The organism is Bacteroidota bacterium (assembly GCA_018266835.1).
Lineage (GTDB): Bacteria > Bacteroidota > Ignavibacteria > Tepidaquicellales > Tepidaquicellaceae > JAFDZO01.
The window spans coordinates 1-57,671 of the sequence record JAFDZP010000002.1; the positions used below are offsets into that span (position 1 = coordinate 1).

58 protein-coding genes and 1 tRNA gene (1 of these 59 running past the window's edge) are annotated in these 57,671 nt (G+C 33.9%); 24 read left to right on the forward strand and 35 right to left on the reverse strand.

The window, feature by feature from the left end; genetic code table 11:
- The 7 genes from JST55_01810 to JST55_01840 all read left to right on the forward strand — a co-directional run.
- Positions 1 to 163, forward strand: a 163-nt coding sequence (locus JST55_01810; GenBank protein MBS1492214.1) for a hypothetical protein, incomplete at its 5' end; no start/stop codon positions are given.
- A 60-nt stretch (positions 164 to 223) separates the two neighbouring features.
- Positions 224 to 517: a hypothetical protein gene (locus JST55_01815; GenBank protein MBS1492215.1), complete on the forward strand. Its 294-nt coding sequence runs from the start codon at positions 224 to 226 to the stop codon at positions 515 to 517.
- A gap of 102 nt (positions 518 to 619) precedes the next feature.
- Complete coding sequence (locus tag JST55_01820; GenBank protein ID MBS1492216.1) at positions 620 to 883, forward strand: hypothetical protein; 264 nt, start codon at positions 620 to 622, stop codon at positions 881 to 883.
- 295 nt (positions 884 to 1,178) lie between these two features.
- Positions 1,179 to 2,021 carry a hypothetical protein gene (locus JST55_01825; GenBank protein MBS1492217.1) on the forward strand — a complete coding sequence of 281 codons (843 nt, stop codon included), beginning with the start codon at positions 1,179 to 1,181 and terminating at the stop codon, positions 2,019 to 2,021.
- An 80-nt stretch (positions 2,022 to 2,101) separates the two neighbouring features.
- Positions 2,102 to 2,920, forward strand: coding sequence for a ThiF family adenylyltransferase (locus JST55_01830; protein ID MBS1492218.1), 819 nt, complete (start codon positions 2,102 to 2,104; stop codon positions 2,918 to 2,920).
- Positions 2,921 to 2,982: 62 nt separating this feature from the next.
- Positions 2,983 to 4,035, forward strand: coding sequence for a hypothetical protein (locus tag JST55_01835; protein ID MBS1492219.1), 1,053 nt, complete (start codon positions 2,983 to 2,985; stop codon positions 4,033 to 4,035).
- Between the two features lie 409 nt (positions 4,036 to 4,444).
- Complete coding sequence (locus JST55_01840; GenBank protein ID MBS1492220.1) at positions 4,445 to 4,759, forward strand: DUF2958 domain-containing protein; 315 nt, start codon at positions 4,445 to 4,447, stop codon at positions 4,757 to 4,759.
- Positions 4,760 to 4,944: 185 nt separating this feature from the next.
- On the opposite strand, the gene JST55_01845 is transcribed toward JST55_01840, so the two are convergent.
- From JST55_01845 to JST55_01895, 11 genes are all read right to left on the reverse strand, one after another.
- Positions 4,945 to 5,883, reverse strand: a complete 939-nt coding sequence (locus JST55_01845) for a hypothetical protein (GenBank protein MBS1492221.1) — start codon at positions 5,881 to 5,883, stop codon at positions 4,945 to 4,947.
- A gap of 161 nt (positions 5,884 to 6,044) precedes the next feature.
- The gene (locus tag JST55_01850; GenBank protein ID MBS1492222.1) at positions 6,045 to 7,073 is read right to left on the reverse strand and encodes a thymidylate synthase; all 1,029 of its coding nucleotides are present in this window, start codon (positions 7,071 to 7,073) and stop codon (positions 6,045 to 6,047) included.
- A complete protein-coding gene (locus JST55_01855; GenBank protein ID MBS1492223.1) occupies positions 7,070 to 8,053 on the reverse strand; it encodes a hypothetical protein in 984 nt (327 codons plus the stop codon). The genes JST55_01850 and JST55_01855 overlap by 4 nt, the downstream gene beginning before the upstream one ends.
- Before the next feature lie 6 nt (positions 8,054 to 8,059).
- Positions 8,060 to 8,692, reverse strand: a complete 633-nt coding sequence (locus JST55_01860; GenBank protein MBS1492224.1) for a hypothetical protein — start codon at positions 8,690 to 8,692, stop codon at positions 8,060 to 8,062.
- A complete protein-coding gene (locus tag JST55_01865) occupies positions 8,689 to 9,462 on the reverse strand; it encodes a deoxycytidine triphosphate deaminase (GenBank protein MBS1492225.1) in 774 nt (257 codons plus the stop codon). The genes JST55_01860 and JST55_01865 overlap by 4 nt, the downstream gene beginning before the upstream one ends.
- Complete coding sequence (locus JST55_01870) at positions 9,459 to 10,226, reverse strand: hypothetical protein (protein ID MBS1492226.1); 768 nt, start codon at positions 10,224 to 10,226, stop codon at positions 9,459 to 9,461. Before JST55_01870 ends, JST55_01865 begins: the two co-directional genes overlap by 4 nt.
- Complete coding sequence (locus JST55_01875; protein MBS1492227.1) at positions 10,219 to 11,073, reverse strand: ImmA/IrrE family metallo-endopeptidase; 855 nt, start codon at positions 11,071 to 11,073, stop codon at positions 10,219 to 10,221. Before JST55_01875 ends, JST55_01870 begins: the two co-directional genes overlap by 8 nt.
- Complete coding sequence (locus JST55_01880; protein MBS1492228.1) at positions 11,073 to 11,417, reverse strand: helix-turn-helix transcriptional regulator; 345 nt, start codon at positions 11,415 to 11,417, stop codon at positions 11,073 to 11,075. The genes JST55_01875 and JST55_01880 overlap by 1 nt, the downstream gene beginning before the upstream one ends.
- A complete protein-coding gene (locus JST55_01885; protein MBS1492229.1) occupies positions 11,356 to 11,679 on the reverse strand; it encodes a hypothetical protein in 324 nt (107 codons plus the stop codon). Before JST55_01885 ends, JST55_01880 begins: the two co-directional genes overlap by 62 nt.
- 100 nt (positions 11,680 to 11,779) lie before the next feature.
- Positions 11,780 to 12,019: a site-specific integrase gene (locus JST55_01890; GenBank protein ID MBS1492230.1), complete on the reverse strand. Its 240-nt coding sequence runs from the start codon at positions 12,017 to 12,019 to the stop codon at positions 11,780 to 11,782.
- Positions 12,020 to 12,088: 69 nt separating this feature from the next.
- Positions 12,089 to 12,310 carry a tyrosine-type recombinase/integrase gene (locus JST55_01895; GenBank protein ID MBS1492231.1) on the reverse strand — a complete coding sequence of 74 codons (222 nt, stop codon included), beginning with the start codon at positions 12,308 to 12,310 and terminating at the stop codon, positions 12,089 to 12,091.
- A 311-nt stretch (positions 12,311 to 12,621) separates the two neighbouring features.
- Here JST55_01895 and JST55_01900 point away from each other — a divergent pair, with 311 nt between their 5' ends.
- Positions 12,622 to 12,798 carry a hypothetical protein gene (locus JST55_01900; protein ID MBS1492232.1) on the forward strand — a complete coding sequence of 59 codons (177 nt, stop codon included), beginning with the start codon at positions 12,622 to 12,624 and terminating at the stop codon, positions 12,796 to 12,798.
- Between the two features lie 358 nt (positions 12,799 to 13,156).
- Here the strand turns inward: JST55_01900 and JST55_01905 are convergent, their stop codons facing one another.
- The 5 genes from JST55_01905 to JST55_01925 all read right to left on the reverse strand — a co-directional run bounded on the left by JST55_01905 (position 13,157) and on the right by JST55_01925 (position 16,870).
- A complete protein-coding gene (locus JST55_01905) occupies positions 13,157 to 13,714 on the reverse strand; it encodes a hypothetical protein (protein MBS1492233.1) in 558 nt (185 codons plus the stop codon).
- 27 nt (positions 13,715 to 13,741) lie between these two features.
- Positions 13,742 to 14,122, reverse strand: coding sequence for a hypothetical protein (locus tag JST55_01910; GenBank protein ID MBS1492234.1), 381 nt, complete (start codon positions 14,120 to 14,122; stop codon positions 13,742 to 13,744).
- An 842-nt stretch (positions 14,123 to 14,964) separates the two neighbouring features.
- Positions 14,965 to 15,987, reverse strand: a complete 1,023-nt coding sequence (locus JST55_01915; GenBank protein MBS1492235.1) for a hypothetical protein — start codon at positions 15,985 to 15,987, stop codon at positions 14,965 to 14,967.
- Between the two features lie 32 nt (positions 15,988 to 16,019).
- The gene (locus JST55_01920; protein ID MBS1492236.1) at positions 16,020 to 16,652 is read right to left on the reverse strand and encodes a hypothetical protein; all 633 of its coding nucleotides are present in this window, start codon (positions 16,650 to 16,652) and stop codon (positions 16,020 to 16,022) included.
- Between the two features lie 47 nt (positions 16,653 to 16,699).
- The gene (locus JST55_01925; GenBank protein MBS1492237.1) at positions 16,700 to 16,870 is read right to left on the reverse strand and encodes a hypothetical protein; all 171 of its coding nucleotides are present in this window, start codon (positions 16,868 to 16,870) and stop codon (positions 16,700 to 16,702) included.
- A gap of 265 nt (positions 16,871 to 17,135) precedes the next feature.
- Between JST55_01925 and JST55_01930 the strand changes: the two genes are divergently transcribed.
- The 5 genes from JST55_01930 (at position 17,136) to JST55_01950 (ending at position 22,492) form a co-directional block, all read left to right on the forward strand.
- Positions 17,136 to 18,152, forward strand: a complete 1,017-nt coding sequence (locus JST55_01930) for a hypothetical protein (protein MBS1492238.1) — start codon at positions 17,136 to 17,138, stop codon at positions 18,150 to 18,152.
- Between the two features lie 323 nt (positions 18,153 to 18,475).
- Positions 18,476 to 19,108, forward strand: a complete 633-nt coding sequence (locus JST55_01935; protein ID MBS1492239.1) for a hypothetical protein — start codon at positions 18,476 to 18,478, stop codon at positions 19,106 to 19,108.
- 97 nt (positions 19,109 to 19,205) lie between these two features.
- Positions 19,206 to 21,068 (forward strand): ATP-binding protein, encoded by a 1,863-nt coding sequence (locus JST55_01940; protein MBS1492240.1) that lies wholly within the window; start codon positions 19,206 to 19,208, stop codon positions 21,066 to 21,068.
- Between the two features lie 107 nt (positions 21,069 to 21,175).
- Complete coding sequence (locus tag JST55_01945) at positions 21,176 to 21,439, forward strand: helix-turn-helix domain-containing protein (GenBank protein ID MBS1492241.1); 264 nt, start codon at positions 21,176 to 21,178, stop codon at positions 21,437 to 21,439.
- Between the two features lie 3 nt (positions 21,440 to 21,442).
- On the forward strand, positions 21,443 to 22,492 hold the full coding sequence (locus JST55_01950; GenBank protein MBS1492242.1) for a tyrosine-type recombinase/integrase: 1,050 nt from the start codon (positions 21,443 to 21,445) through the stop codon (positions 22,490 to 22,492).
- Between the two features lie 103 nt (positions 22,493 to 22,595).
- Here JST55_01950 and JST55_01955 read toward each other — a convergent pair.
- From JST55_01955 to JST55_01975, 5 genes are all read right to left on the reverse strand, one after another.
- Positions 22,596 to 22,667: transfer RNA gene (locus JST55_01955), tRNA-Glu, on the reverse strand.
- A 336-nt stretch (positions 22,668 to 23,003) separates the two neighbouring features.
- A complete protein-coding gene (locus JST55_01960) occupies positions 23,004 to 24,047 on the reverse strand; it encodes a carboxypeptidase regulatory-like domain-containing protein (protein ID MBS1492243.1) in 1,044 nt (347 codons plus the stop codon).
- Entirely contained in the window at positions 24,044 to 24,895 is an 852-nt protein-coding gene (locus JST55_01965) for a winged helix-turn-helix transcriptional regulator (protein ID MBS1492244.1), read from the reverse strand. Before JST55_01965 ends, JST55_01960 begins: the two co-directional genes overlap by 4 nt.
- A gap of 259 nt (positions 24,896 to 25,154) precedes the next feature.
- Positions 25,155 to 25,853: a helix-turn-helix domain-containing protein gene (locus tag JST55_01970; protein ID MBS1492245.1), complete on the reverse strand. Its 699-nt coding sequence runs from the start codon at positions 25,851 to 25,853 to the stop codon at positions 25,155 to 25,157.
- An 828-nt stretch (positions 25,854 to 26,681) separates the two neighbouring features.
- Positions 26,682 to 27,044 carry a nuclear transport factor 2 family protein gene (locus JST55_01975; GenBank protein ID MBS1492246.1) on the reverse strand — a complete coding sequence of 121 codons (363 nt, stop codon included), beginning with the start codon at positions 27,042 to 27,044 and terminating at the stop codon, positions 26,682 to 26,684.
- Positions 27,045 to 27,210: 166 nt separating this feature from the next.
- Here JST55_01975 and msrB point away from each other — a divergent pair, with 166 nt between their 5' ends.
- Positions 27,211 to 27,738, forward strand: coding sequence for a peptide-methionine (R)-S-oxide reductase MsrB (gene msrB, locus JST55_01980; GenBank protein MBS1492247.1), 528 nt, complete (start codon positions 27,211 to 27,213; stop codon positions 27,736 to 27,738).
- Between the two features lie 268 nt (positions 27,739 to 28,006).
- Here the strand turns inward: msrB and uvrA are convergent, their stop codons facing one another.
- The gene (gene uvrA / locus JST55_01985; GenBank protein ID MBS1492248.1) at positions 28,007 to 30,901 is read right to left on the reverse strand and encodes an excinuclease ABC subunit UvrA; all 2,895 of its coding nucleotides are present in this window, start codon (positions 30,899 to 30,901) and stop codon (positions 28,007 to 28,009) included.
- 271 nt (positions 30,902 to 31,172) lie between these two features.
- On the opposite strand from uvrA, the gene JST55_01990 reads away from it, so the two are divergent.
- Together JST55_01990 and JST55_01995 are read left to right on the forward strand one after the other, a co-directional pair.
- Complete coding sequence (locus JST55_01990) at positions 31,173 to 32,096, forward strand: hypothetical protein (protein ID MBS1492249.1); 924 nt, start codon at positions 31,173 to 31,175, stop codon at positions 32,094 to 32,096.
- A gap of 11 nt (positions 32,097 to 32,107) precedes the next feature.
- Entirely contained in the window at positions 32,108 to 33,343 is a 1,236-nt protein-coding gene (locus JST55_01995) for a T9SS type A sorting domain-containing protein (protein ID MBS1492250.1), read from the forward strand.
- Between the two features lies 1 nt (position 33,344).
- On the opposite strand, the gene JST55_02000 is transcribed toward JST55_01995, so the two are convergent.
- From JST55_02000 to JST55_02020, 5 genes are read right to left on the reverse strand one after another with little or no spacing between them, the layout of a single operon-like run.
- Positions 33,345 to 34,361, reverse strand: coding sequence for a hypothetical protein (locus JST55_02000; GenBank protein MBS1492251.1), 1,017 nt, complete (start codon positions 34,359 to 34,361; stop codon positions 33,345 to 33,347).
- Positions 34,358 to 35,179, reverse strand: a complete 822-nt coding sequence (locus JST55_02005; GenBank protein ID MBS1492252.1) for an MOSC domain-containing protein — start codon at positions 35,177 to 35,179, stop codon at positions 34,358 to 34,360. Before JST55_02005 ends, JST55_02000 begins: the two co-directional genes overlap by 4 nt.
- On the reverse strand, positions 35,179 to 36,147 hold the full coding sequence (locus tag JST55_02010) for an XdhC family protein (protein MBS1492253.1): 969 nt from the start codon (positions 36,145 to 36,147) through the stop codon (positions 35,179 to 35,181). Before JST55_02010 ends, JST55_02005 begins: the two co-directional genes overlap by 1 nt.
- Position 36,148: 1 nt before the next feature.
- Positions 36,149 to 38,473 (reverse strand): molybdopterin-dependent oxidoreductase, encoded by a 2,325-nt coding sequence (locus tag JST55_02015; GenBank protein MBS1492254.1) that lies wholly within the window; start codon positions 38,471 to 38,473, stop codon positions 36,149 to 36,151.
- Between the two features lie 9 nt (positions 38,474 to 38,482).
- Positions 38,483 to 39,919, reverse strand: coding sequence for an FAD binding domain-containing protein (locus JST55_02020; protein ID MBS1492255.1), 1,437 nt, complete (start codon positions 39,917 to 39,919; stop codon positions 38,483 to 38,485).
- Positions 39,920 to 40,024: 105 nt separating this feature from the next.
- Here JST55_02020 and JST55_02025 point away from each other — a divergent pair, with 105 nt between their 5' ends.
- A complete protein-coding gene (locus JST55_02025; GenBank protein ID MBS1492256.1) occupies positions 40,025 to 40,348 on the forward strand; it encodes a DUF4406 domain-containing protein in 324 nt (107 codons plus the stop codon).
- A 120-nt stretch (positions 40,349 to 40,468) separates the two neighbouring features.
- Here the strand turns inward: JST55_02025 and JST55_02030 are convergent, their stop codons facing one another.
- Complete coding sequence (locus tag JST55_02030; protein ID MBS1492257.1) at positions 40,469 to 41,791, reverse strand: serine hydrolase; 1,323 nt, start codon at positions 41,789 to 41,791, stop codon at positions 40,469 to 40,471.
- 207 nt (positions 41,792 to 41,998) lie between these two features.
- On the opposite strand from JST55_02030, the gene JST55_02035 reads away from it, so the two are divergent.
- From JST55_02035 to JST55_02065, 7 genes are all read left to right on the forward strand, one after another.
- Complete coding sequence (locus JST55_02035) at positions 41,999 to 42,328, forward strand: hypothetical protein (protein ID MBS1492258.1); 330 nt, start codon at positions 41,999 to 42,001, stop codon at positions 42,326 to 42,328.
- A 9-nt stretch (positions 42,329 to 42,337) separates the two neighbouring features.
- On the forward strand, positions 42,338 to 42,568 hold the full coding sequence (locus tag JST55_02040) for a hypothetical protein (protein ID MBS1492259.1): 231 nt from the start codon (positions 42,338 to 42,340) through the stop codon (positions 42,566 to 42,568).
- Between the two features lie 175 nt (positions 42,569 to 42,743).
- The gene (locus JST55_02045) at positions 42,744 to 43,220 is read left to right on the forward strand and encodes a DUF3996 domain-containing protein (protein ID MBS1492260.1); all 477 of its coding nucleotides are present in this window, start codon (positions 42,744 to 42,746) and stop codon (positions 43,218 to 43,220) included.
- 11 nt (positions 43,221 to 43,231) lie between these two features.
- Positions 43,232 to 43,729 carry a DinB family protein gene (locus JST55_02050; protein ID MBS1492261.1) on the forward strand — a complete coding sequence of 166 codons (498 nt, stop codon included), beginning with the start codon at positions 43,232 to 43,234 and terminating at the stop codon, positions 43,727 to 43,729.
- A 118-nt stretch (positions 43,730 to 43,847) separates the two neighbouring features.
- Complete coding sequence (locus JST55_02055; protein MBS1492262.1) at positions 43,848 to 44,465, forward strand: HAD hydrolase-like protein; 618 nt, start codon at positions 43,848 to 43,850, stop codon at positions 44,463 to 44,465.
- Between the two features lie 32 nt (positions 44,466 to 44,497).
- Positions 44,498 to 46,531, forward strand: a complete 2,034-nt coding sequence (tkt, locus tag JST55_02060) for a transketolase (protein MBS1492263.1) — start codon at positions 44,498 to 44,500, stop codon at positions 46,529 to 46,531.
- A gap of 142 nt (positions 46,532 to 46,673) precedes the next feature.
- Entirely contained in the window at positions 46,674 to 46,907 is a 234-nt protein-coding gene (locus tag JST55_02065; protein ID MBS1492264.1) for a hypothetical protein, read from the forward strand.
- Here the strand turns inward: JST55_02065 and JST55_02070 are convergent.
- From JST55_02070 to JST55_02100, 7 genes are all read right to left on the reverse strand, one after another.
- Positions 46,904 to 48,787, reverse strand: coding sequence for a tetratricopeptide repeat-containing sensor histidine kinase (locus JST55_02070; GenBank protein ID MBS1492265.1), 1,884 nt, complete (start codon positions 48,785 to 48,787; stop codon positions 46,904 to 46,906). The genes JST55_02065 and JST55_02070 overlap by 4 nt on opposite strands.
- Before the next feature lie 129 nt (positions 48,788 to 48,916).
- Positions 48,917 to 50,899 carry a tetratricopeptide repeat-containing sensor histidine kinase gene (locus JST55_02075; GenBank protein MBS1492266.1) on the reverse strand — a complete coding sequence of 661 codons (1,983 nt, stop codon included), beginning with the start codon at positions 50,897 to 50,899 and terminating at the stop codon, positions 48,917 to 48,919.
- 51 nt (positions 50,900 to 50,950) lie between these two features.
- Positions 50,951 to 51,649 carry a T9SS type A sorting domain-containing protein gene (locus JST55_02080; protein MBS1492267.1) on the reverse strand — a complete coding sequence of 233 codons (699 nt, stop codon included), beginning with the start codon at positions 51,647 to 51,649 and terminating at the stop codon, positions 50,951 to 50,953.
- A gap of 1,163 nt (positions 51,650 to 52,812) precedes the next feature.
- On the reverse strand, positions 52,813 to 53,796 hold the full coding sequence (gene rfaD, locus JST55_02085) for an ADP-glyceromanno-heptose 6-epimerase (GenBank protein MBS1492268.1): 984 nt from the start codon (positions 53,794 to 53,796) through the stop codon (positions 52,813 to 52,815).
- A 57-nt stretch (positions 53,797 to 53,853) separates the two neighbouring features.
- Entirely contained in the window at positions 53,854 to 54,315 is a 462-nt protein-coding gene (locus JST55_02090; protein MBS1492269.1) for an NUDIX pyrophosphatase, read from the reverse strand.
- A 33-nt stretch (positions 54,316 to 54,348) separates the two neighbouring features.
- Positions 54,349 to 57,243 carry a DNA polymerase I gene (gene polA / locus JST55_02095; protein ID MBS1492270.1) on the reverse strand — a complete coding sequence of 965 codons (2,895 nt, stop codon included), beginning with the start codon at positions 57,241 to 57,243 and terminating at the stop codon, positions 54,349 to 54,351.
- A 23-nt stretch (positions 57,244 to 57,266) separates the two neighbouring features.
- A protein-coding gene (locus JST55_02100; protein ID MBS1492271.1) for a universal stress protein crosses the window boundary here: on the reverse strand, positions 57,267 to 57,671 show its end. Its footprint extends 432 nt past the window's final position; the window shows 405 of its 837 coding nt (coding positions 433–837); its start codon lies off the right edge, out of view — the gene reads right to left on this strand; its stop codon occupies positions 57,267 to 57,269.

The following is a 57,671-nucleotide window of genomic DNA, read 5'->3' on the forward strand; positions in this document are numbered from 1 at the left end:
CGGCGACCAGGACGGAACCAACTTCGATTTCGATAGCGCTGGAATAGAATTAAACGAAGAAGATGTGACTCCACCTATCGTTCATCCGGTATTCAACACTCCAAAGTATACTCCCTATGAAAAACTTCCTGATTATTTCCTCGCTGAGCTGCGCTTGGTTTAAGTAACATTCCTACAGTCAATTCTAATAACCATTCTATCAAATTTTAATTTTAAAAAAGTAATGAACAAATATTCATTCGATCTTCCTTACGACTATACTCAGTATGCAAGTGTAAGAGGATTTGTATATGCAAATTCTGAAGACGAAGCACGGGAAAAGGCGAAGCATTCAGAGAACTGGTTCGATGAAGAGTTCGAAGATTCCGATGACTCAGGAGATTCTTATTATAATTATGACGCATTAGAAGTTGAACTTGATACCGCTAATGTAACTCATGCTCCTATATCAACTATGGCTAGTGTAAACAATAATCCTTATCCTGATTACTTTCTTGCTGAACTTCACTTAGTCTAATTACTTCGGCACAATTCTTCTCTGCATATCCCTCATATTAATTTTAGAAACTCTAAAGCTTTTAATCATTTTATAAACTTAAACAATAAAAGGAACAAACTCATGTCCTGGAATTCCAATCCAAACAGCGGCGGCAGTCAAGCCTCCAACAGAAAAAACGTAAGATGTAATAACCAAGACTTCGATATTACAGGTCTATCAGGTGTTGCGCTTACCGACAGACTCAAAGCAATTGCCAGAGATAACGATATATCGAAATTTGATATATATGATTCTCTGAATGCAAATCTCGATGCAACACAGATTGAAGCAGGTAACTTTACCGGCGATTTGACTATCGTCCGTTTCAACGTTGCAGCTGCTTGAATTTGTAACGGTCAAGTTTAGCATTAACTAGATCTACTCAGTAGTTCGCCAACAGGTATTCTCTTTCTAAAAAAATCCTTATCAGGGTTTGATAATTTTAATATTGAATGAATTATCACTACTCATTGCTGATTTTATTAGGGAATACCTGTTTTAATTTAATTCAATTTGTGATCTATTCAGTGTTAAAAATTCCAAGAAAACATAATCAATTAATAAAAAATGTATGTCTTCAAATCAATCAGTACAAGAAAACCAAACGGCTCCCCGGGTCCCCAGTCAGCTCCCAGGTCAGTTGAACACTTCATTCTTTCAAAGAGTAGATGGGATTGAAGAGACCGTTTCATCTGAAAGTGCCGGGAAGAAATCAAAAAATAAATCTGTAACTAATACAAAAACCCGTCCAACTAAAGAATCAAAAATCCTCCGTCAGTCAGATAAGCATTTAGTGAATATCATCTCCCGGGAAATCAAATACAAAGACCTGAATGAGAAAATGCTGAAATCAAAGCAGGAAAACGTATTTATAAAGGAAGTATCAATCGAATCAGAAATCGATTATATAAATTCTTTAAAGCAATTGAAGGGGGTATTTAAAACGGAGCTCCAAACAGCAATTAACAAAGTAAACAGTCTTTATCAGACAGAGCTTGTTAAGCTTCAGCAGTTATACCGCTCAGCAGTTGTTGGGGAGTCGTTAATAGCGATTATTAAGACGATAAGTAAAAAAGACTGGTATCTGCTCATGAAGGATAACTCAGTTAATGCATATAAGTTCTACAATCCTCCCTTTGAAGTTACTGAAGGATATTTCAACTCAGGGATAGTTCACGAATATACATCTCCTGTATGTTCAATAAGAGGAATATATGTAAACATTCTGCATCACAAAATCACTCACGGAACAATACACCTTTCAACAATTGGGCAACATCCTAACTGTAATATTGGTGGATTTGGTCAAGCTTGTCCTGGAAGCTTTGAAGACAGAGATATATGTCTTGCTGATCCAAATAAACTATTAACTCTGCTTGAAGAAATATCCTCAACATATGAGAAGATTCATCTGGATAGCAGCTATTATAAACCGACAATTCCATTTGACGTTAAGCAGGAATATAAGTGGAAGGCCAGCTGATTCATAATCCAATGAAGTAGAGAAATAAGAAATTAGTAGAGTAAAAAGACTCATAAAATAAAATCAACAATCCTTTTAAAATGGAAAGCACAATAACAGAAATTAATAACAGGCAGTCAAAAATAATCCCTGACCTGTCCGGTGCTATTGCAATTGTTGCCGGACTTGGAGGAATTGGTTCCTGGGTAGCTTTAGACTTAGCTTTAATAGGAGTCGGTTCAATACTCATCTACGATACAGATAAAATAGAACCAAGTAATCTAAACAGAACTTTATTCAAAGAATCACAAATCGGACAATATAAAACTGACGCAGTAAAAGAATTAATTGCAGAGAGAAGAAAGGATTGTTTAGTTCTTTCATTCGAAGAATTCTTTGAAGCAGAGATGCTGAATAAATTAGACGGTGTGGAATACTTTTTTGACTGTACCGACACAACAAGACTCAAAGACTCGATGTATGAGTTTAAAGTAAAAAAGCAGATGGAGTTTGAAGAGCTTAAAAAGAAAGAAGAGGATAAGAATAAAGTAAAAAATAAATCAAAGAAAAATTCTGAGACTTCTCAAAACAATCAATCAAATTCAGGAGCTCAGTATGCTAATTACGGACCCGGAATTACTAATCAATATCCTGCACAATCTATAAATCAAATTCAGGAATACAAATTCCCTCAATATGTAAAGCTTGGATACGATGGATTCGAAGGAACTATCTGCCTGAATGATTTTAATGCCGGCAGATGGGGAACAGATTCAAGTTACACAATTACTCCCAGCTTCTTTGGCACTCCACAAATGTTAAGCGCAGCGGCAGTGATTGAAATGTTAATTGTCAAAAACAAGAATGCATTTACTAAAACAGTAAATGTTACAACTCTTTTGACACTTCTACACGATTAAATTCCTAAAGCTAATAATTAAAATTTCTTCAAACTAGCAAACTTTTTAAATCACATAAACTCATGAAAGAGAAAAACTCTAAATCAGGAAGTTCAAATAATTCAGATGGAAAAGATGAATCAGACTCCGGACGAAACAAAGCTGAAAACAAAAGCAAAGAAGCTGTTTCTAAAGCTAATGGTAAAGCTACTTCCGCTCCTGATACTTTATTAACTGAAGTACATACTGCGCGAAACGGCAAAAGAAGTTCTGGTAATGATGTACTTAACTCCATTCTAAATGAAACACGAAAACCTTCTGAAGCAGGATGGGAAAGCGGAATAAAGATACTCGATACAGTGAAGGTTATTATTCCTCTGAAGCTCCTGCTTGTTTGTAATCAGATAGCTGACAGATTAAGTGGTGAAGAGTTCTCAATACTGGTTAATCTTACAGAGAAAGATAAAGTAATCAGATTATCAGAGGAGTTTCATATTCCGCAGCAAGTCGTTTCAAATGCATCTATTGATTACATACCGGAAGACTATAACTTCAACACAGTAATACACCGACATCCAGATGGTATGAACTCTTTCAGTTCAACAGATAAGAACTTCATCAATCAGAACTTTAAATTATCGATACTCTATACTTATAAAGATGGATTCGTTCACGGCATTTATAATCTAAAGCATGATAATTATTTAGTTCAGCTTCCAATTGAAATAAGTGTAGATATGGGATTAGACTTAATAGACATACAGAATATCCAAACAGTCAGGGCTTCAAGAAAAGTAATTGAGATCGATGATGAAAGACTAATCGGAAATGGCAGACAATATGGTTCAATGTTTGAAGTAGAAGATGACTTACCATTCGGGCGATCAATGGATATAAGATTCGGACACAGAGGTAAACGAAGAATAATTTCAGATGATAAAATTTCAACTTTTGATTTAGATAAGGACGGGTCAGAAGAAGAGAAGCGTGAACTAAAAAAGCTCGATGAAGAGAACCTGGATTACGGTCTTATAAAGAGAATTATTCTTGAAGATGTAAATGATAATTTAGAAACCCTGGATATGCGATTGACTAACATGGAAGATTTTATTCAATATTCCGGGCATTTTATATAGTTCTCTTCACTTACAAAATCTTTCTACTTCCATCCATTACATCCAACCTTTCATTTCATCACACTCAACCTACCAATATACCTTCCTTTGCCGAGCTCCTGCTCTTTCTCAAATTCATAAATTCACAAATTATAAATTAAATGAAAGGGGAATTTAATGTTCAATTGCATTTCGAAGGAAGTATTAAAGAAAATCTGTATAGTTGTTCTGGAAATTCTTATAGCGGATTGCTTTAATAAAGGTAAGGATTACGTGAAGACGAGGAGGAAGAAAGCAAAAAAGGGAGAGTCCTGAGAATGGATTCTTCCTTCTTGCTTTTGTTCGATTGCCACTCAAAATCCCAATTTCTTAAAATGAGTAAAAATTTTACTCAAAATAGAAGTATTGTAAAAACAACAAAATTAAAAACATGAAACTCTTTACTAAAGAAATAGAAAAAAAGGCTCAAGCTCAATTTCCAAAAGGTAACGGCCTTGAATCTCAAGTTGTTGTTGCTAAGTTTTTCAATCCAACAGGAGCCGGAACCTGGTATCTAATGAATCAAGATCCGGAAGACACTGATTACTGTTGGGGATTATGTCATATTTTTGAATGGGAAATGGGTAGCTTTTCTAAAAGTGAACTCGAAAATTTTAAAGGTAGAATGGGTCTAAGTATTGAGAGGGATTTACATTTTCAAGAAGTGAGTGCGAAGGAATTGTGGGATAGTTTAATTAAAGTTTAAAAGTTCGAATGCTTTATAGTGACTATATAATTTGTAATCAGCAGGTCGGGGGTTCAAGTCCCTCTGCCAGCTCAAGATAAACCCCTCAAGAATTAACATCTTGAGGGGTTTTTTTTTTACCCACCTACTTTTTACAATTTCTGGGGACGATTTAGGGACAATTTAGCGTTATTAATTGTCTATAATTATATCAACCCTAATATCATTTTTTTTAATTCACTAGATATACCTACATCTGATTCAATATAAGAAATCATTGCTAGTATCCTTTCATTCATATCGGAGTGTTCATTTTTAATTTTTTCATATGTTAGACTATCCATAGTATTTAAAAATATTACATCCAGATCACCCATGTTACCTTCCTTATACAAAGTTATATTGGTAGATAAAATAGTTGGAATATATAATTTTCTTCCCTCTTTTCTCTTCTCATTAATTTTTTTTAGATCTTCATCATGGATTTCTTTTAAACGAGAATAAACCCAATAATAAAATTCATGAACTGCTTCAATGTAATCTTCAAACAGATTTCTCAAATCAATTTCACCACCAACATTATTCAAATACTTAAGAGTAACTTCATTTATTACTTTTATTTCATTATCTGATTTACTTCGTTTCGTTTGCTTTTCTATATAAGAAATCAAAGTATCTGTTTCTAAAAGTAATTTTCTAGAGCTTCCATTTTCTCTATCCCAATGAAATTGTCTTGAAGGAATAATAAGTTTTATGTGTTGAACGTATTGACGTAATTGAAAAAATATATTAAAAACTGGATTAGAAGTTAACTGCATCTTTTTCTCTTCATATTCTTTATAAAATACAGGAGAATCAATCTCATAATTGCTCATAACGTTATTTGTTATACTCATTAAGGTATAAGAACTAGAAATAAAATTATGAAGATATCTATTCAAATCTCCAGCATATTTCATAAACAAATGCCTATTATGAGTCGCAAATACTTGATCGTTTTCGGAAATAACACCATATTCAATACTTTTAGATAAGTCAATTCCGTTTCCATCAAAAATCTCTAATGCGTATTGCATCTGATCCAGTTTTCTAATTTTCTGATGTTCTGGCATATTATCTAATTCATCTAAAATATTTTGTTCCATGAGAGTAAAAAATAATTAATAAAAATAATACAGAAGATATTACGTGTAATACTTCTCCCTATTCAAACAATGTAGAATTTATATTCAAATAATTTGAGAGTGAGAATAGTGTAGAGAGGTTTACTAATTTCCTACCTAACTTATATCTTTTCTGGTGACGGTTAAGTGATGATTTTTTGTTCCTTAAATCGCTTATACCAATTTTCCCACAAAAATAATAAAACAGGATTAGAACAATTCGATAGGATTTCTTCAATTAAATAATCCAGTCCTTTTCTTCGAGCAAATTCACTAGTTATTATTAAAAGTATATTTCTAAATGATTCCGTAGCATTTTTCCATTTTATTATTTCCAAAACTTCTTTAGACGTAACTTTGGTAAAAATTAACTGATTACAAATGCTTTCTAATTGGTTAAATAGCTTTTCTGAATTTTTTTTATCTATAGCAATTGAGTCTAAATTAGAATCAATCTTGGGATTTTTTTTAAATTCTTCAGAAGATAATAATAGATTTTTAAAATCCTTTTCATATACATGTAAACTGTCACTAAGCTGATTATATGTTCCTAGTTCTATTCCAAGCCATCCAGCAAGGACTTCTTGTAAATAAGTAAATTGAACAAAATTATAGGGAACTCCTAAAAATATATCATTGCTCCTTAATACTTGCATCCATTCCAGCTTGTTGTCTCTTACTTTAGGAATACTGCAGATATTACAGGGAATATCTTTACTACGCGGTCTGCCAGTTTCAAAAGGTAAATCCTTTGAGGGATTCCAGATTTGTAGTACAACTTGCCTAGTTTTACTATTATTTGAAAGAGCTTTGTATGCACGTTCTAATTGATCAATACCATTATAATCTCTCAATCGTGACCCATATGCACCATAATAATTTTTTACATTTCCAGCAAAATTTGGCAGACTACTATTCCAAAAATTAAGAAAATTCGCATTAGATTTTCCATTTACTATCCATACAACTTCAGCAAGTGCAAAAGCTGGATTCAAAGAGGGTTTGCGAGAAAATATCCACCTGTCTCTTGGATTTTCAAATGTGATCCCTGCATGTAATATTTCCTTGGTTGAACCTAACCTACTATCCGTAATATTTGTATTATCATCCAACATCTCACGAACAATTTTTTTCCAGACTTCGTCAGCCGACTTTCCATTAAAAGTTATCATTTTTTAATATCGTTAATTCTTTGATTAATATTCCATTTGGGAGGATACCAGCAATTAAAACTTTTAGAAGTGGCATTAAAAATTTGTTTAATTCGAGTTCTACCGCTTGAACCTTGAATAGTTGGAAAGGCGACTCTAGAATACTTACTGATCTCACAAAATAAATTTTGACAGTCGATTAATTGTAATCTTCTACCAAATAAATTCTTAAACTTAATATTTCGTTGTTCAAATTCTAATTCCTGCCTATCACAGACAATTCTTATAACTTCACTCTCATTTAATCCACCTAAACTTGTAAAGCATTTGCTGATACCATCATATGCTCCAGGTCCAGGTATTACAAATTCGGATTCTTCAAAATTAATAAGTTCACTATAATTTAGATCTATTGTTAACTGATATGCCAAAAAGTCTCCAAAAGAAGGATAACTTTTTAAAAGGAAGAATACGTCAAGCAGTTTTTTTGATTCAGTAATTTTTTCAGGAACAAAATCCTTTATCATCAATTCAATTAATTTTAAGTGATTACTATGTTTTCTTTTATAGCCGAATTTGTTAGCTGAAGCCATAATATATGCGCCGGAATAGATACTAAATTTATTATCTAAAACTTCATTCAAAACACTATTATATTTTTCAAATGAATAATCTTTATAAGTAATTTCCTTAAATTCGTGAAGCAATAAATTCCAGGTCTCTATTTTATTAAATAATTTAAATAAAAGGATTCGAAAAAAAAGCTCTTTAGGAGATTGTTCCCCTTTATAAATAACATTTTTAATTAAAAATTGACTTACTTTATCTGAAGCACGGTAAGCATTTGTAAATTTGTAGTATTGCAATATTGGATCATTAGTCCAAGGAGGTTTATTATTCTTGACTCTTTTGAAAAATATCTCTTGTCTTTCTGCAGCAAACTTCCAATATGCGTCGTATACTTCAGTAGTTTTAATTGGCTCAAGTGATTTAAATATCATAATATCTTAAATTATAAACTTAGCTGATTTTAAAGAATTCAAAATATGGTTATTGATAGTTGAGTAGCTCAAATATTGGTCAATTATGATAATCTTTTCATCACTTTTCCTTTTTAATTGATTATACAAGGATCTAATATTATTCCATTCTTCTAAATTTTTTATATTCCCATACGGTTTTGGAAAATCGAATAAAAATATAGAATTAATTTTTATATTTTTCCAAAAAATTAATTCTATATCTATTGCAGAATTTAACATTTTACTATTAATATTTTTAAGTTTTCCATATACCCACGTTGACCACCAAAATCTATCTAATAAAATTATATAATTTTCATTAAGTAAATTTTTTATTTCGTTCTCCAAAATGTTTATATGTGATGCAATATGTAATAATTGAATTGATAAAGGATTTACTTGCTCATGCAAATGATATAATTGATGATGTAGATTGTAAATTTTTTTCCCAAAAAGATTAGTATCTTTTCCTGGAAAAGATATATATTTTGCTTTTATTTTTTCCTTTAATAACTGGTTTAATATTTTTTTTGCTATGGTGGATTTCCCAACATTGTCAGGACCCTCAAAAATAAACAACTGACCTTTTTTAAATCCATATTTTTCTTTTGTAATCATTTAGAATTATTTTTTAAACTATCAAAATGAATTTTAAACTTTTGGCGTTCTGCTTTTACACTGTCTTTTATTTCTAATAACATTTGTTTTTCTTCTTTTACATCGTTTCTCAGAATATTTAAATTATTTAAGGTTGTATTCCAAAATACAATGCAAAGAGTAACAACTATGCCCGATAATAATGTAAGCAATGAAACTGCACCCAGTGCTATATTAGTATAATTTTTTAATTTTTTTGATAATGACGCGGGAGAAGGAATTTTTCCAGAAACATCCATAATATCCTTAGAAGTAATTTTGTTTTGATCGAAGTTATTATGGCTATTATTGTACGGCTTCGTTTCCGGTGTAGTAAATTTACCAAACCAAATTGGGAAGACTCTCTGATCTTTATCTAGTACTATATCTCTTGCTCCTGCATTGTAAACAGAAAATTTTAAAATACCTTTAAAGCCAGGGTCTACATGAAAACCGGAAATATTTACAAGCCCTTTAAATTTTATGCCGGCCTTAATTGAAATTAACCCAAAAAAATCTGACGTTAATCCTAGTGTTTCTTTTGTGGTTAATAATGCAAACTGTCCTGAAGGTATAATAATTTGTGGATTTTGGTCAGATATTTTTTTTGATCCTTTTCCATCTGAAGATATATAATAATCATTCCCTAACCTCAATTCATAACATCCGCACTCGATCAAATTCTTATCAAAATCTTTTGTAAATAAATTATCTAAGTTTTTTTCTATCTCATCACTATTTAGAAAGCTCATGATATAGTTTTTATGTTGTTATAAAAATCTTTTATGTCCTGTAAGTTAAATTTTGCAGGGTTATATAGGTCAGCTTTAACATTTATACAAGTAAGATTTTTAAATTGTAATCCCATTTCATGGGCTAAAAATTGACCCAAGTGACATAGCCCTTTAAAATTTCCATAAGCTCTTTCCATTATTAATTGTTTGGGATAATAAGCTATTATACTCAAACCATCACTTCCATTTGATCCTAATGGCATAATTGATAACTGCTGTAAACATGGAAAACCATGCTGTGATTTGAAATTATGATCAAGTTTAGGATTGAAAATAGCAACTTGTAATGCGCTAAACCTATGGTTATTTTTATTCCAACAACTAATTATATGATCTAATTGATTTGCTTTATTCTCAGCACCATCATAATTTATCATGCGATTGAAATAAATCCCGCATCTATTACGTTTTCGAGATCTAATCCTATCGGCAACTTTCAAATAATTATCAAATAAAAATTTTCTATCTTTATTTTTATTCCACAAAGAAATTGGAAATATAGTTGAAGCTGTATTTTCAATCAATTCAAGTTTTTTCTCGACTAATTTTAAATTTAACTCTTCTTCAATTTTTGATATTATTGGAATACTATTGTTATCTAACTCGCTTATAGAAGTAATAATAGTTGTGGAATCAGATGTTTTTTCGTCCAATAATATTTTAATGTTTTTAACCCAGGCTAAAGATAAATTTGTTTCACTGATATGAATGGTGTTATGCATTACTGTCCTCCAAAAATTTATATTGGTAATCTCCTATATATTTGTTGCGTGAGACCCTTACAAATGATGACCATTTTGTTACAGGGTTAATTAATTTGGAAATACCAAGTTGATTTGCAATGTAAAAATTAGAATTATTGTTTTCTTTAATTTTTAAAATTGAAGTACCTTCAACTAGGATTTCTTTTTCCGTTGAGAGATAATCATTAATTTCTATATCAATTAATTCGTTTTCCCAAAACGAATCTATTATGTATAGGTTTGTATTGCAGGGTGCTTCAAATAATTCCTCTCTTAATTTAATTGGGCGACTTTTTAATAAACTCTCACAATGTATATTAGTAATAATTTTAAGAGTATATGATAAATGTTTAACTAATGTAGAATAACCTACTCCAAAATATCTAGAAAGTATATAAATTTGAATAGGTGTAAGATCTTTAGGCTTCCATTCTCTAAGATTAATTGCTCTATCAATTAGCATTTTAGGGAGAAGTAAAAAACCCGCAAATAAATTGGTAATCCTCTCTTCTTTTACTGAGGCGTAATTATTAATTATAAGATCTAAAGTTGTTTGGTGTCCATAAAAATGGTGAGCAAATTCGTGAGCACAATTAAAGTTCTTTCGACCTGTTGGTCTATTAATGTTTAAAATAATATTAGGACCTGGATTTTTGCAATAAAGACCTTCGAAGCTATTTGCCTCAACAAATATAATATTTATTTTATCATCATATTTGTTTACAACATCATAAATATTTATTGGGACAGATTGCTTTATATTTAATGAGTGTCTTATTTTATAAGCATCTCTGAATATCTGTGATATTTCTAGTTTGTTAAGCATTAATTATTTGATTTTAACGATTGTAATATACTAATAACCTTATCAAAATCTTCCTTTTTTAGCTTCTCTAATTCACGAAACTGTAAACTTAATTTATCCACTAAAGTATTCGCAGTATCATCTATACAACTCAACCACTTAATTTCGACTTTGTAGATATTGGAAAACTCAACTAACTCTTCTGCTGTTACACTTCTTCTACCTGCTTCAATTTCTGAAATAGTTGGTCTGGACATATTGAGCATTTTGGCTACTTGACTTTGAGAAAGCCCAATTTGCTTTCTAGCTAGACTTAGCCGAGAGGCTATTTCTTGCTTTTTTTCTTCCATTTGATTTGCTTTCATTGGTAATTATTTTTGTAATGTTTTCAATAACACTTTTAATTGTTTGAGGGACATAATCTACAACAAATAAGTTATCTGGTATTTTAATATCCAAAATGATTTCTAATTTTGTACATATAAATTCACCGCTCAAGCTATCAAAACCATCAAGACCTTTTACAGGAATTGTTATTAGATTTATATATTGATATCTTTGAGCACACTCATTTTGATGTTCATGTAGAATGTTTATTAATGTATCTTGTATTTCAGATTCCGTCATGTGGTCTCCTTTTAATTCCGTAATTGCTTACCGGCTGTAAGAATAACTTACCAATTGTAAGAAACTGAAACAATCCCATTTTTTATCTCTTTACTTCTATTTAATTCAAAGGGTGTTTTAAAATTTGTTCCCTCAAATGATGTACGCATGCCGCCAAATAAATTGTAGTAGTTTTTATATCACTATGCCCCATCATCTTTGACAAAGAGAAAATATCGCAACCTCCTTCCAGCATGAGCGTTGCAAATGTATGTCGTAACTTATGAACATGAAATTTTATCCCCGAAGCTTCTTTAATTCTTTCTACTAGTCTTTTTATACCACTCTCTGTAAATCCCATATCATAAGTATATGAAGTAAAAAATTCGGGGCAAGTCTTGTCTGCTTTCTTCCTTACTTCTACATATTTTTATAATGCTTCAGCTAGCAGATAATTAATCGGAATCACTCTATCCTTACTTCCTTTCCTTTGCCTTATAAATATTGAAAGATTTTCTATATCAACATCAGCATACTTCAAATCTAATAGCTCTTGTTTTCTTAAACCACTCATGATGAAAGTTGAAAATATAGCATAGTACCTGTAAAGCAAAAACTTGTTATCGCAAGGATAATTGTCAAACACTTCCATGATCCGCATCGTATCTCGCTTTCTTAATTTACAAGGCAGTATCTTTTCAAGCTTTGGGATCTCAATATCATCCATCGGATTGAATGACATATTACCTTACTTTATATACCATCGAAAGAAAACAACTAATGACTTATGAGAGACGATATTTCTTATTTTGTTCTAAATTATAATTGAGTGCACCCAAATATTTAAATTTTGACTTTTTTATGGAATAAAAATTTAATTGTTTCTTTCTATCATATTCATAATTATTTTCGAGTATATAAAATTTCTAGTTTTTTCCAAATCAAAATTAATCAACTAAATAAGTGATTGAGGTTATCGAAAATTTATTTATAGGCAGTCAAATAGATTACGAAAATAAAGTAAAGTTTCAATTAAATTGGTATGTAATTCAGGCATGTAAAGAGGCATATCACAGAGAAGCTTTAGGATATTCGGGAAGAGCAGTTAGTAATACTCATCCCGAGTATTTGATAGCATGAAGAGAAAATAAACTTATATTAAATTTGGTTGACGTAAACGATCATCGATATTTTTCAAGTGAAATATTAGATATTGATTTACATGAAATCGATAAAAACAAAAGTGATAGGAGAATTTTAGTTCATTGTAATCAAGGTTGTTCAAGGTCACCAATGATTGATCTTTTGTAAATGGTAAGAATAGGTAGGTTGCCTAGTTCTTCTTTTTTAGAGGCAGAAATTGAATTTAGTAAAATTTTTCCTCCCTTTAATCCCGCTAAAGGAATCAGAGATTTTGCTATGTTGAATTGGGATAAATATTCAAGTTAAAGTAGATATTTCTAGAATTATTCACAAAAGTTCGATGTTTCTTACTAATTTATTTCAGCTGCTCTAAAATTTCTTTCGTTATTATTCCCTGTTCTTTCATTGGAAGAATTTTAACAAGAAAAATTTCTTTGCTCTCACTTAGTCCATAAGTTTTAATGTTTTTTATTATTTGATTAACTTTACTCTGATATTCTTCTTCATTTAATAATTCTTCTTTTTTTAATTTGAATAAATTTGTTAATTCAATTTTGAATCTCTCTGAATCATATTGATTTGAACTATGTAATTCATCTTTCTTAATTTCATTGTATAATATAATCATAGTGATTCTACTGAGAATAAATGTAAACGACCAAAATATAATTCCACCAACTTTAGGTGCATCACTTACTAATCCTCTTAACCCAAAGATACTTGCAACATTTTGCATACTTCTACTCCATGACATATTGGATTTAACATCCATAACTAATATGAAAACTATATAAATTACACCTATCAATACAAATAAGACGTATTCAAACTTAATCCCATTTTTATAGATAAAGCCAAGGCCGGGATTAAGTATTTCTAATAAAAATGCTAATTGAGTTTTGTCTTTTTTCATTTTTTATTTTTTGGATGTTATAGAATTTTATTTAGCTTCCAAAACAGTTCCTTTTACAACCCAGAAAGCAACTGATGTGATTGTTTTATTTTGGTAATTTATTTCATCATAGTAGAATGCATAGTTATCAAGACCTTGATTCAATTGAGTTTTTCTTGTTGGAGAGCCCAATGCACTTTCTAATTCACTGGAAGTTTTACCAACAAACTTTCTTTCTAAATCTTCTATTGTCCAGTATTCTTTAACTTTTTGAGAATTAATCATACTGTTTGTAGAAATATTTTCCGAAAAATATTCATATGTCTTATTTATCTTTTTGTGTTGTACAGCAAGTGATATTCCAATTGTAATTATTATGATTATGCTTGGTAAGGTAATTTGTAAAAATTTCTTATTTTTATTATTCATTAAGATTAATAGTTTTCTTTAAGAATATTATACCACTTATAAATAAAAAAGGACGCAACTTTAAGTTACATCCTCTGCCGAGGCACTGGTATGCCTACCTAGAGAAATGATAACAGAAAGCGCGTCCTTATTCAGGACGCAGCTTAATGCTTCGTTACTCTAGGTTGAAATTTACCAGTTTTCGGCAGAGAACTTACAGCAAAAGCTACGTTAAAAGCTTTTTATATTTATGAAAATTAAATTTTGTCGATAGTATATAAATTATTTGCTATTAAAATAAATAAATCTCTTAGGATAAAAAACTGTAATTTTTGTTTCCATATTTTTATTTCTACTTTGTTCATGAGTATTGTCCCTTTAAATTCTCCTCTCAAATCCCAAGCTGCCGCCCCCTCTCAGATCGCCCCGGCCAAGATTTGTCAAACAAAGATTAGTTCAGTGACTTTCCGGTAAGATGAAAAAAAATGATGGGATGGCTTTTAATTAGAGATGCGACCCGATTAATAAGTATCATAAAAATTGTTGTTGTAGTTCTTAAAAGAAAAAACAAACTGCTTCGTTAGAAGCAGCTACTATTTATATCTATTATATCTATTATATCTATATAATCTATTAATCTATTAGAAGCGCGGAAGGATGCCAATTTTCTTTAATTCTGCTTTGGAAATACAAGATTTGAGGTCTGTTGGCATCAATTTTATTCTTGCTTGAACTATAGCTGATAATCATTACTACTAAAAAGAGACTCTTTCAAACCATACTCAATTCTTATTAATACTATAGGTATCATCATTCTAACTATAGAAAATTCTTTTTCAGACAATAATATAGTTCTCATAAGATTAATCATATTTACGTCTTTCACATTCGCTTAATTTTGTTAAAAGTGTTATCTTTAATTCTTCAGATAATCTTACCGGCTCATAACACACTTCTTTTTCGTTGAATCTATGAAACTGGGCATCCTCATGCTGTGTAATGTAATATTCCGGATATTCTAAAAGCTTTGAATAAAAATACGCTCTTTTACTTTTGTTATAAAATCTACCGTGCTCTATACCTTTAGTTTTATTAATAGTAAAGTCTCTCAATCCGTGACCATCTTTACCTTGAATGTAAATATCTTTCTTTTCAGCTTTATTAATTATTACTGACTTAACTTCAGATGTGCACTTGTCAATATTTTCAAAACTATATTTGCTTTCAGAATAATTTTCTTTACGAGGATTTAAAGTAATAATTACACCATGCATAACTTCAACCAATCCGCAAGCTTGTAAAACTTCCAAGATAGCCTTGATGGTTCTATTGTCATGTTTAAGCTTCCTTTGAAGTGAAGATTGTGTTTCTTCGGACTCAACTTCATATTCATCCAGTAAGCAATGACTATTCTTTAAAATCAAGTAATAATAAACTCGGAGGGATTTTAAAATCATTTCTCTATTTTTTACTGGCATATCCCAGGCTGCTTTTATACTCTCTAAGTTGCTTTCAAAATCATTATAGTAGATTTTCATATATTCTAAAATCTTGTCTTCAGGTGCAACGATGGTTTCTTCAAAGAATGGAGCTTCATCTTTAAGCCGGTACTTACCATTTTGTTTTTCTATGAGTCCAAACTCTATAAGCTCGTTAATTATTCTGTACACAGTGTCTGAACTGATGTTAAACTTATATCTGATTTCCTTTAAATCCAGTTTATAGTATACTTGAGGAGCTTTAGTCACGTAGTAGTTGAACTTAAGCTTTAAGTATAAGTATACCCAAGGTGTGAACTCTGATTTAAAGTTTTTATCCAGGTCAAATAATAGTTCCGGTTTTATGCTTATGAAGTGTGAATCTTTTTTCTTTTTGGTGGTGTTCATTTTTTTATATTCCTATGTAATGGTTTTTGTTATTAGTAGATACTATTTGGGGATTCTTTAATTGTATCTGGCACAATAGCCTGATCAATTTGAGTTAGTTCGTTTTTTGAACAAGATTCCCTAAATTCACTCTGGTTAATTTTGGGATGGTCTACCGATCCATACTTCTTCTCTAAAAAGTCGTATGTAGAATGATCGTTCGGAATTTTGGAATTATAAATAACATGCCCCAGTTCCTCTTCGAAGCAGTTAATAAAGAAATCATTGTAGACCAAACACGTTCTGGTTGATTTATGTTCGGGCTCGACAATAGAGGACTCTTCTATCAATTTGAACTTTACCAGCTCTCTGTAAGCATCCCTTATGCTGTTTCTGCATATACCTGTTTGCCTGCTGAGTTCAAGTATATTTATGTCTTGGCAAATACCAATCTTGAAATAAGCCGGTCTCTTTTCCCAGTTTAAAAACTTCAGCCTGTTCTTAAGAATTAAAAACAGGTAAAAGGAAAAGTAACAAGTAAAGGGGATATCATACAATACATCAGAAAACTCGACTTCGATCGAGTCAAAGATTTTCTTTAGTTTCTCGTTGTTATAGTGGTTGTTTTTCCTTTTAAAGAATTTCTTCTTTTTTTTCTCGATTCGCTTTCGAATGCTTTCTTCCAAAATCTTACGATGTTGTTCACTAATGATGAAGTTTTTTATTGTCATTATTACACAACCTCCTTCTCTTCGAGAATTAACTGATTCTTTACAGCTTTATGCCCTTCCTTTAAAAATCTGAAAAAAGGAAAAGTTTGGTAGTAGATTTCATGCTCTTCCAGAAGTTTAGCTAATTTTTCTTCGAAGTTCTTACCTAATTGGTAAATTTCGTCTTCACTCATTCCTGAATAGTCGGGTGAGGGTGTTTGAAAATAATTCATAAACGGATTCCTTATGTATTTTTAGTTTTGATTTTTAAAACATTTTTACTAAAAAACCGAACACAAATATAAAAGTGTTCAGTTCTTATACATAAGTATACCGTTTGATACAAGATTGTGCAAATGTGTAAAATGTTCAATAATCTTTAAAGACTGAGAAACATTTATGGATTTTCTTTTTTTTAGATATATATAATTTTTTCAAACAACCTAATTTTAAAAATTCATGGGAAATAAATTTGAAAAAAAACTCGTTTATAAAAACAAGGCTAACTGTAAATTCATGGAGTTGTATTATATAGAGAAAAAATTTAAAACACTTAAAAATAACACAGCTCAATATTTCGTGTGGTTTAGAACTCCTAATAAATATTCACTTTTGCAAATTATAGAAAAAGATAACTTTTCAAGTAAAATGCATTTATCAAAAATAGGATTAATGCAGTTTTTTATGAAAAGTATAATTGATGAAGGTTTAAGACGGTTTAAACCAAGTAGTAATACGAATAAGAATACTGTTATAAAGTTTTATGGTCCATATGAATTACCTGTTACTAAGGAAAATAAAAATGAAATCAAATCTAATGTGTTTAATATTTTTATGTTACAAAATGATTATTTCAGTTCTGAGAAAGCTTCAAATAATGATGAGTTTTTAAAATCAATAGCTGAATCTAAAGAGATGTTTCCTAAAGAAAATGCAGATTTTAATGAGTCTATAGCGAATTTAAATATTAATAAAAATACTAGTTCCAAAAAACAAAACTTGATCAATTCGAAAATATCCGGCGAAAAAGTAATTGAAAAAATAATTTGGAACAAAAAGCCCATTGATTTGGAAAACTTATTTATAGATTTGCATGAAGAAGATTATGTTGAATTTTATGATATAGAAACTTTATCTAGACATTTCAAATTTAAAGTAGATGAACCAGAAATTAATTCTCAAAGTATTTCTTCATTTGAGAAGATAATTTGGAAAGATCAGAAAACAAAACTTATGTTCTTAATGGAATTGCTAATAAAAAAGGGAGTTATAACTATAATTGCTGAAAAAAAACATGTCGCAATTTCTCAGCATTTTTGTAAAAAAGATAATTTAATCTTTAATGAACACACTTTATCACAAACTCTTAATAATGTTCAGACCCAATTAAAAAAACTCAACAAATCTGATCCAAACTATAATAAATTTAATAAATCTTATGAAGATTTTATAAAACTTATCAAAAGGCATATTTAATCTCAATCCCAATCTCACAAAATCTCATCCTACCAAGCATTATTTCTTAAAAGTTACATTTTATAATACTTGATAGTATTGATTTCTGCGACCAAAATGCTTGATTTCAATACTATCAATTCTTTTTTACACCCATCTAGTTATATTTTTGTAGTAGAATATTTAAAACATCTTGTTTTAAAATTTCTCTTATTTATTCGGAATATAGATTTACCATGGAAATCTAATTCAGAGTGAATAAACAAAAATATTTATTAATTAAATAATTTAAATTTATGTTAAGAAGTGTTTTACTTCGGGAAGTTGATGAGTCAACTATCCCTATGGTAAACTCAATACTTCAAGAAATCCTAGCTTCTCTGGATTCTGAGAAGATTGTTGAGTTTGACCTTCGTGACACCATTGCTCCGGCAACATTGGCGGTTAAATTGTTAAGCCTGGTTCACACATCAAATGTTGATCTGCATATAAAAGCAAGCGGTAATTTATCACCCGGTGCTACATTAATTGCAGCAGCAGGAAACCCTGGTTTTAGAAGTGCCTCGTGCACAACTAAATTTGGATTGACTGATTCTGGAAAGAAATTAGGTAAAAAAGCTCTATCAATTGATGAAAATTATGTTTATCAGTTTTTAGCTTTACTTTGTAAAGATAAAAAAAGTAAAATTGAAAAAGCTTTTATTAACTATGGAGCCGCATATGCAACAGATGCAGTTTCTCTTTCGATAATAGATGAAGTGAGTGATTTCAAAGATAAATATGCGCAAAAAAAAGAAGCCATTAAAGAAGCAAAGAAAAAAAATACTAAATCGAAAAAGCTTGAAACTGTGGCTAATCCACCTAGCGACAATTCAAATTCAACTCCTGAAAGCTCAAAAAAACCTGAGGTAGATAAAAAACTTTTTGATGACGTCGATAAACAAATTAAAACACCGGAAGAGGAGGTCGGTAAATAATTGGTGCCTCATTAATTTATTAGTGAGGTAATTCATCACTCTCAGGGTCATTGGGGTTACTCTGAGAGTGATTTTTTACAATAATCAAAAAGGAGAAGTGAAAGCTAAAGTTACTATTTCAACTAAACTTTTGCTATCAATATCCTCTCTTTATGAACCGATACGGGTTTTACTGGAATTTGTAGATAATGCAATCGATGCTGCTGAAACGTTTTTTACTCCTGAAACTAAATCGTATTCAAAAAAAATTGAGATTTCTGTCAGTATTGACGGAGATTCTTATGAATATGCAAGAATAGAAATTAAAGATAACTGTACAGGTATAAGAAGTTTGGAAAAACTTTTTAGCTCTGTCGGAAATTCTTCTAAAGTTGGTGATAATGCCTCAAATGGTGAGTTTGGTTTCGGAGTAATGTCACATCCATTTATTTGCAGCACTATGAAAATTAACAGCAAGCATTCTGATAATGATTATGCTGAAATGGTAAAAGTGACTTCAGAAATTTTAAACTCTTCAAGTCCTGAAGGGGCCGAAGTTGAAATTACTAAAATACCGGGGTTAAATTATACTTTATCAAACCCACGATCATCTGGGGTTTGGATTACACTGGAAGATTTTCACAAGGAAACATTCAAGGAGTTAAAAGCAAAAGCTATAAAAAGTGAAATCGAAAAACACTTTGAAGATATACTCAGAAGAGAAAATATTTCGATTACAGTAATTGATTTTAAAAAACGAAAGTCAGACGAAGGACGTGAAATATTTGAATGCACACCCTTTGATTACGAATCATACGAAGGGATAACATTCGAAAGAACGTTGCATACATTAGAGTACATCAAAAGCAAAAGATATTCAACTGTAGGCACTTTGGATATATCTGCAACGCCGGTAAAGATTTATTTGAGAATTTTCACTAAGAATTCTTTAGGTAGGTTACCAGTGTTCACTATAAAGGGGAGGCGGATAAAAGAAGTTTCAGAAATTAAAAATTTTAAATCGAATTCAAAAATTCAAGTATGGTCTAACAATTATATAGGGGGTAGCATTGATGTAACAAGAATCGTTGAACCGGATATTTCAAGAACGGGTTTTAAACAGACACTTTATTCAAAAGCCCTGTTTCATACTCTGCTAAAGTTAGAACCTGAAATAAAGGAAGCAATTGCTTCTACTGTTAGTTCTACATCGTCTTCAGACTTTAAGAAATTAGAAAACGTTCTCGAAAATGCGTTAATCGACTTAACTCAGAAACAAAAAAGAAAACGAAAAAGAAAATCTATAGAATCTGAAGAAAATAATGCCTTATCGAATCAAGGACGAAATGAAGTTAAAAAGAATATAAAAATAAATGTTCCAATATATAATAATTCAGATGGTATTGAACTTAGTTGTAATAGCATTGAAAACTTAAATGGTAATCCAAACAGGGATGAATTTGCTTATAATATATTTGGTTTAAAAGGCTCGTGCAAATATGAGAGCTCTACATCTAAAAAATATTACTCCGGTCAAACAAAACCTGATACTGTCACCATTTATGAAAAGTCCAAACTTTCTAAACAAGATGAAGCGCCTGATGAAAGCACTGACTTGAAGACATTCAAGCTCGATGGCTTAGGAATCAGGATAGATAAAGATTCTGAGCCTATTCTGGATGAAAATGGCAAAGCTTTAAGGTCAACTCTACTGAATGGGAAGATTGTAATTTTTATGCAGCATCCATTATTTCAAGAAAGATTAATCAGTAAAGAAGATGGATTTGCAAGGTTCACTTTTGAGTTAATTACCTACATTGCTGCTGAAGTAATTACACAATACACACTACTTCGATTAAATGAAAAAGGTAGTGATATAAATACAAAATTTGTTTTGCAAGATTATGTTGAATCTTTGCATGGCTACATTCAGTTGTTAAAAAAGCTAGAAGGGAAAAAGTTGTCTGAGTTAACTTCTTGATATGAAAATTATTAAAATTAAAACAAAAAAGTTCTTATCTAAATGGTATAATATAAATGGAGAATTTAGTCGAAAGTATTAGCTTAAATAATTTTAATGAGTCCAATTTGAAATTACTTTCAGTAAATGAAGTAAGAAAAATTTTAAAAATTGGTTATAAAGCTGCTACAAAACTTATAACTGACGGGGAATTGCATGCCATCAGAATAAATTCCCGCTATAAAATTCCTCAAATCTCTTTGGATAATTATATAAAATTCATTTCTACATATCAAATTAATGAAATAAAAAAAGAAGTCAAGGAGATTGACAAACATTCAATTGAAGCTATTTTAGACGATCTTCATAAAAAATTTTCAAAATTTAATTAACAAATGGCATCATTATATAAAATAAAAGGCCGTAAAACTTTTTACTTAAGCTACAGGCTAAATAATAAAAACAAAGTAATAAATACAAATATACCCCTAAACAAAAAGAATTTAGCGGAAGAATTTCAAAAAGAATTTGAAGCAAAATTATTTCTTTTAAGCAAAAGTGATTCTCTTAATTTTAAGATTGAAAAAGACACCCAAGAAAATACTATTACTTTAGGGGATGCAATTAAAGTATTTATCAAAATATATACAGTATCTTGGTCTGAAGGGCGACTTTCGAATGTTCAAACGGTGTTAAAAATATTAAAGGAATTTTTAAATCCTGACACCAAAGTGAAAGATATTACATCTCAAGATTTATCAGATTTTATAGTCAAAAGGAAAGAAAAAATAAGTGTTACTACAGTGCGATCAGATTTACAAATTCTTAGGATGTTTTTTAACCATCTCGTAGAAGAAAATATTCTTCAAAAGTCACCATTAAATAAAAAGTTAATTCCAAAACCTGTAATTAAAAATATTGTAACTATGAATGAAGTAGAACTAGAACGTATTTTTCATTTTACAAAAATGAAAGATAGGTTATTCTTCAAGTATTTAAAATTATTAAGTTTGACAGGTGCAAGGCCAGGAGATATTTTAAGATTAAAGTATGGTGATTTTGATTTGAAATCAGGGATATTAAAAATTAGTGTTTCAAAAACACAAAGAGAAATTGATTTTCCAATATATGAAGAGTTAAAATTATTTATTAGAGATGAATTTAAAAATATTAAAAACTCTTCTCCTGAAACAGAAATTTTTAAAGAATATAAATCTTTTACTTTAGGAAGGAAATTTTTAAGATTGAAAAGAACACTTAAACTTGATGAAGAGTTTAACTTGAAAACGTTCCGAAAAACATTTGCTACAAAATTAATTAGTAGTGGAGTAGATGGTTCAATTGTTGCTCATTTATTAGGTCATACATCCGTTAATACAACGAGTAAATATTATATTCGGAAGAATACAACTTCAATTAAAAATATTTTAGATGAAATAAAATAAGGTAGGAAATAGAAATAATTTTGTAAAAATTACTGACAGAATTACTGACAGAATACTAACAAAAAAATGTCCCTGTAACTATCATATATTACAGGGACTTACGCGGTCCCAACGGGATTCGAACCCGTGTTTTCACTGTGAAAGAGTGACGACCTAACCCCTAGTCGATGGGACCGAAATTGATACAAACTACAATTTAGCAAAAATTCCCCACCTTTTCAATCCCAAAAATTACTAAAATTTCAATTAATTTTTAAAAATCCGCTATAAAAGGAAACAGCCGGATTTCCTTCCTTCCGGGAGAAGAAAAAACGGCTGTACTGCATTGCGAGGTGAGTTTATATCGAAAGGTTTTATGTAATTATTAAATTAATTGAATCCGTTATTAACAGTTTCACAACCTTTTTAGAATTATAGCCCCCCGGCTTCAAATCATGAAACTATTAATAACAGGATAATGGTGAATCTTAGTTTTTTTGCTTCGTTTTTTTTAGTTTAGAAAATTATTTTATTATTTGGTAAATACCATTAATTTTGATTCTCTTTGACCTGTTCCCGTTTCCATTACATAATTATATACACCTGAGCTTAAATTCTCTCCGCTGAAACTTATCCTGTAATCACCTGCCTGCTTATAACCGCTTAAAAGCTCTTTTATAAATTTACCGTCAATTGTATATACATCAAGCTTTACGTCCATCGGCTTATCCAGTGTAAAAGATATTTCCGTGCTCGGATTAAATGGATTAGGATAATTCTGATTCAACTTAAAATCTTTAACTATTATCGAATTATTTGATACTGCTATTGTGAAAGAAGTATCTCTTCCCATATAAAAATTAACTGTTGCAGGTGAAGAGGTTATGTTGACATTCTGCGCATGATTTCTATATCCGAATCTTGTTGCAGTAATATTATAGCTGCCCGGTAAAATCGAATTAATTATATACTTTCCCTGGTTATCGGTAATTGCAAATCCTCTCCATTGATTTCCTGACCTGGCCGTGATAATAGCATTTCTGAGCTTGGCATTATGATTAGATGAATCCGCTGCTTCCCCTGTTACAGGTGTGCCGCCGGTTGTTTCATACATCAGTTCAGAACGGACATTGTATGTTCTCACCTGACCGGGTCCCGGAGGAATTACAATTTTAGTTGCTGAAGTCCATAATTGCCCCGATGGATAAAATGATATCATATAATCTTCTACCTTATCTCCCGGATAAGCTACAATGTAATATGCTCCGGGAGGAACGCCGGGAATAATATAATAACCATTCTGATTTACATCGGCAGAATCTACAGCCATAACATCAGAGCTTGGAGGATTCACTTTAAACAATTTTACATTTCCATGTGTAGCATTCGTATCACGTCCTGCAATATTGGAATATGTTATTCTCCCTACCAGCATATTATCATCGTCTTTGTGGCCGCCGTTGCCGCCGCACCATCTGTCTTCCTGAGCATTTACTGTATTAATCTTTATAAAGCTTAATATCATGAGAAACGCCATAACAAATATAACCGGATTTATAATTGTTAGTTTTTTCATTTATGTTTTAACTTTTTGTACTCTGAAATTGTATGAGAATTATCCCAATAAAAATTAAAAAGGTCTATAAAATTTTTTGCACTATCTTTGTTCTTTATGATTATATCAGAATTGTTATGACGCGGAATATCTTTATCCAAAATATTCATGTAAACAATTTCCCTGTCTATTACAGTTATGTTAGATAACTGAAGCTCGGAAACTTTTGCCTGCTCACCATAGCTTTCAAATTTTTCAATGTTATCTAATACCTGACTAAGATTTCCTTTGGATGAAACACCCTCTTTTTGAATCCTGTACTGCTCGCCAATTTCATATACTGATTTTATCACACCGCCTCTTTTCAGAAAGCTCTTTGCATTATCATCTAAATCATCCGATACGGCATGTTCAAGTCTTACCATAAAAAGAACTTCGGACTTTGCAAGTTTAAATAGTTCAATAAACTTCAGCCATCTGTATTTATTATGCCCTCTTATTAACTCAACATTAACTAATTTACTTTCATCTGACTCAGTGCTTTTATAAACTTTCAGTAATTCATTGGTTACATCTGTGATTGCGCTGATAGATTCCTTATGGGCTTTTATAAGTTCCTTTTCAATTTTATTTCCGATTATATCAGGCGGAATAATCTGAAACTGAGTAATAGAATTTGTTTCAATTTCGTTGCAATATCCTTTAGCAGTAAATTTTTTCAATGCATCATACACAGTGCTGCGCTTCACTTTGGTTTTTTCCGCAAGCTCCGATGCAGAAAGAACACCTGCTTTGATTAGCTCAAGCAATATCTTTGCTTCGTATTCTTTGAAGTTTAAACTTTCTAATTTTGATATTACTAAATTCATTTAATATTGCCGTCGCTATTCGACAACAATATTACGAATGAAATTTTAAATTTCAAGTAAAATTTTTTTCGCTTTTGATTCCCTTAATTATTTAGACGTATTTTTTTAGAATTCCATGCAGTCCTTTCACTAAATTTCTTTTTAAAATTAGTTATTTTAGACGATATTGAGGTTAAGTATCAATCAATACGCATTATCCTCATTTTACTCAGAAATATATTTTGAAATGACGGATTTTTGACGGATTTTCTGCGGCTCACTATTCCCGTTTACCTTTTTCTTCCCCTTTTATCGATTTGTAATATTCCTCAGCCTCTTTCAGATATGCTTCCCTTTTTTCGCCAACCAAAGTTCTTGTTCGTGTTCTTTTAAATATTTTCTGAATCTCAGGGTCTTCCTCTGATATATCCCGCGCTCCTTCCATCTTTTCGTAGATATCTAATTCATCAGGTTCTTCATAATCTATCTCGATTTCTTCGGGATTATTCTCTTCTGGCTGCACTTCCCTGAATGCCTCCATATCCGTAATCCATACCGGCGCCTCTTTTATCTCAGAATTTTCGTTATTCATTTTTTCTCTGTCAGCATTTTTTATAAGCCGCTGAAGCGGTTTCTCATTATACTCCATATGCAGCAGCTTTGTATATTTTGTAATTATAGTCAGTACTTCATCATATTTCATCCCTGTTTTTTTTAACTGCCAGGGGTTGTCCAGCATTTCATATAGAGTGTTTATATGGCGGGAAATAAACTCTATACGGCTGAGCCTTGTATTATTATTTTCATAAAGCAGTTCATCTACATGATCCTGCCGTGCTATCAGAATAAACTCGGCAAGCTCTTTATGCCACAGAGTTAAAGTAGTTCTGTGCACCCCTATTGCTTTAGCAATTTTGTACATCGGCATACCTTCTGCTTTCAGTTTTACAAATAACATTTTCACCTGCATGTTATGCATAATAGTATTTCCTTTCTGTTTAAATTTTAATCAAGCATAATGCTTTGATTATAAAGGATAGAATTTAACAAGAAAATAATTTTTATTGGAGTGAGTTGAACTTATTAGTACTAATAGGGAAAGTTTTTTAGAAATGTGTTGACAGAAATATTGAAGTATGAAGTATGAAGTATGAAGTATGAAGTATGAAGTATGATAACACTTCCCCCCTCCTTTAGAAGGAGAGCTTGTCCCGCCATAGGCGGGAGGGACTGAGGGGGCGGTATCAAAACGAAATTCGGAGGTGGCTGACGGAGGTGTTCGTTAAAACACCTCTCCTCCCGATAAATCGGGATACACCCCTCAAGGGGAGAATTATTATTTGTACTAACTGCTATATTGTAAGAGACCTCCCCCTTCCCCCTCCTTCGCAGGAGGGGGGAATCTCCTAGATTAAATAAGTATCGAAATTAATTTTTTACCCAAGCTTCCCCCTTCTTTAGAAGGAGAGCTTGCTGTGCCAAGCTTTAGCGTTGTCCCACCATAGGCGGGAGGGACTGAGGGGGCGGTATCAAAAAATAGTTACGGTTTATTAAAATAGACTTTAACTAACCCAAGCTTCCCCCTCCTTTAGAAGGAGGGGGACTGAGGGGGCGGTATCAAAAAATAATTACGGGTTTAATAAAATATAACTTCCCCGGGGTAGGCTAGGGGTCTCGTAAAATTGAATCCTAATTATATTGTACGAGACTCTTCCCCTTCCCCAGCTGAAAGGGCGGTTACAAAACAAAAAAGCCGTTCTGACAAATAAAATCAAAACGGCTTATTAAAATAATTATGAGAAAAATTCTACGCGTAGACCGGAGTGTTATCTATATATATTAAGTACTCGGCAATCTTATCGCCTTCCATTCGGAAAATGTTTACAAATTTTACAGTAACCTGTTTTTCATCTAATCTGGTATATAATACTTCTCCCTGCCATGTTATATAATCATCATTCTGCCATGCGTTAACAATTTTATGCTGCGAGCCTTTGATAGTTGTCCAGAAATATCTTACGGCATCTTCGATAGCTTTTCTTCCGATAACAGGTTCCATATTTCCAAAGCGGAAAGCGCCGTCTTCTTTAATGTAACTTGCAAAACCCTCCGGGTCCATTGCATCAATAGTAGTATGCAGGCCTTTCAGCCAGTCTTTTAAATTTTCCATTTATTTGATTAATTTGAGATGATACAAAATATTAAAATCCGTTTTCACTAAAAATTCCTTTTTCGGTGACAAATCTACCCGCAAAAAACTTTCGTATTGTATTTAGAAATCATTTAACCTGTTTCATTGTTATATTTTTTACAAAATTAATCCTTAACAAAAAACCATGAAGTTAATAAAAATATTTTCAATAACAATTTTATCTTTAATTGTTCTATACGGATGCTCAGTAAAATCTTCCGTAAAAGTTTCCAATAATACTGCATCTAAAAATATTTCCGACAGCACGGAATACAAAGGCGAGAAGCTTAGAAAATCCAATGAAGAATGGAAGGCACAGATGACTCCTGACCAGTACGAAGTAATGCGGGAAAAAGGAACTGAACGCGCATACACTGGCAAGTACTGGGATAACCACGAGAAAGGAATTTACAAATGTTCTGCCTGCGGACTTGAGCTCTTCACCTCTGATACAAAATTTGATTCAGGAACAGGATGGCCGAGCTTCTGGCAGCCAATTAACGAAACAAACGTTCTATGGATAAAAGATAATACTCACGGAATGGAAAGAGATGAAGTAGTCTGCGCAAGATGCGGCAGCCACTTAGGTCACGTATTCGATGACGGTCCCGCCCCGACAGGATTGAGGTATTGTATGAATTCGATTTGTTTGGACTTTGTGAAAGAGAAATAAAATTTTTGTTACCCATTTCGGGAGAGCGGTTCATAGATGAAAAAATTGCCACGACTTTTAAGTCGTGGACAAAATGTAAGAATTAAAGTATTTGGCTTTAGCCAAACCCATTATTTGCCCTGAGGGCACTGAAAGGGGTTGAATTTAGTAACCACGCCTTTCCTGCTTCCCAATCCGCCGCGGCGGATTGGGAAGCTATATTAATATAACATTCCCAACGAGGACGTTGGGAATTAGAATATCTGGACTTCAATTTAAATACAACAATCTACAACATCTTTTTCAAAAACTTCCCTGTATAACTTCTCGCAACTTTTACAACTTCTTCCGGCGTTCCCATTGCAACAACTTCTCCGCCCTCGTCACCTGATTCCGGTCCTAAATCAATTATATAATCTGCGCATTTTATTACATCAAGGTTATGCTCAATTACCACAACTGAATTTCCCTTCTTAATAAGCTCATCAAATGCCTTCAATAACTTTGCAACATCATGGAAGTGTAATCCCGTCGTAGGCTCGTCAAATATAAATAAAGTGTTAACTCCTTTTTCCTGGAAGGTAAGATTGTATGCAAGCTTCACTCTCTGCGACTCCCCGCCTGAAAGCGTTGCGCCTGATTGACCTAGTCGTAAATAACCTAAACCAACATCATCAAGCACTTTTAATTTCTTTGAAACTTTCGGGTATGGTTTAAAAAATCCGATAGCTTCGTTCACAGTCATCTCAAGGACTTCACTTATATTCTTCTGAACGTTTCCGTTTCCCTTTAAATAAATATCAAGAGCTTCCTGCTTATATCTTTTTCCGCGGCAGACTTCACACTCAAGCACTATATCTGCCATGAACTGCATTTCAATTTTTATCTGCCCTGTACCTTCACACGTTTCACATCTTCCGCCCGGCACATTGAACGAAAAATATCCCGCCGAAAGATTTTTTCTCTCCGCTGTAATTGTCTTCGCAAATGTCTCTCTAATAACATCAAATGCTTTTATATATGTAACAGGATTGCTTCGTGATGTCTTTCCTATAGCTGACTGGTCAACCAGCTCAACTGCATCTATGTTTTCGGAGCCGTACAGATGGTCATGGTCGCCTATTTTTTCATTATAGCTGCCCTCAAGTTTTTTCTTCAGTCCGCCGTATAAAATATCGTTTATCAAAGTAGATTTTCCTGAGCCGCTCACTCCGGTAATAACAGTAAACATATTTAACGGAATAGCAGCGTTCACATCTTTCAGATTATTTTCACGCGCGCCTCTTATATCAATAAACTTTGTTTCTTTGTTAACCTGTTTTCTGTGCATCGGAGCGTTTATCTTCATTCTTCCGGATAAATATTTCCCGGTAAGAGAATTTTTATCTTTCAGAATCTTCTCATAATCTCCAATGAAAATTATCTCACCGCCGTTTTCTCCTGCCAATGGACCGACATCAACGATACAGTCAGCTTCTCTCATCATATCGGAATCATGCTCAACTACCAGAACAGTATTGCCTATATCGCGCAGCGACTTCATTATATTAATAAGCTTCTCGTTATCTCTCGGATGAAGTCCTATAGAAGGTTCGTCAAGAACATAAATAGAACCGACTAATGAAGAGCCAAGTGAAGTTGAAAGGTTTATTCTTTGCGATTCTCCGCCTGAAAGCGTATTCGACAATCTGTCCAACGTAAGATAAGTTAAGCCGACATCGTTTAAATATTTTAATCGTGAAGTAATCTCCTCCATAATTCTTTCGGAGATTTTTTTATCGTATTCATCAAGCTGCAGATCTCTGAAAAATTTATAGGCATCGCTTATCTTCATTTTTACAATATCGAAAATCGTTTTACCGCCTACTTTCACATATAGCGCTTCCGGTCTCAGTCGCGAGCCGCCGCATGTATTACAAATAGTAAAATTCCTGTAGCGATTTAATAAAATTCTGTAATGAATTTTATACGCCGCCTCTTTTTCAATCGTCTTAAAAAACTTATATATGCCGACGTAGTCACCGTACCCTTTAAACACTATATCTTTTTCTTCCTCAGTTAAAAGATAGAAAGGTTTATGTGTATCAAGTCCCGCTTTGTTCGCGACTCTCAGCAACTGAGTAAGATTAAACGAATGTTTTGGAGTTGAGAATGGCGCAATTGCTCCGCCGAAAATTGTAAGCTTCTTATTGGGAATCACGAGGTCCATATCTATATCCATCGTTCTTGAAAATCCCTGACATTTCTCACATGCTCCGTAAGGATTGTTAAACGAAAACAATCTCGGCTCAGGCTCAATAAATCTCATGCCGTCCTTCTCTAAAAATCTGTTGAACGGATAATCATCAAAATCATCTTCATGATAAATTCTTATCACAACATATCCTTCACTTTCTCTGAATGACGTTTCGATGGAATCATTCAGACGCGAGATTGATTCCACATCCCCTTCCGTAAATCTGAATCTGTCTATTAATATTTTTACTGTCTTATCTTTCTTGAATGCCTTATTGATTTGCTTCGTATCCATTTCATTCAGGTCGAAACTCTCGCCGTCTTCAAGGATTTTAAAATATCCTTTCGACTTCAGCGAGTCAATTAAAAGATTTGTGTCAATATCCTTCGTAATATGAATCTCATAGTAAACATAAATCCTTGTAGAATTTTTTTCTCCTACAATTCCTGAAACTTCTTTAATAATAGAATCAGTTGTATCTTTATATACAATTCTTCCGCTAACTGGTGAATAAATTTTACCCACACGTGCAAATAACAATCTGAGATAATCGTACACTTCAGTCGATGTGCCGACAGTTGAGCGCGCAGTCTTCGCTCCCGTTCTCTGTTCAATTGCCATCGAAGGCGCAAGTCCGGATATGTAATCAACATCAGGCTTATTCATTCTTTCAAGAAACTGCCTTGCATAGGATGATAAGCTTTCAACATATCTTCTCTGCCCTTCTGCATAAATTGTATCGAACACGAGCGAAGTTTTTCCTGAACCGCTCACTCCCGTAACAACAACAAGTTCATATTTAGGAATATCGATATCAACATTCTTAAGATTGTTAACCTTATTTCCTCTTATAATTATAAACTTCTTCGGATTAGGTAAATTATCGGGAACTTTATCGTTATTTTTTACAGCCTTAGAATTATTTTTGGTAGTTAATCTTTTTGCCATCTAAAATTGGTAAACATCTAATTTATAATTTTGCAGAACAAATTGCAGTGCCATAATTTATACAGGAAGTAGTTTGAATTATGAGTTATAAGAATTCCCATCAGCAATTCTTCCCCCTCCTTGCTTAGGAGGGGGATAGGGGGAGGTCAAAATTAAGGAGCAATTTTAATTTTATATTTCCTTTAACCCCTCCCTGACCCTCCTCTTAGTAAGGGGAGGGAATATTTCAAAGTTTATTTTTTTTCAAACTCATTTACTGTAAATTAAAACCATGAAAAAGATATTAACGTTTTTATTACTTCTCTTAGTTTCAACAGCATATTCGCAGGAGCTTTATATTATGTCTCATCCTGCGGCGAATCTTGCAAAGGGCAGAGTTGAACTGAGAAACAATTTCATGGGCTATGATAACTTTCAGTATTTTCATAATAGTCTTGAACTCAACTACGGGCTGCTTGGTAACCTGACAGTTTACAATTCACTTTACTACACTACAAACAGCAACTACAAATTACTCGGAAACTACGATATCGCAACACGGTACAGATTTTATCAGAACGATAAAAAAAATTATCACTTGCGCGCAGCATGGCAGACCGGAATAAATATTCCTCTTAATCCCACCAAGGTTGAGAACGGAAACGGAACAGTTACATACGAACTTCATCCCGGACATACAGTGACATTTATCGATTACAGCAATTCAAACTCAAATGCATTTCAGGTAACAATTCCGGTTATTGATTTTCACAGTTCGGATAATCTTACCTACAGAAACGATTTAATCACAACACTACTCATTCATAAGTTTGCAGCAACGGGCGAGATGGGATGGAACATAAATATTCCGGAAAATGATTTTAAGTTTGGTAACTATTTCGACTGGACCCTTGCATTCGGCTATCTTGTTTTCCCGGGTGAATACTCGGGATATAACGATGTGAATATAAATCTTTATATGGAAAATAAGGCATATTATTTTTTCAAGAATAAATATAAAGGTGAACAGCTGTCAAACTCAGGAGGTTTCCGAATGGATACATATCTGGGTTTGCAGACAATTTTCCTCTCTTCAATAATGGCAGAGTTCTCTTATAAACTTCCGGTTCACTCGAACGAATATTCAGTCGATGTGCAGAATATAAAACGACCGAATGCATTTCTATTCAGCCTTAGATATTTATTTAAACTTTAAAAAATAAAATTATGAAGAAATTATTTCTAATTTTCTTTGTATTATTTTTTACAAATGCTTTTTCTCAAAACTGGACATTAAAGTTAGACGGAAGAAGTGTTTGGAGCTTAGCCCAGGATAGATTCGGTAATCTCTATGCCGGAGGACTAACATCTTCAAATTCAAGAATCTGGAAATCTAGCAATCAGGGAAATACATGGGATACTATTTTCATAGGGACAGGACAGACAATGTGGGGATTCGGATTCGATACTCTTGGCACTCCGGGCAACATGTACGTTGCAAATTTTTCTAACGGTCTCTTAAAATCAACTAACGGCGGACTGAATTTTACTGTAATGCCGACTTCCCTTTTCATGGGAAAAAATCCTCAAGGAGTGACTTGCAGCAAAGCTGGTAATATCTATGTAACAACTGCGACAGGATTTTTCAGAAGCACTAACGGAGGTGTTTCTTTCGATACTGCATTAACCGGTTACAACTGCTTACCGGTTTTGGTCGATAGAAGTAATCAGAATATTGTTTACGTAGGTGTTACATCTGCGGGCGGACAAGGGATAGGATTTTACCGTTCAACAGATGCGGGCGCAACCTTCGGTCCGAACTTAAATCCCGGCAAGAACGGATATAATTTTGTACAGAAATCCGACGGCACAATATATCAGGTTACAACTACGTCTCCCTATAATGTGGATAAATCTACTAACCAGGGATTGAACTGGACAACTCAGGGAAATGCGACGGGAGCAATGCGAAGTGTTGCAATAGGAATATTACCCGGATGGATTTTTGTCGGAGGTAACGGAGGAGTATTTTCCTCAACAAATGACGGAGCTACTTTTACTAATTATAATCTGACAGGAAGTGTTACTCCGATACTTAGCACCGGTTCAAGACTATTTGCCGGAGTATCGGGAACTGGCGCAGGATTATATTACCATGACTATCCTACTTCTGTTTCAAATAACTCATTATCTGTTACCGATGATTATCATTTATACCAAAATTACCCTAATCCGTTCAATCCAACTACAAAAATTGTTTATGAATTAAAGAGAGCTAACTTTATTTCATTAAAAATTTATGATGCATTAGGTAACGAACTTAAAGAAATTGATAATGGATTTAAAAATGCAGGTAAATATGGAATTAATTTCATCGGAGAGAATTTATCAAGCGGATTATACTTTGCAAGATTAAATGTTGACGGTAATACTTTGACAAGCAGATTAGTTCTTGTAAAATAATCTAATCATATATAAGATTTGCAGTAAGAAGTTTTACAAAAGCAGGAATGCGGAATTTACCGTGTTCCTGTTTTATTTTTTTATAGGAAAGTACCAGAATTTTTCTTGTCTCGGGAAGAAACTCAACAAGCTCCTTCACCTGAATTGCATATTTATGCTTTGCCTTATCCAGCCACTTCCTGAATAAAATTTTCAACAATGGAGAAAACACGAACAGCCAGAAGAGAATAAATAAAATTGCACGAAGAAATATTTGCAGTGACTTATCTTTCGGTATAAATTGAGGAAATATTTCAAACAAATAATTTAAAAATAATAACGAGATAATTGTAAGAATTAAAATCTTGAACGGTTTAATTCTCTTCTTCTTTTTAGGTATTGTCTGAGCATCAACTTCTTCATTCAGATCAATTTTAAAATTTGGATTTTCCTCTGAGTACTTCTCCATAGATTTAGGAATAGTTGAAACAAAAATACCAAGAACAATTCCTACTATAGCATAGATGGATAAATAGACTATTCCGATAGTTACTAAAATATTCACATCGTTCCAGTGAAGCTCCTCTGCCGCGCTTTTAAGAAAATCATTTACAGCTTTCCATAGAGCGCTACCGAAAATTAATGTAGCTGTAATAAATTTTTGAAGGCTTGTTTCAAGTAGTGAAAGAACAAAAACAAGAACGCATGAGATTTTAAAAAATCTTTTTGAGAGGAAAAATAAATATCCCGTGATTCCCTGAAATCCGACAGCTATATACGCCATCGGCGGAGTGTGAGGACTCAATGCAGCTTTCACCAATATTACCAGTATCATCGCTTTGAGTATATCTGTTCTCCCGTTGCCATAATAGCCAATCATACAAATACAAAAAACAGAAATTGAACAGAGTATTAATCCTTTAAATGGAATGCTGAGACCGTGAAGCAAACCTCCCAGAAAAGCTTCGCTGAATGCCCATAAGGCTGTAATGCGGTAAATAGCAGCAGGAGAAATTGTGCTCAGGATATTTTCTTTCAAATCGTTTCCAATATATTTATTTCGCTGTCAAGTTTTAATACAGAACTATCAGTTAATTTACCCGGTACGCAGTAAGTCCCGAATTTAATTTTATTATTAAAATTTCTATAAGTAGCCAGAGTTTTGAGAGGTTCCTTACCCATTATTCCCGTCTCTTGTTCAATAGTAGTAATATTGCATCTGCTGCATTGTTTGACCGAGTAAAAATCAGTACCGTTAAGATTAAATTTTTTCCAGGTGTCTTCTAAATGAGCCTCACCTCCCGTGAAAACTAAATTCGGTCGGAAGCGGTTCATCTTAAAATTATTTCCGGAAATAGTATTATAGTTATCAAGAGCGGACTGACCGATTATCAAAAAAGGAAAAGCATCGGCAAAACTTACAATATCATCGCCCACGGCAAAATCTTTATCAGCTTCTCTTCGTGAAGTATCGGGCATGTACATCAGCTTGCAATCATATCCTGTAATATCTGAAAACCATTTGTCTATTTCAGCAGAGTAATGTATTGCTTCGCAAGTATCTTCCCAAATAGTAACATCAGCCTTCTCACCTGTTTCAATTCCGAAAGGAATATTTACCGATGAAGACTGATTCAGATTTGTAATTTTAAATCCGTTGTTATCAAATGCAGGGCGAAAAAGACAAAGGGTATTAATTTCGCGCTGTGAAATAAAAATATTATCTTCACGTCCGACAAGGACCCAGCATCTGTCATACTGTAATCCCCTTCTTTCAACTTTGGATTCGTTGAGAGAAATTCCCCCAAGTGATTTTACAGGGTAAATATTTATTTCAGATAAAATATATTTATCCATCAGACAAGCTCATTCTTGATTTTAATCACCTCTGCCGCAACACTGACTGCAATTTCTTCGGGAGTTGCGCTGCCGATATCTATTCCAATCGGAGCTTTTATTCTTTTCAGTAAAGCTCTATCTATTCCTTCCTTCACACATTCATTAAATATTTTTTTAATCTTTCTCTGAGTGCCCATCAATCCTATATATCGTGATTTTTTATTTACAATCTGTTTTATAGATTCTTTATCTGAAATATAACCCGATGTAACAACAAAATTGTAAGAGTAATTGGAATCATTTACATGCCTGCCTGACCTATTGTATGGCAGATTCACTTTTTCATTCGCGTAAAAATTATTTTCCAGAAATGGAAAATTCTGCCTGTCATCAAAAACCGTTATATGGAAATCCAGTCCGTACAAAATTTTACTAAGTTCAAACCCCACATGACCCGCACCGAATATATGCGCAAAATATTTATATCCTGCCTTCTCATAATATTCCCACTCATTATCTTTTTCCGATATTTCAAAAAAATAATTTTCATTAAAGTCAGGCTTTTTTAAGATCTGAATCTTTCCTTTTTTAAATTTAAGATAATTGTTGGAAGGCTTGTAGTACGCTTTCTGAATCTTGGCTATGAGTGATAAATCCTTTTCTTTGAAAGTATGAAGATAAATAGTTTCAGAGCCTGAGCATATCAAACCTGACTTTTCAAATTCGGTATTAGTTTTGTGATGAAGAGTCTTTAGTTCAAAGATTGATTTCCCTTTTAAAAAATTGGATGCACAGTACTCAACAAAATTTTTCTCCATCACTCCGCCGCCTATGGAACCGTAAGCTTTCCCAGAGGAAGATACAGCCATTTTAAATCCTTGTTTGCCCGGTGAGCCCTTCTGATGTGATAATACTGAAGCAAGCACAACATTATTTTTTGCTTCAAGTTCAGTTTGCACAAACTGCCAAAGAATTGTTTCTTTCATTTTATTTCACCGTTTCTTTCTCCGCCAGCAAGTCAGCATAGGCTTCCTTCAGCGAAGAAATTTTTTCGTCAATGTTTTCATTTGAATATAAATTCATTAGTACTTTTTCCGCAGTGTAAGGTGAAGAAATTTTAAATGATGCGCCCGGTCTGAACGCCTTTACCGCATTCATGATTGCAAAGTAACCACCGATACCGTACATCAACGGCGGCTCACCTATTGCTTTCGTACCCATAATACCTATGGGATTCGTAAGTCCGAGAAAACGCACATCCATATCTTCGGGAGCGAAATGTATATCCGGCACTTTGTATGTTGAAAGCAAATCAGAAAGCAATCTGCCATCTTTTCCATAAATAACTTCTTCTAGTGTCATCCATCCAAGTCCCTGTATAATCGCGCCTTCTGCCTGACCTAAGTCAACAACTTCATTCAGGCTGTCACCAAAATCATGCATGCATTTCACTGTATTGAACTGATACGTTCCTTTTAAACAATCAACAGTTACTTCTATATATGCTGTTCCATACACATGATAGAAAAACGCATCACCTTTATTCGAAACTCTGTCGAAGAATATATTCGGAGTTGCATAAAATGCCTGCTGCTGAAGACTTATTCTTTTATTGTAAGTCTTCATTACCAGATCCGTCCAGTTTAATTCTGTCGGATTTCCCTTGTGACAGACAACTTCATCTTTAATTGAAAGCTCATACAAAGGTAATTTTAATTCCGCTGCTGCAGAGCGAAGCAATCTGTCTTTTAACATACTACTTGCAATTTTTGCAGCGTGACCGTTTAAGTCAGCGCCCGAGCTTGCCGCCGTTGGTGACGTGTTCGCATTGCGCGATGTGTTAGTCGGTTCAGTTTTTATTTTATCATGAGAAATTCCAAGCACTCTTGAGATAACTTCTTTTATTTTTGCATTCACTCCCTGCCCCATTTCAACTGCTGCAGTTGTGAACGTAACGCTTCCGTCAGTATAAATATTTATAAGAGCGCTTGCCTGATTCATCAAAGTATTTGTGAATGAAATACCAAAGCAAATCGGCATAAAGGCATAGCCTTTTTTCATTAAATCATTTTCAGAATTAAATTTTTCTATAACATCAATCCTGTCATAAACCTTGAACGCCTCTTCCATTTTCTCCCATGAAATCTTTGCCCTGCAATGCTTTGTCTTTTGGCCAAAGTGAAACTCATCACCTTCACTTAACAGATTTTTTTTCTGAATTTCATATGCAGGAATTCCCATAACTTCCGATGCTTTGAATATTGCAGATTCAATTACGAATTTTCCCTGTGGTCCCCCGAAACCTCTGAATGCTGTATTCGACGGCAGATTTGTTTTACACATCACACCTGTAACTTTAACGTTGGGAATATGGTAAGCATTTGCTGCATGGAATAATGTTCTATCCAATACAGCGGGAGATAAATCTGCTGATGCGCCTGAGTTCTGATAATAAGTTGCTTCAAGAGCAATTATAGTTCCGTCTGCCTTTAGTCCTAATTTATAATCTGATGAATAGGGATGGCGTTTTCCTGTCATGCGCATATCATCATGTCTCGGTAAAATTAATTTTACAGGTTTTTTTAATTTGAAAGCTGCAAGAGCTGCCATCGCTCCCCATGGAGAAGCCTGGTCCTCTTTTCCTCCGAAGCCGCCACCTAATCTAAGCACTTCGACTTCAATTTTATTCATCGGTATTCCTAAAACTTTCGATGCAACACGCTGCACAGCAGTCGGTCCCTGAGTAGATGAAACAATTTTGATTGCGCCGCCTTCAACGGGATAAGCAAACGCTCCCTGTGTTTCAAGATATAAATGTTCCTGTCCGCCTGAGTCACAATCGCCTTCAATTATAAAATCACACTGTGCCCATGCTTCATCAACATTGCCGCCTTCAAAAACTCTTGGCGGAGCAATTAATTTATTTTTTGCAAATGCATCTCTCGGGTCAATTATAACTTCGTGCTGTTCAATTTCAATTTTTATTTTTCTTGATGCTTCCCTTGCAATGAATTCACTTTCTGCAACAACTATTGCAACAGGCATCTGCATAAAATGTACTTCGTGAGCTGCAAGTAATTCTTCATCCTGTATAATTCCGCCAATCTGATTTTCACCGGGAATATCTATGTAAGTTAAAATATCTTTTACGCCTTTTATAGCAAGTGCTTCAGTTAAGTCAAGTTTAATAATTTTTCCGTGTGCGCTTGGCGAGCCGTACACCGTAGCATATAATGTACCTGTCGGCACATTCAAATCATCTATGAATTGTGATTCGCCCCTTACGTGATTTATTATATCGTAATTTTTCATAAGTAAATTTTAATCTATAACTGTATCTTTAATAGAAATTATTTCAGGAAAAAGTTTTATGAAGTGAGAGTATATCAATCGCTTACATAAAAGTTTTTTATACTCTGCTGCCCCTCTTGCATCAGATATAGGAGCAATCTCAGTCTGTGCAACTTCGCCTGCTTCTTTAATTACTTCAGGTGATAAAACTTTGTTGAGTAAAAATTCTCTGGTCTTTCTTAAATATAGTGGTATAGCAGAAACTCCCCCCGCTGAAATATGCACATCATTGATTATATCTCCGTTCATTTCAATAAGCATTGTTGAATTCACACTTGCAATATCGAGATAAGTCCTCTTGGATACTTTTTCAAAATTAAAGTAGTAATGATTTTCAGGAATTTTGAAATAAAGATACTTCATATATTCATCACCATTACGCGCAGTTTTTTTATAGGATACATAATAATCTTTCATGGGGATTTCACGCTGATTATCATTCTGGTCAGCGAGCACGATAGTCGAATTTAATCCTAAGAAGAAAGAAGTCATATCTCCGATAGGAGAAGCGTTGTTTAAGTTTCCTCCAATGGTAGCGCTATTTCTTATAGGAAGTGAGCCAAATAATTCTATAAAATTAAAAAGCGACGGGAAATACTTTAACATTATTTTTGAATTCAGTACTTCATTAACTGTAGAAGTACTTCCTATAAAAATGTGACCGTTTTCTTCTCTTATAAATTTTATTTCAGGGTTATCGTATAAAAATCTTACTGTAGATTTCATCATAACGTCCGGTATTTGAACGAATAAATCAGAGCCTCCTGATACAAAATATGATGAAGTTCCTTTTGCTTCTCTGTGAAAATCTGCCTTCTCTATTTTTGCAAGCCTTTCTTTTACTGTAACAAAATAATCAGGTACAAAGCCGTAATCTGTTAAAACTTCAAGTTTGCTTCCATCATGACCGGTAAGTTTATTAAACTTTGAAGTTATGCTTTGCGCTGCGCGAATGATTGAATTATGTCCTGTGCATCTGCAAATATTTCCGTCCATTGAATATAGTGCTTCGGTCGCATCAAGATTATCTGATGAAAGTAAATATCCTGTGAGTGAAATTATAAATCCCGGAGTGCAGAAGCCGCATTGAGATGCGCCTTTATCGACAAATGCCTGCTGTATAGGTGTTAGCTCTTTGCCGGGCTGATTAATTCCTTCTATAGTCACCACATGTTTCCCGTGAACATTTCCCAATGGAAAGAGACATGAGTTAATTGATTTATAAACGACTTCATTGTCTTTGAGTTCACCGATTAAAACTGTGCATGCACCGCAGTCGCCTTCTTTGCAGCCCTCTTTGGTTCCTGTAAGCTGATTGTCACGAATGAAATCCAGAATAACTGCAGCGGGATTTACATCGGCTTCGATAAGCTCGTTGTTTAATATAAATTTTATGTGTCTATGCATGCTGAAAAATACTAAAGATTACAGAGGATATAAAGTTCATAATGATTATAGTAAAAATATTTGGTAAATTGAAGAACTTTATTCTATATAAACAAAAATATCAAAATGATAATCGGAGTAGCGGGACCTTATTCAGCACCCACAGATGAGCAGAGACAAAAAAATCTTGATGCAATGAATGAAGCGGCGGCAAGAGTTTTGGAGAAAGGACATATTCCAATTATAGGAATGAATGCAGCGCTGCCTATTGTATCTATTGCAAACATTGAAGATAAATATAAAGCGACGATGGACATTTCATTAGCAGTGATTGATAAGTGCGATGCGATTTTAATGATAGGTGAAAGTCACGGTGCGAATAAGGAAAGGGATTTGGTGAAGGCAAAAGGTTTGCCGGTGTATTATTCTGTTGAAGAAATTCCTGATTGATACCGCCCCCTCAATCCCCCTCCTTGTAAAGGAGGGGGAAGCAGAGATTTAATGGACTCTTGCTACTTCTACTTGCTACTTGCTACTTCTACTTGCTACTTGCTTTCTACTACCTACTTTCTACTTTTGCAGCTTCTCAAGCATTCTCCTTGCATTTTCATTCTGCGGGCGCATCTCAAGGACTTTTTTGTAATTTGCTATAGCAAGTTCGTTGTTGCCTGCATTCATGTATGCTTCTCCAAGACTGTCATAAACATTTGGGACATCGGGGAATAATTTTGCATTCAGTTTAAAAACTTCCAATGCTAAATCATTTTCACCGGCTTGCACCAGTTCATAACCGAATTTATTCAGGTGCATATCATTGTACATAAAATCATTTTGCTGAAGAATATTTTTCAAATCCTTTTCAAGACCTTCAATGCCGTTATCCTCTAATGTTTTATATAACGTCATCCCTAATGGCAGTTTCGGTTCAGTGTATTTTTCATTCTTTAATATCTTACGGAATCTTTCTTCCACTTCTTCGGCAACTCTGCCAAAGTTTGAGAGCACAATCAATGTATATCCGCTTTTGTATTGGGCAAATATTGAGTTCCATGTGGGAGTTCCGCCCGCAACAATTTCACCGTTTGAAGGATGAGCTTTTCTCATATAAGCATCAAACTTCAACATATCTTCTGCGTTTGTGAAAATCCCGCCCGCAGGTGAAGGAGAAATTTCCATCGGCATGCTTCTTTTTTTATTGGCAAAATTTATTTCACTTCCCATTGCTGAGTTTGGAATCATATCATCCATCTGCCTGTAATAAGAATTTTTCATTCCAAGAGGTTCAAAGAATCTTTCTTTAAGATTATCTGCATACGATTTTCCCGAAGCTTTTTCTATTACTCCGCCTAAAACGGCATAACCTGAATTTGAATACTCAGTATTTGTGCCGGGTTCAAACAACAGAGGTTCATTTTTTATAAGCTGGAGGTAATCATTAATAGTCCGGAAGTTTTCTGCATGCTGTCTGTAATTCGGGTCCCTGAGATAATCGCCCAACCCTGCTTTCATTTCAAGGAGCATTTGAATTGTAATCTTGTTCCCTATTGCATCAGGAAAGATTGAAACATATTTACTAAGCGGATCACTGAAACTAAGCTTGCCTTCTTTCTCTAACTGATTTACAATTTCACGTGTAAAAGTCTTCGTGATAGATGCTATAAAAAATATTGTCTGTTTATTATTAGCAGTTTGCTTACTCCAGTCAGCGTAACCGTATGATTTATGGAATACAACGTTGCCGTCCTTTGCAAGCATAACTACTCCTGAAAACAACTGCTGTTTATCATAAGCATTCATTAGCTCTCCGAGCTTATCGGAATACTCATCAGCAAATGAATTTTTTAAAAGAAAAACTGTAACTAAGAGAACGAGAAAATATTTTAGTCTTATCATAGAGTACTATATATAATTATTAGATTTTTAGTTATCAATATGACGTTAGAATTTAAAATAAGTCGCACACCCTCATAAATTGATTCTGAAATTCGGATTAATTAATTTTATTTTTCTTTACAACTCCCCCTCGCAAAACTTCAAAGGAGATATATTATGAAATTTGAATGCAAACACCTTAGCTATTCCTGTGCCGATATAAAAGCTATGAAAGAATTTTATGCAGATAAGCTGGGACTTGAATTGCTGGATAACGGTGAACATTTTTTTGCCGTAAGAGCGGGAGACGTGCGCTTTTCATTTTTTGCAGGCGGAAAGAAATATCCAATTGCAGATGATTCTGCAGGAATGGGAATAATATTGAAAGCAGATAATGTGAACGATGCCAGAGAATTTGTTCTCAGCAAAAATATAACTCTGTTAAATGATATTGTCGAAGCGCCAAATTTTATGAAGTTTTTTACACTGGAAGATCCTGACGGAAATATAGTTCATATCGGCGAGTATCTTGCAGACCCTTTTCTAAAGAAAGTTTAAAAAATCAATATGAGTCTAAAAGAAGATACCTGCCCTAAATGCAGTTCAACTGAAATTTATACAAATAATAAATGTAATCCACGCGGTGAAAGAGGGCAGATTGTTATCAGCGGGTGGAAATGGATGTGGATTGATTTGTATATATGTATGCAATGCGGTTTTTTTGAAGAGTATGTAAATGAAAAGGATTTTGATGAAAAAGCAAAAGCTAAAATAAAAGAAATCTGGAAGCGAGTCTGACAAAATTGTTTTACATGGTCTGCTTTTTGAAATAATATAAGATATGAAACTAAAAAAGCTTTAAAATGAAAGAAAATTTCACTAATTTACTGACATTTTTGACTTAAAGTTTCAAAAATTATGACAACATTGGCATAATTTAATTATATTTTCATAAGAGAAGGAGACCTCAGAAATGAAAAAATTATTTTTCCTCGCGATTTTTATAGTGACAATTTCAGCAAATTTATCTAAGGCACAAAGCAACAGCGGCTTTGGTCTTGGTATTATTGTCGGCGAGCCGACAGGTGTTTCATTTAAAGGATGGCTTGATTCAAAGAGCGCAGTTGATGGAGCATTGGCATGGTCATTTTTAAATAACGGTTCATTTCATGTACACGTTGATTATCTTAGACACGTTAATATAGAAAGCACTCCTTCAGGAGAATTTAACTTTCATTACGGTATCGGCGGTAGACTGAAAGCAAAAACAAATGATAATGGAAACTCAAACGATGCAAGATTCGGAGCAAGAATTCCTTTAGGATTGGATTACAATTTTTCCTCAGAGCCTATAGAACTGTTTCTTGAAGTCGCTCCTGTTTTGGATTTTAGTCCAAAGACAGATGCCTCATTTAACGGAGCATTAGGCGTGAGATTTTATTTTCACTAATATAAAATTTAATGAATTCAAAAGTACAGTTATTAAAATGGATGCTTGAAGATGTAAGGGCTGAAACATTAAAAGGTATTGAAGGACTTAACAAAGAACAATTCTTCAAAGCGCCGCTTGAGGGAGAGTTCCCAATCGGCGCTTTTCTTATGCACTTTGGCGAAGTGGATACATTCTGGTACTCGCAGCTTACCGGAGAGCAAATGCCGGATGAACTCAGGAAACGGGTTTATGAAAACTGCTGGTTCGATTGTCCCGCAGAGGAATTTAATCCGCCGAAAGAAGCTCCCGAAGTAAATGAATATCTGGATGCAATTTCCGAAACGAGAAAAATTCTTTTTGAATACATGGATAAAATGAATGACAAAGATTTAGATATTTTTGTGAGACTAAAAAAGAACGGAGAGCCGATGACTAAAAAATGGATAATTTATCATTTAATAGAGCATGAAGCCCATCACAGAGGACAAATGTTTATGCTTATCAGAAAAGGAAAACTGCGGGAGTAACTGATTTCTTCAATTTAATTTATACCCTTCCCATTATACATATCATAGATATTTTTATTATCGCTGTATCATATTCTTTAATAGGATAAATTATCTTAACAAAGGTAATTCTACAACCATGAAAAAAATAAAAGCGCTGTTCACAGATATAGGCGGAGTAATACTTACAAACGGATGGGACCACATCTGCAGAGAGAAGGCGATTGTGAAATTCAAACTTGAACCTGATAAAGAAGAAATTAATGAAAGGCATCATCTCACATATGATACTTTTGAGCTTGGCAAAATTGATTTAACAACTTATCTGAAAAGAACAGTATTCTATCAGAAAAGAAATTTCACCCAGAAGGAATTCAAGGATTTTATGTTTTTGCTTTCAACTCCTTTTCCCGATATGATAAATTTAATAAGGGAAGTTAAATCTAAAAATAATCTGCGGACGCTGGTAATCAGTAACGAATCAAAAGAGCTTAACAATTACCGTATAAAAAAATTCAGGCTGAAGGAAATAATTGACGGTTTCATTTCATCAAGTTATGTAAATATGAGAAAACCTGACGAAGGGATTTTCAGAATGGCGCTTGATATTTCCCAGTACGAACCCGATGAAGTCGTTTATATGGATGACAGAATGATGTTTGTGGAAATAGCAAACTCACTGGGCATTAACGGAATTCAACATACAGATATTGAATCAACAAAACAAAAGCTGCAAAGCTTTGGACTTAAAATTTAAAATACAATTATAATTAATCTATAATCAATCATATGTCACAAGAAAATAAACAGGACAATATTAATAACAATAATATAGATACACTTTGCATTAATACAATCAGAACTTTATCAATGGATGCAGTTCAGAAAGCAAACTCGGGACATCCCGGTATGCCAATGGGAGCAGCGCCTATGGCTCATGTACTTTGGGGCGGAACGATGAATTACAATCCCGATGATACTCAATGGCTCAACCGCGACAGGTTCGTGCTTTCTGCAGGACATGGATGTATGCTTCAGTACAGCATATTGCATCTTGCAGGATATAAAATTACAATGGAAGATCTGAAGAACTTCCGCCAGCTACATAGCATTACTCCGGGACATCCTGAGTACGGTTTAACTCCCGGCATAGAAACTACAACGGGTCCGTTGGGACAAGGATTTGCAACAGGAGTCGGTATGGCAGTCGGGCAGAAATATCTTGCAGCGAAATACAATAAACCGGGTTTCGATATTTTCAATTACAGAATATTCGGTATCTGCAGCGACGGTGATTTGATGGAAGGAATTTCAGCAGAGTCCGCTTCGTTTGCGGGACATCTGAAGCTCGGCAACATAATTTATTTTTACGATGATAATCACATCTCAATTGAAGGTGATACATCGATTACTTTTACAGACGATACTGCAAAAAGATTTGAATCATACGGCTGGCAGGTTTTAGTTGTAGATGATGTAAATGATATTGATGCATTGAACAATGCTTTGGAAAGCGCAATCAAAGAAACTGAGAAGCCATCCTTAATAAAAGTAAGAACTCATATTGCATACGGAAGTCCGAATAAACATGATACAGCAGGTGCGCACGGCTCCCCTCTGGGTGAAGATGAAGTAAAACTTACAAAAGAAGCTTTGGGATTCGACCCGGACAAATCATTCTTTGTCCCTAGTGGAGTTTATGAGTTTTATAAAAAGGCAGTTGATAAAAATGTTGAGACTTATAACGAATGGAATAAAAAATATTCAGAGTATAAGAGCAAATTCCCTGAACTTGCAGCTGAGTTTGAAAACGCAAAAAATAATAAATTAAACTTTGACTGGGAAAAAGTTCTGCCTGTTTGGGAAGCTGATGAAAAAGGTGTTGAAACAAGAAAAGCATCGGGTAAAGTTATCAATGCGCTTGCTAAAAATATTCCACTGATGATTGGCGGCTCGGCAGATCTATCTCCTTCCAATGATACGGAGATAAAAGATGCAGGTTCGTTCTCTTACGATAATTACATAGGTAGAAATTTTCACTTTGGAGTAAGAGAACATTCCATGGGCGCAGAGCTTAACGGAATGAACTTAACTCCCGGCATAATTGCTTACGGAGCAACGTTCCTTATCTTCTCTGACTACATGAAGCCTGCAATAAGACTTGCAGCTATTATGAAGTTAAGAACAATTTTTATTTATACTCATGACAGCGTGGGACTTGGAGAAGACGGCACAACTCATCAGCCTATTGAGCAGTTAATCGGATTAAGAGCAATCCCGAATTTAACAGTCATCCGCCCTGCAGATGCAAATGAAACTGCATACGCATGGCAGGCTGCAATTGAATGTTCCGAAGGTCCTACTGCATTAGCACTTACAAGACAGAAAGTACCTGTATTCGATAGAACTAAATTTGCTTCAGCTGAAGGGTTGCTGAAAGGCGCATATGTATTATCAGATTCTGAAGGAACGCCTGATGTAATTTTTATAGCAACAGGTTCTGAAGTTCAGCTTGCCGTAAAAGCATCTGAAAGTCTCGCCAAAGAAAATATAAAGTCACGTGTTGTAAGCATGCCGTCATGGGAATTATTTGAGAAGCAGTCAGATGAATATAAGAACTCAGTGCTTCCTAAAGATATAAAGAAAAGAGTTGTCATAGAAGCTGCATCACCGTTCGGATGGTGTAAGTATTCAGGAGATGAAGGAGTTATAATCGGAATAGACAGATTCGGAGAGTCCGCTCCCGCTGAACAGATATTCAAAGAGTTCGGATTTACGGTAGATAATGTGGTAAATCAGGCGAAAAAAATATTAGGTAAATAATGCCACAGTCGTTAATTTTTCAACGTTACGAAGCCGGTGCTTCGTAACGAGCCGAGATGATTATAATGTCAATATCACTAAGTTTGTATGTATATTAATTCTATAATTCACTATTTTACGGAAAAAATTAACCTAATATAATATGAAAATTCAAATTGACTTTCACGGAGAAATGGGAATAGTGAAAACCTTAAACATGGATAATGCGATTCCGTTACCTGATATAAATGATACAGTAGAAATAAACATGGAAGAATTTGTAGTTGAAGACAGGAACTTTGTGTTTTCCGATGACAGCGTTCTTGTTGAAATTTTTCTTACAAAGGAATTTGAAGATGAAGAAGAGTTTGATGAAGAAGAGTATAATAATAACTAAGAAGCTTTGAATGTAAGTCTGAATGTTGAACCTTTATTCGGTTCGGATTCAAACGTAACTTCACCACCCAAAATATCCGTAAGTTTTTTTACGATTGATAAACCAAGACCGGTTGAATGCTCTCCTCCGGTCGGTTTGGCGCTAAGCCGCGCAAATTTATGGAATACACTTTTTTTATCTTCGTCTGTAAATCCAAGTCCTTCATCTTTAATTTCAATTACCGCACTTTCATTTTCCTTAAAACATTTTACATGAACTGTTTTACCGTTTGGTGAATACTTTATAGCATTCGAAAGGAGATTTTCAATTATTTCAGTCAGTGAGCTTCCGTCGGTTGTTAACAGCACTTTATCCTCACCGCTCTCAAAATTTATTTTTATCTCTTTTTGAGAGGCAGCAGTTGTAAAATCTTCAATGATTTTTTTAAGCAGCAATTTTATATCAAACTCCTCATAATGCAGGTTCAGTCTTCCTTCTTCAATTGCATTTATATCCAGCATGTTTTTAATAATAAGCTGCATGCGCTCTGCAGTCAGCTCAATTTTACCTATACGTTTTAAGACATCTTCTTTGGAAAACTTATCTATATTTCTTCTGATGGTCGAAGTGTTCAGAATAATACCTGTCAACGGATTTTTTAAATCGTGCGCAGCTATGCCGAGGAACTCGTTCTTTTCCATATTCAACTCTGCAAGCTCTATGTTCTTTAATCTGTAAATTTCTGTTTCTTTCTTTTGCTTATCTACTTCATAAAGTACCTGGAGATTTTTTATTTTCTTATCCGATTCCTCACTGAATACTTCTTTCCAGTATTTATAATGAAGTTTAAATTGCTCCAGCGCCTTATCAAATTCTCCTATCTGCTCAAATAATTCAGAATAAACTGTATGGCACACCGATAAATGATTATATAACTTTAAAGATTCTCCGATTGCTATTGAGTTTTCAATAAAAGTTTTTGCTCTTGAAGGCTTATTGAGTTTTTTGTAAAGCTTGCCCAGCTCAAGGCTTGCTTCAGCTTCACCGGTTTTATCACCTATAGTCTGCCGCATAGAAATACTTTCAGTCAAACAATCAATAGCTTTATCATTTATATCCATATCATTGTAAGTGCTTCCCAGGTTTCCCAGACTAAGCGCCTCACCGTATCTGTCACCAATTTGTCTTTGTAATTCTAAAGCTTTCAAATCTATTTCAATACTCTCTTCATACCTGCCCTGATCATGATATATATTTGCAATGTTGTTGAGCGATGTGGAATATAAATGTTTATGATTTACCTTTCCCGCAATCTCCATTGTATTATTAAAAAGCTCTAATGCCTTATCATATTCATTTAATCTGAAATGCAATGCCCCCATATTATTATATACCATTCCCATAGCATATTCATCATTAAGTTCCTGAAAAATTGTAAGTGCCTTCTGGTAATATTCCACTGCAGAAGGATTATCTCCCAGGGATAAATATATGTTAGCATAATTATTATAATTATGGGCTACGCCGTTAAGCTGATTATGTTTGCTTCTTAATTCCAGACTCTTTGAATTATGCTCTAATGCTTTATCAAATTCTCCTTCGAAATAATACGTCTGCCCGATAATGTTTTCAGCTGCTGCTATTCCCAGCTCATCATTAATTTTCTCATAATGCTTAACAGATTCCACAAGAGAATATCTTGCAGAGACATAATTTGACATTTTATATGTTGCATAACCTTTATGAAAATGTCCGCAAGCCATACCTTTATCATAATTAATTTCTTTAGAAAGATTTATAATCTCTTCGGCTTTTATTAACGTAGTTTGGTTAGCAGCATCTTTTAATGCCAATATCTGGGAGACGAGACTATCTATTTTTTCTTTTTTTAGAGAAGACAAGTGAATCAATAAATTATATAGCCTCACTCAAAAATTGGAACCGAGGCAAAAAATATTACAATATAATTACTTTGTTAACTTTACTATGTGGTACAAATCAGCAGTATTCTCAGTTTGCTTAATGTTTTACTACAAGTTTTTGGAAATAGTAAAATGGAAAGAACTTCCTTTGTTTTGTTCACTCTCAACCCAAATTTTTCCATTATGCGCCCGTATAAATTCACTGCAAAGGAGAAGTCCCAATCCGGTTCCTTTTTCGCCTGAAGTGCCTTCAGAACTTTCTCTCGTTTCCCAGTTAAAGAGACGCTGAACTTGAGTTGGCTTCATTCCAATTCCTGTATCTGAAACTGTAACCTGAACAAAATTGGTATCATTAATTGAGTTTACGATTATCTTTCCGTCTCTTGTAAATTTATTTGCATTAACTATAAGATTTCTCATTATAACGCTTAGCATATTACTATCGGCTTTAAATACGGAATTTTCATCGCATAAATTTTCAAGAATATTATTTTTAGATTTTAAAAGAAGAGAGAATTCATTCCTTTTTCCTTCAATAAGATTGTAAAGATTAATATTGACTAAATCAGCCGCCATTTCCTTTTCAACTTGTGAAGTTCCCCAATGAAGAACTTCGTTAAGCATATTAAGCGCAGCGGTTGAATTTTTCTGAAGCTCCTTAAAAATTTCATCAATCATTTCCTGGTCGATTACTTTATCAATATACATCGAAATGACCTGCTGTACTATACCCAGAGGATTTCTTAAATCATGAGCTAAAATTGAAAGAATTTTTGTATTTATATCGTTGATTCTCCTAATCTCAGAGCTTTGAGAACGAAGAGTATTTAAAGTATCTGAAAGGGTATTATTCTTTAAATTCAACTGCTGATTCAGCTCGTTTAAAGCAGAGTTTTTTTCACTCAAAGCGTCAGATTCACGCTTCAGAAGAGCAAGCTTGTGCATTGCACTCAGGTATTTTTTCTTATCTTCAAAAAGCAGCTTTAGATTTTTTAACTGTTCATCCGATTGTAACAGAACGTTTTCATTGTAAAGCTTGTATTGCTCCAACGATTTGACATACTCTCCGGCTTCTTCAAATAATTCGGAATAGAAAAGATGGCATCCGGCAAGATGATTCGGAGTACTGGCCGTTTTTAACGCATTTTCAACGCATGTTCTTGCTTTTAAAGGTTCGTTCAATTTTTTATATAACATACCAAGATCAAGGCTCGCCAAAGATTCCCCTTTTTTATCTCCAATAGTATTACAAATCTTTATGCTTTCGTTGAAACACTCAATTGCCTTATCATTTAAATTCAGTTCGGTATATGTGCCTCCGAGTTTTCCAAGGCTATTCGCTTCTCCACGCTTATTATTTATTTCTCTTTGAATCTTTAATGCTTCTAAATTTATCTGAACGCACTGTTCATGTTTTTCCTGATGAGTATAAATAAGAGATATGTTATTAAGTGTCAGAGTGTAAAGAGTCATATTGTTAAGCCTCTCACACATTTCTTTTGAACAATTGTAAAGTTCCAATGCTTTATCATAATCACGAAGACGGTAATACATTGTTCCCATATTATTATACATCATTGCAATTGAAGATTCATAGTTCAACTCCTTAAAAATTGACAATGCTTTCTCACTGTTTTCAATTGTAGCAGGATAATCACCAAGCTCCATATAAGTAATAGCCCAGCCATTATAATTTAAAGCAATGCCTTCCTTGTCATTGTTTTTAAGGTGAAGGTCAAAGCTCAATGAATTAAATTCCAGAGCTTTATCAAACTCGCCTGTGTAATAATGGGTTGCTCCTATTATATAATAGCTTCGGGCAAGCCAGATTTCATCGTTAATTTTTTCAAAAATGGAGACTGCCCCGTGAAATAAGCTCCTTGCAGAAAAATAGTCTGAATTTTCACTAAGAGCATATCCTTTTAAAAAATAACCGGATGCGATGCCCTTTGCATATGATATACTTACTGAATGTTTAATTATTTCTTCGGCAATTTCAGATGTGTTTTGTGACGGCGCTTTTCGGTTAGCGTATGCCTGGCTTATTAAATCGTCAAGAGTTTTTATATTAATATCTATATCGGAAGACAACAATAGAGTTATTAAATTATATTACCCCTCTACTATGAGAGGGGCGAAAAATTATTTTATTAAAACCATTGATTTGAATTCAGAATATGAACCTGCCTGTAATCTGTAAAAATATGCGCCTGATGAAAGTTTGCTTGCATCAAATGAGACACTGTAGCTGCCTGATGTCTGATATAAATTTACAAGTGTAGAAACTTCCCTTCCGTTTACATCATAGACTTTCAGTGATACAAATTCACTCTGAGGTAAAGTGTAACTTATTTTTGTTTCAGGATTAAACGGATTCGGATAATTCTGTTTTAAACTATAAGAAGTTACTTCAGAAGTATTTGATGTAATTCCTACCGGCGGCATTACTCTGAATTTAATATATCCTGTCGGAGCAGTTAATGGTTTTGCAACTGTTCTTCCGCTGTTTGAAGTTGCCGATACATAATAATAAACTGTCTTCGGAGCAATCTGAGCAGGGATATTTGCAGTGAATGTATCTCCTGCTGACGGAGTCATTGGTATCTGACTGTACCCTGCAAGCGTATCTGTAGTCCAGTAAACTTTTGCAGATGCTACACCAGATTTCGTTTTGATGTAAGCTTTAACCTGCTGTACTCCTGTCAATGAATTGTCTCTTATTGCTGAGTGAGAAATAAACACAGGTTCATTAACACCTATTTCTTTTGTAATACAATGAATTGCGCCGAGTGATGTTATGATAGAATTGCAGTCTATTCCGTAAACTTTATAACCCGGCATTGACTGTCTGTAAATTCTCAATGCAGTGGTATCATATTGCTGTGCATATGTCGGGACAAGAACTGTTTTATTTATTATAAGTGAATTAGTATATGTTCTGTAATCTCCGCCGTTATTCGGATACTGTCCGTTTGGTCCGGGAGGAGCAGGGATTCTTACAACCTTATACGGCTTGCCATAGCATGTCTGATAGTTTGCAAGTATATATTGTAAGTTCAGTTCTATCTGCGGTCCATCAGCAACTCCTGCAGGATACTGACTTACTAAAAGCGTTTCTTCGTCAATCAATTTTATATGCATGTCAATATGATGTATCTGATCATAAGGAAGAGTTTCCATCATAACATACCTGTTAAGTCCTATGCCCATCCAGGTATTCATTATAGAATTTATCTGTGACTGATTTTTTACCGATACACCAAACGAATTGCCTGCGCCATTATCAGATAAAATTAGTTTTGATGAAAATCCCGTTCCGTTACCGTCGCACATAAAATTACCGCCTGTATGAACTAAATCATTCGGAGCAATCAGTGTTCTGTAAACAGGTACATTTAAAAATTGTCCTATGGTAACTGAGTTAGTATCGTCGCCTGGACGCGGTCTGTTGTAAATCCAGTCTATTAATTTCAAACTGTCTGCAACACCTGAGTAAGCTGCCCAGGGACCGTAGTCACGCGACCAGATTGTATTATTGCCTGTGGTATACCCGCGGATGAATCTTATATTTGTTAACGGAATTGATGCATTCGTCAAAGCAGTTTTGACTGTAACAGAATCTGTAGTGAGAATAAATACTAATCCTTCCTGGCATCCGTATCTTACAATTTCAGTTAAGATGGATGTGAACTGAGTCCATTTAATTACAAAACCCTGGCACTCTTCCCACTCTGCCATCGTTCTTAACGGAGTTGGTGGTGGATTGTTATCTCTTAAATTATTTGTTGGATAATGATAGGTTCTCAATAATGCCTGTTCATCTTCCGTCATATAATGAGGAAGACCTTGTGCGAACAAATTAACTGACGATATTATTGAAACTAATAATAGTAAAAAAGTTTTTTTCATTTAAGGTGAAGGGCAAATAAATTTGCTATGATTTAATAATGGTGATATAAATTATATAAAACCGATTTATAATGATATAAGATTTTTGTTGCTCACTATCTTAAATGTGGTTCTGATGTATTCATGTAATTCCCTACATAATCCATTACTGCATCTTCAACTTTAGTTATTTCTTTGATATAACCGGTGTTTCTAAGTTTATTCATATCTGCCTGTGTAAAATCCTGATACTTCCCTCTTAATATTTCAGGCATATCGAAATATTCTATATTCTCTTTCAGATTCATTGCTTTGAAGACAGGCTTAATCAATGAATTAAAGCTGCTTGCATTACCTGTTCCAACGTTGTAAATCCCGCTGTAAATTTTATTCTGCCAGAAATGAAGCGTCATATCAACTGCATCTTTTATATAGATGAAATCTCTTCTTTGTCCGCCGTCTTCGTATTTATCGGAATCCGATTTAAATAATCTTGCCTTGCCTGTTTCTTTTATCTGATCAAATGCTTTTGAAACCATGCTTCGCATATCACCTTTGTGATATTCGTTAGGGCCGTATACATTGAAATATTTCAGACCGACAACAGAATTCAAATAACCGTTTCGTTGTGCCCATAAATCAAATAAATGTTTTGAGTAGCCGTATTTATTCAGAGGTCTTAATTCTTTCAGTTTACTTTCATCATCTTTATATCCGAGTGAACCGTCGCCGTAAGTAGCAGCAGATGAAGCGTAAATAAAGCGGATATTATTAGCTACAGAAATTCCACAAAGATATTTTGTATACTCATAATTATTTATCAAAAGGTACCTCATGTCCTGCTCAGTAGTTGCGCTGCATGCGCCCATGTGAAAAATAGTATCTACTCTGTTTTGTTTAAGAAAGTCATCGTTCTGTGAAATGATATGTCCGAACTCTTCCTTATCTATCAAATCATAAAATTTGAGATTTAAAAGATTTTTAAACTTATCATCTTTTCCGAATTCATCTACTATGAAAATATCTTCAACGCCAAGCTGGTTTAATCTCCATACAAGAGCGCTGCCTATAAATCCCGCTCCGCCTGTAACAATTATCATAAAGTTATTCTTTAAATTTACTTATACAATTTCTAAAACTATTTTTTAATCTACTTCTTAAACTATTTTCCTTAGAGTTTTAAAAAGCTCTTTATTCTTTATGTGAAGATGAGCTGTTTTTAAAACCTCTTTCTGGTTTACCCAGTGGATTCTACCCACTGCATCTTCGAATGAAAGCCATTCAAATTCAGAATGCTCATCAGAAATCTTCACATCATCAGATTCCACTTCAGCTATAAAAACAGGAATGAGATTTATAGAGTCATCCATGTAATTATAAAAGTGATTTATGGACGGCGCAACAAATAATTCAGAAGGCTCCAATCCTGTTTCTTCCTTTACTTCCCTTCTTGCTGTCTCATATGCTTTTTCTCCGGCATCAATTTTAGCAGTTACAATCTGCCATATTCCGGGATGGACTTTTGAATCATCGCTTCTTTTTAAAACTAAGAACTTGGGGTCGAAAGTATGATTTTTAAAAACGATGCACTCAATAAATCTTGATAATATCTGTGACAATTTTAATCTGCTTTAATTATTTATAAAATTATTTTAATGGGCATCGAACCATGTATCGCCTACGCCGATTTCAACTTCAACCGGAACATTAAGCTTAATAGCATTCTTCATTTTATCTGCAACAATTTTTTTTACCGTATCCAGTTCATCTTTCTTAACTTCAAATACAAGTTCGTCATGCACCTGAAGCATCATGCGTGATTTCAATTTCTTCTTATCAAATTCATTCTGAATATTTATCATAGCTATCTTAATCATATCGGCAGCGGTACCCTGTATAGGCATATTTATAGCCGCTCTCTCATCCTCTGCGCGCGCAGTTGCATTCTGATTGTTGATTTGCTTTAAATATCTTCTTCTTCCTTTAAGAGTTTCCACATAGCCGTAAGTTCTTGCAAACTGTTTTGTGTTTTCCATATACTCTCTTACGCGGGGATACTCCGAGAAATATCTGTCTATGATTTCCTTAGCCTCTGAGTTTTTTATTTCAAGACGGCTTGCTAATCCAAATGCTCCTATTCCGTAAATAATTCCGAAGTTAACTTCTTTTGCCTTCCTTCTATGATTACCCGTCATTTCATCCTTATGCTGCAGCTTGAAAATTCTCATTGCAGTCTCTGTATGAATATCGTGGTTATTCTTAAACGCTTTAATCATATTCTCATCGTTTGCATAATGAGCCATAATTCTTAATTCAATCTGTGAATAGTCAGCAGATAAAATTTTAAATGTGCTGTCTTTCGGTACAAATGCTTTTCTTATGCTTCTTCCCATTTCAGTTCTAATAGGAATATTCTGAAGGTTGGGATTCAAGCTTGAAAGTCTTCCCGTAACAGCAACACACTGATTAAAGCTTGTATGCACTCTTCCTGTTTTGGTATTCACAGCAGCCATTAGTCCGAGCAGATATGTTGATTTTATCTTCGTCACCATTCTGTAATCAAGAATCATAGGAATAATTGCATGTTGGAATCTTAGATCTTCAAGCACTTTACTATCTGTCGAATATCCTGTCTTTGTTTTTCTTCCTGTGGAAAGTTTTAACTTTTCAAATAAAATTGTCTGGAGCTGTTTTGTTGAACCGATGTTGAAAGTTGCACCCGCTTCTTTATAAATACCTTTTTCAAGTTCCTTTATCATTTTGTCGGCAGTCTTATCAAGCTCGCCTAAAATTTTAGGATCAATTTTTACTCCTTCATACTCCATCTCTGCCAATACTTTTACCAGCGGGAATTCAATCTCTTCGCAAAGCTTATACATATTTATTTTCTGAAGCTCATACTTTATTCTGTGGAATAGCTCAAGCGTTACATCAGCATCTTCAGCCGCATATTCGGAAACTTTTTCAACATCAACTTTATCCATCGATGTCTGGTCTTTACCGGTTCCGATTAAATCAGTTATAGGAATCGGTCTGTACCCAAGATAATTTTCCGCAAGAGTATCCATATCGTGGTGACCATCGGGACTGAATATAAAAGAACCAATCAGTGTATCGAAATACAGGTTCTGCATTTCAACTCCGTAGTTCTTCATAATCATATAATCGTATTTTATATTCTGCCCTATCTTCTTTACTTTTTTGCTTTCAAGATACGGTCTCACACCTTCGATAGCCGTTTTTAATTCAACACCGATTGTGCTCTGGCTTGATTTCTCCGTATCGAACAATCCCTTCTCACCTTTTGCCTTATGAAGAATAGGAATATAATAAGCTTCATGCTCTTTCCACGCAAATGACATTCCTACTATATTACACGTCATACAATCCTTTGCATCTGTTTCAGTATCGAATGAAATAAGCGGCTCATCTTTCAGCTTCTTTAAAAAATCCTTAAACTCTTTTTCATCTTTAATAGTGTAGTACTTATGCTCAACATCCTTTATTGTTTTTATGACTTTCGGCTTCTCAACTATGTTAACTTTTATGCTATCGATGTTTTCAATTTGTCTGTTTCCTTTTTCCTGTGAGCCGCCTGCTTTATCTTCACCTTTTGTTTCTTTTACTTCTTTTAAAATATCAGCGCCTGAGCCCGGTAACTTATCTTTTACAATTTTCTTTAATAACGTTTTGAACTCAAGTTCAGCCATAAGCTCAACTACTTTATCCACATCAACATCTTTCTTATTAAGATTATGGAAGTTTACATTCAAAGGAACGTTAGTATTAATTGTAACAAGCTGCTTGGAGAGCAAAGCCATTTCTTTATGAGTAAGTAAATTCTCTTTCAGCTTTGGTTTAGAAATGTCATCTATGTTTGCATACATATTTTCTATCGTTCCGAACTGTTGAATTAAAGCAGTTGCAGTTTTTTCACCGACACCTTTTACTCCGGGCACGTTATCTGAAGTATCGCCCATCAGTCCCAGCACATCAATAACTTTTTCAGGATGCACTCCGAACTTTCTTTCAACACCTTCAATGCCAACTATTTCCTTATCTGCTATTTTATTTCCGTAAACATTTCTTGCCGGCTTGTAAACAAAAATTTTGGAAGTTACCAGCTGCATGTAATCTTTATCGGGAGTAACCATGTATGTCTCGGCTTTTTCCTTTTCCGCCTGCCTTGCAAGAGTTCCGATAATATCATCAGCTTCGTATCCGTCGCATTCTATCATAGGAATATTCATGGCACGGATAACTTTTTTACACATCTCAATCTGCCACGGCATATCAGAAGGAATTTCCTGACGCTGCGCTTTATATTGAGGAAACGCTTTATGTCTGAATGTCGGAGCTGATGTATCGCAGCAGACTGCAATATGCTCGGGATTTTCTTCATCAAGAATTTTAACTACCGAACCTAAAAATCCTGATACAGCAGAAACATTTTGACCTTTGGAATTGATAAGAGGATTTGATATCAATGCAAAATAGGCACGGTATATCATTGCCATTGCATCAATAAGAAACAGTTTTTCAGCCATGCAATATTAAATACTTTCTATAATTATTTGTGAAGGGCCAGCAGCGGTACATCAGTATGGCATGCAAGCTTTTTCGAAATACTTTTATGAAAGAGATTATCAAGAAAATCCCTTTTCTTTTTGGAGACTACAATTAAATCTGCTTTCAAAGTATGAACCATTTTTTCTATACAGTCAGAGACATTCACGCACTTTGCAAATTCAAACTTGCAGCTTGTATCTGCCAGATTTTCTCTTAGTTCATCGAAACACTTTTTTTCATCGTCAGTTAAATCATCTTCAAGCTCTCCGCTGAGATGCAGGAAAGTTAAGTCTGATTTTTTTAAATCAACTATTTCCTTAATCTGATTTACAGCAGGAATTTCAGAGCATGTCAGATCTATCGGATATAAAATATTATTAAAACCTTTGTACTCAGATTTTTCCGG

What these genes read in the sequence shown, in the direction of transcription:
- JST55_01895 (MBS1492231.1), bottom strand. Translation starts at nt 12,310, where the DNA reads ATGGAAGTGTTTGACAATTATCCTTGCGATAACAAGTTTTTGCTTTAC.
- JST55_01915 (MBS1492235.1), bottom strand. Translation starts at nt 15,987, where the DNA reads ATGAACACCACCAAAAAGAAAAAAGATTCACACTTCATAAGCATAAAA.
- uvrA (MBS1492248.1), bottom strand. Translation starts at nt 30,901, where the DNA reads ATGGCAAAAAGATTAACTACCAAAAATAATTCTAAGGCTGTAAAAAAT.
- JST55_02080 (MBS1492267.1), bottom strand. Translation starts at nt 51,649, where the DNA reads ATGCCGGGTTATAAAGTTTACGGAATAGACTGCAATTCTATCATAACA.
- JST55_02015 (MBS1492254.1), bottom strand. Translation starts at nt 38,473, where the DNA reads ATGAAAAATTACGATATAATAAATCACGTAAGGGGCGAATCACAATTC.
- JST55_01925 (MBS1492237.1), bottom strand. Translation starts at nt 16,870, where the DNA reads ATGAGTGAAGACGAAATTTACCAATTAGGTAAGAACTTCGAAGAAAAA.
- JST55_01820 (MBS1492216.1), top strand. Translation starts at nt 620, where the DNA reads ATGTCCTGGAATTCCAATCCAAACAGCGGCGGCAGTCAAGCCTCCAAC.
- JST55_02065 (MBS1492264.1), top strand. Translation starts at nt 46,674, where the DNA reads ATGAAAATTCAAATTGACTTTCACGGAGAAATGGGAATAGTGAAAACC.
- JST55_01845 (MBS1492221.1), bottom strand. Translation starts at nt 5,883, where the DNA reads ATGGAACAAAATATTTTAGATGAATTAGATAATATGCCAGAACATCAG.
- JST55_01830 (MBS1492218.1), top strand. Translation starts at nt 2,102, where the DNA reads ATGGAAAGCACAATAACAGAAATTAATAACAGGCAGTCAAAAATAATC.
- JST55_02045 (MBS1492260.1), top strand. Translation starts at nt 42,744, where the DNA reads ATGAAAAAATTATTTTTCCTCGCGATTTTTATAGTGACAATTTCAGCA.
- JST55_01950 (MBS1492242.1), top strand. Translation starts at nt 21,443, where the DNA reads ATGGCATCATTATATAAAATAAAAGGCCGTAAAACTTTTTACTTAAGC.
- polA (MBS1492270.1), bottom strand. Translation starts at nt 57,243, where the DNA reads ATGGCTGAAAAACTGTTTCTTATTGATGCAATGGCAATGATATACCGT.
- JST55_01815 (MBS1492215.1), top strand. Translation starts at nt 224, where the DNA reads ATGAACAAATATTCATTCGATCTTCCTTACGACTATACTCAGTATGCA.
- JST55_01990 (MBS1492249.1), top strand. Translation starts at nt 31,173, where the DNA reads ATGAAAAAGATATTAACGTTTTTATTACTTCTCTTAGTTTCAACAGCA.
- JST55_01850 (MBS1492222.1), bottom strand. Translation starts at nt 7,073, where the DNA reads ATGATAACTTTTAATGGAAAGTCGGCTGACGAAGTCTGGAAAAAAATT.
- JST55_01995 (MBS1492250.1), top strand. Translation starts at nt 32,108, where the DNA reads ATGAAGAAATTATTTCTAATTTTCTTTGTATTATTTTTTACAAATGCT.
- JST55_01885 (MBS1492229.1), bottom strand. Translation starts at nt 11,679, where the DNA reads ATGACGGAATCTGAAATACAAGATACATTAATAAACATTCTACATGAA.
- JST55_02030 (MBS1492257.1), bottom strand. Translation starts at nt 41,791, where the DNA reads ATGATAAGACTAAAATATTTTCTCGTTCTCTTAGTTACAGTTTTTCTT.
- JST55_01880 (MBS1492228.1), bottom strand. Translation starts at nt 11,417, where the DNA reads ATGAAAGCAAATCAAATGGAAGAAAAAAAGCAAGAAATAGCCTCTCGG.
- JST55_01965 (MBS1492244.1), bottom strand. Translation starts at nt 24,895, where the DNA reads ATGAATTTAGTAATATCAAAATTAGAAAGTTTAAACTTCAAAGAATAC.
- JST55_02025 (MBS1492256.1), top strand. Translation starts at nt 40,025, where the DNA reads ATGATAATCGGAGTAGCGGGACCTTATTCAGCACCCACAGATGAGCAG.
- JST55_01875 (MBS1492227.1), bottom strand. Translation starts at nt 11,073, where the DNA reads ATGCTTAACAAACTAGAAATATCACAGATATTCAGAGATGCTTATAAA.
- JST55_01935 (MBS1492239.1), top strand. Translation starts at nt 18,476, where the DNA reads ATGGTAAACTCAATACTTCAAGAAATCCTAGCTTCTCTGGATTCTGAG.
- JST55_01890 (MBS1492230.1), bottom strand. Translation starts at nt 12,019, where the DNA reads ATGGGATTTACAGAGAGTGGTATAAAAAGACTAGTAGAAAGAATTAAA.
- JST55_01910 (MBS1492234.1), bottom strand. Translation starts at nt 14,122, where the DNA reads ATGAATAATAAAAATAAGAAATTTTTACAAATTACCTTACCAAGCATA.
- JST55_01870 (MBS1492226.1), bottom strand. Translation starts at nt 10,226, where the DNA reads ATGCATAACACCATTCATATCAGTGAAACAAATTTATCTTTAGCCTGG.
- JST55_01960 (MBS1492243.1), bottom strand. Translation starts at nt 24,047, where the DNA reads ATGAAAAAACTAACAATTATAAATCCGGTTATATTTGTTATGGCGTTT.
- JST55_01860 (MBS1492224.1), bottom strand. Translation starts at nt 8,692, where the DNA reads ATGATTACAAAAGAAAAATATGGATTTAAAAAAGGTCAGTTGTTTATT.
- JST55_01970 (MBS1492245.1), bottom strand. Translation starts at nt 25,853, where the DNA reads ATGCATAACATGCAGGTGAAAATGTTATTTGTAAAACTGAAAGCAGAA.
- JST55_02055 (MBS1492262.1), top strand. Translation starts at nt 43,848, where the DNA reads ATGAAAAAAATAAAAGCGCTGTTCACAGATATAGGCGGAGTAATACTT.
- JST55_02010 (MBS1492253.1), bottom strand. Translation starts at nt 36,147, where the DNA reads ATGAAAGAAACAATTCTTTGGCAGTTTGTGCAAACTGAACTTGAAGCA.
- rfaD (MBS1492268.1), bottom strand. Translation starts at nt 53,796, where the DNA reads ATGATAATTGTTACAGGCGGAGCGGGATTTATAGGCAGCGCTCTTGTA.
- JST55_01905 (MBS1492233.1), bottom strand. Translation starts at nt 13,714, where the DNA reads ATGAAAAAAGACAAAACTCAATTAGCATTTTTATTAGAAATACTTAAT.
- JST55_01855 (MBS1492223.1), bottom strand. Translation starts at nt 8,053, where the DNA reads ATGATATTTAAATCACTTGAGCCAATTAAAACTACTGAAGTATACGAC.
- JST55_01975 (MBS1492246.1), bottom strand. Translation starts at nt 27,044, where the DNA reads ATGGAAAATTTAAAAGACTGGCTGAAAGGCCTGCATACTACTATTGAT.
- JST55_02005 (MBS1492252.1), bottom strand. Translation starts at nt 35,179, where the DNA reads ATGGATAAATATATTTTATCTGAAATAAATATTTACCCTGTAAAATCA.
- JST55_01840 (MBS1492220.1), top strand. Translation starts at nt 4,445, where the DNA reads ATGAAACTCTTTACTAAAGAAATAGAAAAAAAGGCTCAAGCTCAATTT.
- tkt (MBS1492263.1), top strand. Translation starts at nt 44,498, where the DNA reads ATGTCACAAGAAAATAAACAGGACAATATTAATAACAATAATATAGAT.
- JST55_01865 (MBS1492225.1), bottom strand. Translation starts at nt 9,462, where the DNA reads ATGAGCTTTCTAAATAGTGATGAGATAGAAAAAAACTTAGATAATTTA.
- JST55_02035 (MBS1492258.1), top strand. Translation starts at nt 41,999, where the DNA reads ATGAAAGAATTTTATGCAGATAAGCTGGGACTTGAATTGCTGGATAAC.
- msrB (MBS1492247.1), top strand. Translation starts at nt 27,211, where the DNA reads ATGAAGTTAATAAAAATATTTTCAATAACAATTTTATCTTTAATTGTT.
- JST55_01930 (MBS1492238.1), top strand. Translation starts at nt 17,136, where the DNA reads ATGGGAAATAAATTTGAAAAAAAACTCGTTTATAAAAACAAGGCTAAC.
- JST55_01835 (MBS1492219.1), top strand. Translation starts at nt 2,983, where the DNA reads ATGAAAGAGAAAAACTCTAAATCAGGAAGTTCAAATAATTCAGATGGA.
- JST55_02020 (MBS1492255.1), bottom strand. Translation starts at nt 39,919, where the DNA reads ATGCATAGACACATAAAATTTATATTAAACAACGAGCTTATCGAAGCC.
- JST55_02050 (MBS1492261.1), top strand. Translation starts at nt 43,232, where the DNA reads ATGAATTCAAAAGTACAGTTATTAAAATGGATGCTTGAAGATGTAAGG.
- JST55_02040 (MBS1492259.1), top strand. Translation starts at nt 42,338, where the DNA reads ATGAGTCTAAAAGAAGATACCTGCCCTAAATGCAGTTCAACTGAAATT.